Genomic DNA, 40,660 nt, shown 5'->3' with positions numbered 1-40,660 from the left:
GGCGGTGGCGGGCCGGGATCGGGGGACGGCCCCGGCGGCAGCGCGAAGAAGAACGGTTTCGGGTTGAGCAGCAGTTCGGGCAGGCCCAAGCGGCCGAGCAGGCCCGGCGGGGGTTCCGGGGCGTCGGTGAGGTCCGGGCACGGATTGGTACACGGATCCGGCGGCAACTCCACCGGGGTGCGGACCGGCGGACCGGCGGGCGGCTCGCCCGGGTCGGCCGTGACCACCGGGTACGGGACCGGCACCTCGAGCGTCTTCGGCACCAGCGATTCGTGCTTGGGCACCGGATCGGTCGCGCACGGGCCGACTCCGGGAATCGGTGCGGCGGAATCGGATTCGGCACCGGGCGCCGCGACGGCCGCCGGGTGCTGCGTACCCACCAGCATCCCGGCGCCCACGACGAACGCCCCAACGGCAGCCACCAGCCGCACGGCCATGGTCCAACCCCTCGAAACCGTGTAATTGCGCGTATTGGTCCGCCGCGTCATGGTGCTCCGTGACGACGCGGCGGTCTCACCCGCGCCAGACACTACCGGGATGAACCGGGCAATTCGCGACATTCGATCGCGATGTGTCCCCTGCGATCACTCCGTTCTCGCGCGGGCACGGGAAATGGTGTGGGTGACTCTCCGAGAACGCGCTTACAGTGGGTTTCAGTCGGCCGCCGAGTGTCCACCCCGACCTGGAGGACCGGCGAGCCCTGCGCGACGTGACGGATGCGTTCGCCGATACCGAAGTGGATTGTCGCCGTGAAGAAGACATTCGCCCGACGCGTGCTCCCGGTGGTTGCCGCGGCGGGCCTGCTCACCCTCGCCGCACCGGCGGCCGTCGCCGCGCCCCGGGACGGCTCCGTGCCGCCGGGCTCCAGCGGTGCGGCCCCCAGCGCGGGCGGTTCGGGATGGTCGGACAGCCCGCACGAGACGGTGCTGCTGCCGCCCTCGGGCGACGAATCCGGCTACCCGTTCTACGCCACCTGCACCCAGGTCTGGGCCGAACACGGCGGGCCGCTGTACCCAGGCCAGCGCGGCTACCGCAGCCAGCTGGACACCGACGGCAACGGAGTAGCCTGCGACCTGCCGCAGTAGTGGTGGCGCACAACCGTTTCCGTGCCATGCCGTCCACCACCATCGTTCCCGGCATGCCGTCCACCACCATCGTTCCCGGCATGCCGTCCACCACCATCGTTCCCGGCATGCCGTCCACCACCATCGTTCCCGGCATGCCGTCCACCGTCGTCGTTCCCGGCATGCTTTTGGCCGGGATCCACACCTCGGACGCAGTGGATTCCGGCCAAAGCGTGCCGGAAATAAGGGCGAGCGCACCGGAGTAACGACGAGTGCGCCGGAGTAAGGGCGAGCGCGCCCGGATGCGTGCCGTCGGGTACTAGTCGTCGGCGGTGAATACGAGCATGGTGGCGCCGATGCGGACCACGTCGCCGTCGGTGAGCATGGCGCCGCTGTCGATCGCCTGCTCGTTGATGAAGATGCCGTTGGCCGAGTGCAGGTCCTTGATCAGCAGTCCGGCCCGGCTCGGCTGGATGTGGGCGTGGTAGCGACTCACCTTGGGGTCGTCGAGCACCAGGTCGTTGTCGGTCATCCGGCCGATCTTCAAGCCGCCCTTGGCGATCGGCACCACGCGGCCGTCCGGCAGCCGCAGCCGCCCGCCGCGCGCGCTGTGCGGCGCCTCGGTGACGGTTTCGGTCATCGCGGCGGCCATCCGCTCGGCCTGCGCGATCGCCAGGGTGTTCAGCGGCTCCTGCCGCAGCACCCGCTTCTCCAATTCGACCAGCGCCGGACCCGGATCGATACCCAGCTCGTCGGCGAGCACGGTGCGCACCCGGCGGCACGCGTCCAGCGCATCGGCCTGCCGCCCGGACAGGTAGAGCGCGGTGATCAACTGCGCCCACAGCGGCTCCCGCAGGGGCTGCTCGTTCGTCATCGACACCAGCTCGCCGACCACCGAAGAGGCACGCCCGCAGGCGATTTCGGCATCGATGCGCGCCGAGGCGACCAGCAGCCGCTCCTCGTCCATCGCGGTGGCGAAGCTGTCGGCGAACTGCAGCCCGGACAGATCGTCGAGCGCCTTGCCCGTCCATTCGGCCAGTGCCGCGGCGAATCGGCGGGCCGCGGCCTCGTGATTGCCCGCGTCGGCGGCCTCCGTGCCGGAGCGCCGGGCCAGCTCGAACCGGCCCAGATCGCAGCCGCTGTCGGACACCTCGAAGCGATAGCCCGAGGACTCGGTGCGCAGCACCGCCCCCGGGTCCACCCCCGAATTGCGCAGCGCCTTGCGGATATTGGACACGAAGACCTGCAGGCTGGCCTGGTAGGAGTCCGGCGGCTCCTCGTTCCACACCATGTCGGCCAGCGCCTGCGACGACACCGCGCGGCGGCGGTTCACGATCAGGGCGGCCAGCAGCGCACGCGGTTTCGGCCCGCCCACCGGCACGGGTACTCCGTCGACCAGCAATTGCACCGGTCCCAGGACCCGCACATCGAGACTCATGTCCGACTACCTAACACCAACATTGGCCATTGCACACCCGAGCTACCGGCGTCCCCGCATGGTGCGCCGCGGTCCCACGATACGTATACGCCCGAATAAAGGTGTCGCCACCGCCCGAATCGGGGCCTCCCACCATCCCGTTCAGGGCCTCCCACCATCCCGGCACGCCCCAGCCTCGACACGCTTTCGGCCGGGGTCACACGTCGAGGTGGATTCCGGGCCAAAAGCGTGCCGGAAATATGGAGCCACGTCGGAAGGAAGGCCGAGCTACCCCGGAAGGACAGGAGTAGCGGCCCACCTCGCGACGACGCCGGAAGGATGGGCCGTGCCCCGTCACCCGGCACGCGCCGGAGCATTCCCGCCATCCCGCACGCGGTCCCCTCCCATCCCAGGCAGGCCGTCTCCTCGCATCCCCGGCACGCGGTCTCCTCACATCCCGGCACGCCGCCACTTCACATCCACGGAAGGCGGCCTCTTCACATCCCGGCACGCCGCCACTTCACATCCCCGGCATGCTTTTGGCCGGGGCCTCCTACGCGGTGACGGACTTGCCCGCGGACTTCAGGTCGGTGCAGGCCTCGATCACGCGCTCGGCCATCGAGGTCTCGGCCTTCTTCAGGTAGCTGCGCGGGTCGTAGGTCTTCTTGTTGCCGACCTCACCGTCGATCTTCAGCACGCCGTCGTAGTTGGAGAACATGTGCGCGGCGATCGGGCGGGTGAACGCGTACTGGGTGTCGGTGTCGACGTTCATCTTCACCACGCCGAAGTTCAGCGAGTCCTCGATCTCGGACTTCAGCGAACCCGACCCGCCGTGGAAGACGAAGTCGAACGGCTTGGACCCCTCGGGCAGGCTCAGCTTGGCGGTCGCCACGCGCTGGCCCTCGGCCAGCACCTCGGGCTTGAGCACCACGTTGCCGGGCTTGTACACGCCGTGCACGTTGCCGAAGGTGGCGGCCAGCAGGTACTTGCCGTTCTCGCCCCCGCCCAGCGCGTCGATGGTCTTGGCGAAGTCCTCGGGCGAGGTGTAGAGCTTCTCGTTGATCTCGGCCTCGACGCCGTCCTCTTCACCGCCGACGACGCCGATCTCGACCTCGAGGATGATGTTCGCGGCGGCGGTCTGCTTCAGCAGTTCCTTCGCGATCTCGAGGTTCTCGTCGATCGGGATCGCCGAACCGTCCCACATGTGCGACTGGAACAGCGGGTTCTTCCCGGCCTTGACGCGCTCCTGGGAGATCGCGATCAGCGGCCGGACGAAGGTGTCCAGCTTGTCCTTGGGGCAGTGATCGGTGTGCAGCGCGATGGTGACGTCGTACTTCGCGGCGACGACGTGCGCGAATTCGGCCAGCGCGGTCGCGCCGACGACCATATCCTTCACACCCTGGCCGGAGCCGAATTCGGCACCGCCGGTGGAGAACTGGATGATGCCGTCACTGCCGGCCTCGGCGAAGCCGCGGATCGCCGCATTGATCGTCTCCGACGATGTGCAGTTGATCGCGGGGAAGGCGAAGGAGTTCTCTTTGGCCCGACCGAGCATCTCGGCGTAGACCTCCGGAGTCGCGATGGGCACTGCAAGACCTCCGTGTGTGTGCTGCGTACAACAATTCTTTAGGGAATACCCTAAGTTCCGCCGTCCCCGGGGCGGAAGGCGGGCTGTCAACGGCGATTGAGCCCGGTCGACAGTGCCCGACCAGCAACCTCCTGAGAGGTTGCCGTGAGGTTCGGTGCTATAGCGAGTGTGCCGGTACTGTGGGGGCCGTGACCTTGCTGGCCATATCCGACACCCTCGCGAGTAGCTCCGGAATCGGAGCGCTGCTCGACCCGATGCACCTGCTCACGGAGACGTGGCTGAAGAATGCGGTGCTACCGGCCATCCTGGTCATCGTCTTCATCGAAACCGGCCTGCTGTTCCCGATCCTGCCGGGCGACTCGCTGCTGTTCACCGGCGGTCTGCTGGCGGCGCAGCCGAATCCGCCGGTAGGGATCTGGGTCTTGGTGCCCGCCACCGCGCTCGTCGCCATCCTCGGTGACCAGAGCGGTTATTGGATCGGCCGTGCCATCGGCCCGGCGCTGTTCCACAAGGAGGACGGGCGCTTCTTCAAGCAGCGCTATGTCACCGAGACCCACGAGTTCTTCGAGAAGCACGGCCCGAAGACCATCATCCTGGGCCGGTTCGTGCCGATCGTGCGCACGTTCATGCCGGTGCTCGCGGGTGTGTCGAAGATGGACTACCGCAAGTTCCTGACCTTCGACATCATCGGCGGCATCCTGTGGGGCGGCGGCGTCACCGTGCTCGGCTACTTCCTGGGGAACGTCGCGTTCATCCGCGACCATGTCGAGGCGATCTTCCTCGTCATCGTGTTCCTCTCGATCCTGCCCGCGATCATCTCGGTCGGCCGGAAGCTGCTGAACCGGGAGCCCGTCATGGCCGACACCGCCGCCGAGTCCGACATCCCTGTACCGACGAACGAACCCACGCGCTGACCCTTGTCAACAATGCCGCTACCCCTCGCACTGGGCGGACTGGATCCGCTGCAGTCCGCCGGGCCGGCACTCGTCTGGACCGTCGTCATCGTCTTCGTGTTCCTCGAGTGCGCACTCATCATCGGCCTGTTCCTGCCCGGCGATTCCATGCTGCTGACGGCCGGAATCGTGCTGGCCTCCCACACCACCGGCCACGCCCAGGTGTGGGGGCTGGCCGTGGCCACGATGATCGCCGCGATAGCGGGCAATCAGGTCGGCTACGTGATCGGCAATCGCACCGGCCACCACCTGGTGGCGCGCAAGAACGGGCGCTATATCAACGCCCGAAATCTGGCCCGGGTGTCCGAACTGCTGCAGCGGCACGGCTTCGCGGCCGTGCTGGTGGCCCGGTGGATTCCGTGGGTGCGCACGCTGTGCCCGCTGGTCGCCGGCGCCGCCGGGATGGACCACCGCCGCTACACGATCGCCAGTTCGATCGGCGCGGTGATCTGGGCGCCGGTGCTGCTGCTGGTGGGCTACTACGCGGGCGGGTTCCTGGAGCAGGTGTCGTGGCTGATGCCGATGGTGATCGGCACGCTGGTCGTCACCCTGATCGTGGGCACGGGGCTGGGGATCCGGCAGTATCGGATCGAGATGGCGCGCCCCGCCGAGGACTTCGACCTCGACGTACCGCATCCCGAGGCCGACTGCGCCGTCTCCGCCGCGCGCGCCGCGAACGAGCGCGAATGATCAGAGTCCCGCGGCCGTCACCAGGTGCGCGGACTCCATCAGCAGCCAGCCCGACAGCTGCACCGACAGGTCGCGTTCGGGCGTCTTGGACGAGGTCACCGAGCCGCCCGAGGTGAAGTACGAGGCACCGGCCGTGCCGGTGGGCAGTTCCGCGGGCCGGCTCCAGTCGCTGCCGAACAGCGGGTCCCCCTCGACCTCCAGCCGATGGTCCCAGGCCGCGCGGGCCGACGCGGTGACGATCGCGGCCGCGGTGCGCCGCGCCGTCCGCTGCTCGGTGCCGTCCCCGGGCAGCATCAGCGCCACGTGCGCCAGATAGCGGATCAGGATCCCGTGGAACAGGCCGCCGTCGCCGCCGCCCCCGCCCGTGACGATGCCGCTGCTGGTGAGGTGCTCCTCGACGGCGTGCAGCAGCCGCTGCACCCGCTCGATATGCTCGAATTCGCCGGTGTGCACGGCCAATTCGGTCTCGAGACCCAGCACCACGCCCTGGCAGTAGCTGAACACCGGGCGCTCCAACTCCCCGGCCGGCAGGTGGATGCCGTCGAAGATCAAGCCGGTATCGGGGTCGCGCAGCGTCTTGTCCAGGAAGTCGGCGATCTCCGCCGCCCGCTCGTACTCGCCGAACCGGGCCAGGGCGATCGCGGCCGGGCCGTTGGCGGGGGCGTTGAAGAAGTCGGAGCCCTTGCGCCACGGCACGGCCCCGATCTGCGGATCGAACCCGGCCGACAGATCCTTCTGCAGGGCGATCAGCCCGCCGCGAACCTCGGTGATGCCCTGGATGCGCTCGGCGCGTTCCAAAGCGATTGCCAGCCAGGCCATATCGTCGTAGTAGTTGTTGGTCCAGCCGGTGATGTTGCGGATGCGGTGGCCGCGCGCGATGGCGGCGATTCGCTGCTTGCGGACCGGCGTCGGCTCCCGGTTGGCCGCATCGACCGCGACGTCGATCAGATGCGCCTGCCACCAGTAGTGCCAGGTGAAGAAGGCTCGCTCCGCGGCCGTCGCCGGCCAGCCCACGACCGCCAGCTCCGCCCCCGGGACGAGCCACAGCATGCGCAGATGCCGGGATACGATCGCGGATTCGGCCCGGTCGGCCCGCTCGGCCCACACCGCGGGACCCAGCTCGGCCGCGGGCTCGGTCCGGGGTGGGGTGCGCCGCTGGGACCGCGGCGCGGGCGCGTCGTCGCTCCGCGAAGTCATGGGTCAATGGTGCCAGCCCGGCACCGAATTTCGCGCCCGATTTGTTACGGAATCGACTCGTGGCCGCGATGTGCCTAGCCGTTGCTGTGGATCTGTCACAACGGCTGCTGCGCGAAAGCCGTGTGTGCGCTAGCGCGCGGCCTCTCCGAGGCGCGCGGCGAAGCCGTCCAGCAGGCATTCCAAGCCGTATTCGAAACTTCGGCCGGGTGCCTCGTTGTAGTCCGTGGGCTGATCGATGCGGGCGCGCACGTGCGGGAAGTCGGCGGCGATCTCGGCCGCGGCGGACATGGCGTCGGCCATTCGCCGCTCGGGATCGCCGCCGTCGCGGCCCAGCCGCCGCTTCAGCGAGACGGTGGCAGCCGCGCCGACCACATTGCCCAGCACATAGGTGAACACCGCGGCGAGCGCCCGATCCGCGGCGGCGGGGGAAAATCCGGCACGCTCGTACACGGCGAGGGAAAGGTCGTCGAAGCGGGACTTGCCGGGGCCGTACATGAGATAGCCCGCCATGGCCTGCACCATCCACGGATGCCGCTCCAGCACCGAGTGCATGCCGGTGGCCAGGGCCTCGGCGGCGGCACGCCAGCCGAGTTCGTCCAGATCGGGCAGCTCGATCTCGTGCCACACCTCGTCTCCGGCCAGCCGGACCAGGTTGTCCTTGTTCTTCACGTGCCAGTACATCGCGGTGGCGGCCGCATCGAGCCGCTTGCCGAGGCTGCGCATGTTCAGGCCGTCCAGCCCCTCGTCGTCGAGCAGTTCGATGGCGGTGCGGACGATCTGTTCCCGGGTCAGCGAGTCGCGAGGCATATCGCGAGAATAGTTGCACAAAGTTCAATCACGCCCCGGACATCCTCGAGGGCCTTGCTACCCAGGTCTTTCGTCTCCGGCACGATGCAGGCGGGCGGCCATCACCCGGGAGCGCTCCCGAAACTCCGCGGGCTCCTCGATGACGAAATCGGTGTCGAGGAAGGCGAGGTTGAGCACCAGCCATTCGAAGGAGTCGATCCAGGTGGTGACCCTGCACCGGTCGGCGGACACCGCCTCGATCGTGCAGTCCTGCCACTTCAGGCGGTCGGCGACGCGCTCGGCGGGGGCGTCGACGAGGACCACGGCGCGATACCGGCCCGCCGTCAGCGCCTCGCGCAGATATTCGGTTCCCGATTCGGCGGGCAGCGGGCGCGGAGTGAATCGCGTGGTGCCGACCTCGAGTTCGCCGATCCGGTCGACGCGGAAGGTGCGCCAGTCGCCGCGATCGAGATCCCAGGCCAGCAGGTACCAGCGCAGATGCATATGCACCTGCCGATACGGTTCGACCCGCCGTCGCGAGGTGGCCGCGGGCGAGGTGTAGGTGAACGCGACGTGTTCGTGCCGGACGGCCGCCGCGGCGAGGGCGGTCAGCACCTCGGCGTCGAGGGCGGGCGCGATCTGGGTCGCGGCCTCGACCGTGGAGCGCACGGCGACGGCCCGGGAGCGCAGCCGCTTGGGCAGGAACTGGTCGATCTTGCCGAAGGCCCGGTCGGCGGCCGAGCCGATGCCCCCGGCCTCCGGGCCGCCGGTGGTCGCGGCCAGCAGGCCCAGCCCCACGACGGTCGCCACGGCCTCGTCGTCGTCGAAGACCATGGGCGGCAAGGTCGTTCCCGCCGTCAGGCGGTAGAACCCGCCCGGGCCCGGCTGCGTCGTGACCGGGTAGCCGTAGTCGCGCAATCGCTCCACGTCGCGCCGCACCGTGCGGGCGCTGATGCCCAGGCGCCGCGCCAGTTCGGCGCCGCTGAAGCGACGACCCGTCTGGAGAAATGCCAGCAGTTCGAGCGCGCGGCGGGTGACGTCGGCTCGTTCCCCTTGGAGCCACGACCCCGCCGGATCGTTACCGCTGGACACCGCCACCAGCCGCCGTCCGGTCGGAGGTTGTCCACATATCTCCCATCATCCTCGAGATGTGGTCAGAATCTGTCCACATCTATCCCTAGCTTGGGGATATGGCTGATATTCGTATTCGCGCCGCGCGGACGAACAACCTGAAACACATCGACATCGATGTGCCGCGCGGGCAGCTCGTGGTGTTCGCGGGCGTCTCCGGCTCCGGCAAGTCGTCGCTGGTCTTCGACACCATCGCCGCGGAGGCCGGGTATCAGGTGAACGAGACCTATCCCCCGTTCGTGCGCAACCGGCTGCCGCGCTGGACCCGGCCGGACGTCGATCTGATCGAGGGAGTGTCGCCGGTGGTGGTGATCGACCAGAAGCGGCTGGGCGGCAATGCCCGGTCCACGGTCGGCACCATCACCGACGCGTACACGTATCTGCGCCTGCTGTTCTCGCGGGTGAGCGAGCCGTATGTCGGTGAGTCGAACTACTTCTCGTTCAACGACCCGGCCGGGATGTGCCCCACCTGCGCGGGCCTGGGCGAGACCGTCGCCACCGAGGTGGACCGGCTGCTCGACCTGGACAAGTCGCTGGAGGAGGGCGCGATCCTGCTCCCCGGCTTCGGCAACGGGCAGTACTGGTACCGGCAGTACGCCGATATCGGGTCGTTCGATCCGCGAACGCCGCTGCGGGACTGGTCGCCGCAGGAGCGGGAGGCGCTGCTGTACGGCGGCGACGCGGCGGCACGACTGGGCACCCGGCCGCCGCAGGACTACGAGGGCGTCGTCGAGCGATTCGAGCGGATCTACGTGCACACCTCCGACACCCCGTCGGACCACAAGCGCGCGGTCGTGGAGCGGTTCACCCACGCGGCGCCGTGCCCCGACTGCCACGGCGAACGCCTGAACGAGGCGGCGCGCACGGCCCGCGTGCTGGACCGCACCATCGTCGAGATGAGCTGCATGGAGATCGAGGATCTGGCCGGAATCGTCACCGGCGTGCGCGACCCGAATGTGGCGCCGGTGGTCGCGGCGCTGCACGAGAAGCTCGAGGCGCTCGATTCGATCGGCCTCGGCTACCTGTCGCTGGCCCGGCCCACCACGACGCTGTCCGGCGGCGAATCCCAGCGCATCAAGACGGTCCGGCATCTCGGCAGCAGCCTGATCGAAATGCTGTACGTGTTCGACGAGCCGACCGTCGGCCTGCACCCGCACGACGTGGCGCCCATGACCGGACTGCTGAAATCGTTGCGGGACAAGGGGAATTCGGTGCTGGTGGTCGAGCACGATCCGGATGTCATGCGGGCGGCCGACCACATCGTCGAGATCGGCCCCGCCGCGGGTGACGGCGGCGGACGGGTGGTGTTCGAGGGCGGATTCGACGCCCTGCTGTCGGCCGATACGCCGACCGGGCACGGGCTGCGGTCCCGGCGCACGGCGCGGACACCGCGGGTGCCCGCGGGCAAGCTGCGGATCGAGAACGCCACCCGCAACAACCTGCGCGACGTATCCGTCGACATCCCGACGGGCGTGCTGACCGCTCTCACCGGCGTCGCGGGTTCGGGGAAGTCGAGCCTGGTCGCCGAGCTGATCGAGCAGCATCCGGCCACCGTGGTCGACCAGCGGGCGGTGAGTATCAACCGGCGGTCGACCACGCTCACCTACACCGGCATCGCCCCGGCCATCCGCAAGCTGTTCGCGCAGCGCAACGGGGTGAGCGCGGGGCTGTTCAGCGCCAACTCGGCCGGGGCGTGCCCGGTCTGCAAGGGCGCGGGCGTGATCTACACCGACCTGGCGTTCATGGACGGGCAGGAGGTGGTGTGCGAGGCGTGCGGCGGGCGTCGGTTCACCGACGAGGTGCTCGGCTACACCGTCGACGGGCTCAGCATCGCCGATATCGACGACCTCACGATCGCCGAGGCGACCCGGCGGCTGCCCGTCCCGGCGATCGACCGCGCCCTGCGCCACCTGGACGAGGTGGGCCTGGGCTACCTGCGCCTCGGCCAGTCGCTGACCACCCTGTCCGGCGGCGAATGCCAGCGACTGAAGATCGCCAAGGAACTCGCCCGCCCCGACCAGCACACCCTGTACGTCCTCGACGAGCCCACCACCGGCCTGCACCTGTCCGATATCGCCACCCTGCTCGAGGTGCTGAATCGATTGGTGGACAAGGGAAATACCCTGGTCGTGATCGAGCACAACGTGGACGTCATCCGCGCCGCCGACTGGGTGATCGACCTCGGCCCGGGGCCGGGACGACACGGCGGTCGGGTGCTGTGCGAGGGCACGCCGGAGCAGCTTGCGAGGTGCGAGGAGTCCAAAACCGCTGCAGCACTACGGGTGTCACCGAACTAGCCGCACCACCGATATTTCCGGGGCATTCGCGCTGGCTGCGCCCCATCATTATTCCGGGCTGGCTGCGCCCACATCATTGCTTCCGGGCTGGCTGCGCCCACATCATTGCTTCCGGGCTGGCTGCGCCCACATCATTGTTTCCGGCGTGCTCTCGGCCGGAATCGTAGGCGTAGGCCGGTTGGCTTGAGGGTCAAGGTTTCTCGGACGTCGAGGCGGTAGTTCGGGTCCGGTTCCAGGTCGAATTGGTGGAGGATGGCGGCCAGGGTGACGGCTATTTCGTGGTGGGCGAATTGGCGGCCGATGCATGCGCGCGGGCCGGTGCCGAAGGGTTTGTACGTGCGCGGGGGCAGGGTGCGGAGGTTGTCGGGCAGGAAGCGATCGGGGTTGAACTCCTCGGCGTCGGGCCCCCAGGCCGGATCGCGATGGGCGGCCTGCAGGAGCACGAGGACCCAATCCTTCTGGCGGAATCGGTATCTGCCGTCGCACAGCGTGGTGTCCTGTTTCGCGCGCCGGAAGTAGCCGGGCGCGGTGGGCCACAGCCGCAGCGTCTCGTCCACGGCGCGGCGCAGGGAGCGCAGCTTGGGGACATCCTCGAAACCGATATCGGGGAATTCCGCTGCGGGCCAGCGCTGATCGAGTTCGGCGCGGATGTCGTCCGCGAAGCGCGGGTGGACCGCCAGGTAGTGCAGCGCGAAGGCGATGGTGTTGGCGGAGGTCTCGCTGCCCGCGATGAGGAAGGTCAGGATCTGATTGCGGATGTTGGTGGTGTCCAGACCCGTGCCGGTATCCGCATCCACACCGTCCAGCATGAGATCGAGAATGTCGCGGGTACCCCTGTGCGGCTGCGCTTGTCGCGCCTCGATGATGGCGTCGACGACCTCGTGCGCACGAGCGAGATCGTCCAGGTGCCGCCGATGGTCGGCCCGGCGGAAGATCCGCTCGAACCAGGGCAGCACATCGGTGCGGCGGTTGGCGTAGGTCAGCTCCCGAACCATGGCCGCCACGAACGGATTTCGCTGCGGATCGGCCATCGAGCCGAACGAATGGGAGAACCCCGCCCGCGACATGATCTCGAACGTCAGCGTATTCGCTCGATCCGGAATATCGATCCAGTCCGCGGCCCCGGCCCAGGTATCGGTCAGCTCCCGCACCGCGCCGACGATCGTGGCGTGGTAGTCGGCCATCGCGGACTTGGTGAACGCGGGAGCCAGGACGTGATGCGCCTTGGCCCAGTTCGGTTCTCGATTGAACGCCGTGAACAGCCCGTCGCCGGCGAGCGGCCGCAGCTTCACCAGCGAGTGGCCGATGTGCTTCTCCCACAGCTGCTCGTTGTTGACCTCCTCGATCGCCCCGGCGCCGGTGACGATGGTCGCGGGAAAGCCGAACAGCTTCTGCTGGAATACCGGCCCCAGCTCCCGCCCCTGCCGCGCCAGTCGCTGGCACGGCTTGGCGAAGTCCGTCGTCAGCACATCCCCCAGCAGCGGCAGGCGGTAGGGCGGGTGCGGCAGGGTCTGCGGCATTGCCGTCGAAAGCTCTGTCATATCGGTTCCCCTGTTCACCGGGCCGGTTCCGGCGTGGTGTCGATGGCGGTATCGGGCGGGTGGCTCGCGACGAACCGGCAGGCCGCGGGCCACCAGGCGGCGAGCCGGACCAGTTCGGCGACCTCCTCACCCAGCGTGGCAGGCGCCGACGAGAGCGGCATATCGGTGGCGTCGCCCGGCGACTCGGCCGGTGCGGCCCGCAGGTGGGCGGCGTAGGCGAGCCGCAGGGCATGGTTCGCGAAATCCGTCTCCGCTTGCGGAACACGTTCGGCGGCAATGAATCTCGCGAAATCGGAGGGATCGATCTCGCGGAAGTACGGCCGCAGCTCCAGCATGGCGTCACGGATCTCGACGGCGGTGCGGTGCAGCTGCAACACGGTGGCCCGGCGCGCCGGCGGATCGTCGTCCAGCGGGAGCCTGCTGTCGGGAAACAGGTCGACCAGCGACCGCCACAGGGGCTGCAGGCGACGCCGGCGGCGGCTCGTCGCGTCGATGCCGAGGAATTCGCCGAGCGATTTGACCAGCGGAGCGGCGGCGACGAGCGCGATGATGGTGGCGATCCAGAAGAAGTTCCGCGAGTTCGTCTGCAGCCGGTACTCGACGGAATCGACGACGTCGAACTCCTGCAGCACCGCGAGGACCAGCGCGACGGCGGTCGTCACGCCGATCGCCGCGCCCGCCGCCGCGATCCCCGTCAGCACCGCCTTCTCGCCCCCGGTGATGCCGGGCTGCCGGAATTCCGCCCGGCAGCGACGGATCATCTGGAAGGCGAGGTACAGCGGCAGCACCGCGAACGCCACCCAGACGAGCACCTCCGCCGTGCCGCCGGACACCTCGACCGGCCGCCCCTCCTGTCGCGCCCGCGACCCCGCCGCCAGCATCGCGATCGACAGCAGCACGGCGAGAGCGTAGTAGGCGAACTGCCGACGCCGGACGACGGCCGGTTCCTTCCCCGAGAGCAGATCGATGACGCACAGAAACGGCCCGATCGAGACGACGATGGTGCACAGCGACAACTGCTGCACGGCGGTCACCGTCACCGGAGACGCTGCGGCGACGGCCTTTTGGACCGCGTGCTCGCGTAGCAGCTGGGTGGCGGCGATGACCGTGAGCGTGGTGTTGAGGTACTGCTCGGCACCGCTGCCGTTGAACCAGCGCCACCGGACCGCCACCACGAACACCAGCAGACCGATGAGCGGCCACGCGATCGCGGCCGAGACCGACGATGTCACTGCTGCCTGAACAGGACGTTGCGGAGGTTCTGCCGCCGGGCGCCCGGAACCGAGGAGACCATGACCATGGTCGCGAACAGTTCCGCCTCGCGCTCCATCTCGTTGCCGTACCCCGACCGGCCGAGCACGGCCCGCACGGCGGACGGATCGATATCGGGCAGCAGGGTCCGCAACGTCGCATCGCCGGACGGACCGCCGTCGGCGGCCGGATAGGCGAGGTCGTGACCGAGCACCATATGCCCGACCTCGTGGCACACGATCTGGTCGATGTGATACTCCGAGGTCCCGCCCTCGTAGACGATCACGTCGTCGTGTTCGCGCATCAACCACAGGCCGCAGGGGCTCTCGACCACGCCGAGCACGCCGATCGGAACCAGGGTGATCGGACGCCCGCGCAGTTCGGCGACGGATTCGACGAACCGGTCACGGTCCCAGGGATCCGGGATCGGCAGCCGCTCGAGCGCCTTCCTGATTCGCCTGGCCGATGTTCCCATTACGGTCCGTTCCGCGCCTGTCCTTCGTCTGCCGGTCGGCGGCGGGTGCCCTGCGCGTCGACCGGGGGCAGATTCTCCAGCTCCCGGGCCCGGTCGACGATCGAGGCAATACTGGACAGCGTGCGCGGGGTCAGACCCGACGCGCGCAGGGCCAGATTCCGCACGCCCGCATCCTTCATAGCCTGAAGCAGGCTCAACTGCGAATCGAGCGCCTCGTCCGTGCCGGTGTCGAGCAGATAGGACGCGGGGACACCGAAGAACTGCGCGATCGCCCGCAGATGCGCGACGGTGGGGTTGGTCTTCAACCCCGAGCGCAACTGCCAGAGGTAGGCCGGACTGATCGACGTCCCGGTGGCGCTCGTGATCGCCTCGGCCGCAGCGGCATTCGACAACTGTGGCTCGGACGGCCGGTGCATCACCTCGAACAGCCGATTGATCTTGTCGGCCAGATCGGTCGACGCCCCCTCCGGACCGCCGGATGGTGTCTGCTCGTCCTCCACGGCCCCTCCGTCCCGAGTAGCGGCAGCTTTGACCACAGTACATCACACAGCCATTGACATATACCAACGTACATGGGACGGTCTGAGTCTACGTAAGTACACGTAGGCCTCGTCTGGTGTGCACTGGCGCGAAGGGGGAGTCAGTGCGCACCGGGCGTCCGGCGCCCGCGCTGCGGTCCCGCCGGATACGGCGCTCCGGTCGACGATGCCCGGAGCGTTTTGGCATTTCCGGCGAAATACGTTGTCGCGCAGCGGTTTCTGCTTCCGGTTGACGATACGCCGCTGAATTCCACCGGCGGACTCGAGTATTTCCACCGATCCGCACCACACTCCGCCGCGGGATGCTCGGCGCATGGGCTTACGGAATCGACATGGTGCACCGTCGAATCAGCGCTTGCCCGGAGCCGGTCGAGCCCGAGCGAAGACTACGGGCCGAGGCGCCGTAACAGCGTTGCGTGCCGGGGTCGCCGCTGCCCTAGCGGTAGCCGCCGCGGCGCTCAGCGCGTGCACAGGCGCGCCGGACCGGGAGCCCGAGGCGCGGGAGCTGACAGAGGCGGTACGGGCGATGCCCGGGGTCACCAGCGCCTCCGTGAACTACAGCAACGACATCACCCAGGGCGTCACCACATCGGTCTCGGTGGATATGCGCGACGCCACCATCGACCAGATCGAAACCGTCGCGGCCCGGGTCGAGGACAGCCACCGGCGGCACTTCGACGAGTACAAGCGGTCGGCGAGTTTCTACGTCGGGGGCGGCACGGTCGAGCACCGCACGGACAAGCCGGACCGCCACACCTTCGTATCCCCGGCGCTGGTCGCCGCCGACGCACGGGCAATCCGGCAGATCGGATCCGCCCTACCGGCCGCGGCCGAGAGCCGGATCGATTGGACCCGAACCGATCTCGGAGCCGAACTGACGCTGCGGGAGGCCGCCGACGATTCCGCGCTGGGTGCCGTCCGCTCTGTGCTCGGCGATCAGCGAGTGCCGGTGCGGGTCTTTCCCGCGGTGCGCACCGACATCGCCTGGAAGGTCGACTTCCCGTTCGCCGCCGACGACGAGGCCCGGGTGCGCGCGATCCTTTCCCGGTCGCCGCTGCCCGTCCGCAGCGTGGACGTCACGGCGGGCCGACTGGCGCGCATGAAGGTCGACACGCCCAATCCTGCCGACGCGCATGATCGACTGGTCTCGCTGATCGAACTCGCCGCACCGACTCCCGCGCACCCGATGCTGCTGGAATGGGTACAACCTCGCCCGTCGAACACCGGTGACGAGCTGGAGTTCAAGGGCAGCGTCCACGTCGGCGGCTGCTCCTACAGCACCAAGATGTCCGGGGAGCGCGATCCGGAAAAGTACTACACGGCTGAGGCCATCACGCTGCGGCAACAACTACGCGGCCGATACGACACGTGCCCGAGGTGAAGGAGCACGCCGCCGCCGCGGCCCGAGCGTTTTCGTCACGCCTGAACGAGTCCTGTTGCCGCACTTACGGGGCGAGGACTTGCACGGTTCGAGTGCTCACCAAGCCCGCGTGAGGTCCGCGTGCTGGCGGACCCAGGAATGCATGGCGATACCCGCCGCGACTCCCGCGTTGATGCTGCGGGTGGAGCCGAATTGGGCGATGGAGACTGTCATCACGGCGGACTGCTTGGCCCGATCGGTGACGCCCGGCCCCTCCTGGCCGAACAGCAGCAGGCAATTGCGGGGCAGCCGTGCGGTTTCCAGTGGAATCGAACCGGGGACGTTGTCCACGGCTACGACCGCCAATTCCTCGCGGTCGGCGAATTCCAGCAGGTCCGCGACGTCCGGATGGTGGACGATGTGCTGGTAGCGGTCGGTGACCATGGCGCCGCGACGATTCCAGCGGCGGCGGCCCACGATGTGCACCGCGGCGGCCGCGAAGGCATTGGCGGTGCGCACCACGGTGCCGATATTGGCGTCGTGCCCGAAGTTCTCGATCGCCACGTGGAAGGGGTGGCGGCGGCGGTCGATATCGGCGACGATCGCCTCCCGCGTCCAGTACCGGTAGGCGTCGACGACATTGCGCCGGTCACCGTGCGCGAGCAGTTCCGGATCCAGCCGCGGGTCGTCGGGCGGTGTGGTGCCGAACTCCTCGACCCACGGGCCCATCCCCTGTGGATGTTCGCCCCATTCGGTGGGGCCGACGGTGTGCGGGTCATCCGGGTGCGCCGCCCCGATCTGCCGTTGCGCCGCTGGGTCTTCGCGGCCTTCGCGCCCTGGGACATCGTCTTCGCGCCACTGCACACCGTCATCGTGCCGCACCGTCACCTCGTCACCGCGCACGGTCCGGTCGTGGCGTCACGCACGGCGTCGTCGGTCACCATGATTCCGTCATCGAGCCGAACCACCGCGCGCTGTGCCGGGCCGCCGCCGATCGCATCATCGCTCGCGCTCACGTAGTCGTCGTCGAGGTTCCGATGAGAACCGCGATGAGGACGAAGTAACCGACCAGCAGGAGCAGGCCGAGCAGGGTGAGCACCGTCGTCACGATGCCGAGTACGTATCCGACCTGCGCATTGGAGCGCCCGCCGTACATACCGCCGGAGTTGTCGATCTCGGTGAGCACCCGGCGCCCCATCACCCAGGCGAACGGCCCGACGAGACCACACAGCAGGCTGACGATTCCCAGGATGAGAATGGTCGTGGCCTGGGGGTGCTCCGGCGGCTGGTACTGCGGGTAGCCGTAGCCGTACTGCGGCGGCGGGTAATTCACCCGGGTCATCGTAACCGTGTGTCCCGGCCGACGGTCGCCATCGATGTTGCGGGCACGACCCCCGTGGCGTCCCGGTACCGCGCCGCGCGATGATCGATCCCGACAGCCCGGTGTAGCTGGCCACACCCCCGATTCGGTGGGTCACTCCCTCGAATCCGGCCGAGCCCGCGACCAGCATGGAGATATGACCGAGACCTTCGCCGAACCGACCCTCGTGCTCGAGCGCCCCGACCGGCCACCGCTGACCGCCGGCCGGGTGGCCCGCGCGATCCTGCGCGCGCCGATCGAGGCCCGGACCTGGAAGGAACTGGCCTACCTGATCGTGGCCTTCGTGCTCGGCGGCTTCGCGATCATGTACCTGTTCTTCGGCTACGGCGCCACCCTCTACATGTCCATCGCGCTGATCGGTATCCCGCTGTTGGCGCTGGTGCTGCTGGGCGGGCGGATCTGGGGCCGCGTCTACCGGCCCCTCGGCGTGGTACTCCTCGAGACGCCGATGCCCGCGCCGCCGGACTTCGCCCCGCGCCGCGGCTTCTTCGGCTGGCTGCGCAGCGCCTTCACCGACCGGACCGCATGGCGGGCGCTGGTGTTCCTGATCGCCGAGGTGGTGCTGGGCCTGTTCGCCGGGTACGTCGTGCTGATGTTCATCGCCATGACGGTGTTCACCGCGATCTCCCCCATCCCGTGGGCGATCTTCCACCCGATCAACGTCGACGACCAAGGGCGCGAACATCATTCGCTGTTCCAGTTCGGTGACTACTACGTCGACACCTGGCCGCGGGCGCTCGGCATGGCCGCGATCGGCATCATCCTCTGCTTCGCGCTGCCCTGGCTGGTGCGCGGCGTGGCCTGGCTGCACCGGCTGCTGTCGCTGGCCCTGCTGACGCCGACCGCGCGCGATCGCCGGATGGTGGAGCTGCAGGAGAGCCGCAAGGTCGCCGTGGAGGATTCGGCCGCCACGCTGCGCCGCATGGAACGGGACCTGCACGACGGCACCCAGGCCCGGCTGGTCACCATCGCCATGGCGCTCGGCCGCGCCGAGGAGCGCATCGCCGCCGGGGGCGACGCCACGGATCTGATCGCCGACGCCCATGCCAGCTCCAAGGAGGCCCTCGCCGAACTGCGGGAACTGGTGCGCGGCATCCATCCGCCCGCATTGGAACTGGGCCTGGAACCGGCGCTGGAGACGCTGGCCGCCCGCTGCGCCGTGCCGGTCGAACTGCGGGTGCTACTGCCGCAGCGGCCCAATCCGGCCATCGAGGCGATCGCCTATTTCTCGGTCGCCGAACTGCTCACCAATGTGGTGAAGCATTCCGGCGCCACCAGCGCGTGGGTGTCGGTGTTGCCGACGGGCGGGCACACCATCGCCGTCTCCGTGCGTGACAACGGGCACGGTGGTGTGCTGCAACCCGCCGTTCCCACGGGGGAAACCATGGTGAGCGGCGGATTGTCGGGGCTGGCCGCGCGAGCCCGGGCGGTCGACGGAGCGTTGACCGTGGACAGCCCGGCCGGTGGACCTACGGTCGTCACCGTGACCCTTCCGATCGAGGGACCGCAATGAGCCCGGCCGAAACCAGCAGCGGCACAGCCGATACCGGCACCGCACTGCGTGTCGTGATTGCCGAGGACAGTGCGATCCTGCGTAACGGCCTGGCCGGGCTGCTCGGCGATCGCGGCCATGAAGTCGTCGAAATGGTCGGTGACGCAACGCGCCTGAGCGAAGTGATCGCCGAGCACCGGCCCGATGTCGCGGTGGTGGATGTGCGGATGCCGCCGTCCTTCACCGACGAGGGCCTGCTGGCCGCGATCGAACTGCGCCGCAAGTTCCCGGATGTCGGCGTGCTGGTGTTCTCGCAGTGGGTCGAAACCCGGTATGCCACCGAACTTCTCGCGGGCGGCGCGAGCGGAGTCGGCTATCTGCTCAAGGATCGGGTGGCCGACGTGCGCGAGTTCGTCGACGCCCTGCAGCGGGTCGCCACCGGCGGCACCGCCCTCGACCCGGAGGTGGTGAGCCAGTTGATGGGCGCGGCACGCCAACAGGATTCGCTGGCCCGGCTGACCCCGCGCGAGCGCGAGGTGCTGGAGCTGATGGCCCAGGGCCTGACCAATGCCGCCATCGCGCAGTCGCTCACCGTCACCGAGCGCGCGGTGGAGAAGCACATCGGCAATATCTTCCTGAAGTTGGAGCTGCCCCCGTCCGACACCCACCACCGCCGGGTGCTGGCGGTGCTGCGGTTGCGAGGCTGAATATGTGACACACCCCACATGAACGGGTACTCCGGACCTATCCTGGAGGCCCGTAGGCGGTGGTGGAGGCAGTCATGAACCACGCACGCATTCTCCGCACCGTACTCGGCGTGACGGTCGGGTACATGATCGTTCTCGGGGTCTGGCTGGGCTGGATCGTCCACCACACTCCGCCGGGCACGGTGCCGTATCAGATCGTGGCGCTGGTCGGGATGTTCGGCTCGGGCATCGGCCTCGGCATGCTGTTCGCACAGCGCCCGCCCCGCTCCGACCGACAGCTGCTGCGGCACGGGCTGGAGGGCTGGGCGACCATCGAGGGCGTGCACCCCATCGAGCGCACCGACCATCACACCGAACTCACCGAACTGGACCTCGAACTCAACGTCCCCGGCTCCGAAACCTACCGCGGCACCATCGTTTTCGACGTGACGCCGATCGATCAGCCGAGAATCCATGTCGGCGAGACGATTTCGATCCGAGTGGATCCATCGGACCGGAACCGCATAATCCTCTGCCTGTGAGCCGCTTACCTCTTGTGGACTCGCGGATCGGTCAGAAGGTACTGCGCGGCGGCGTAAGTCGAGAGGATGATGCCCTCCGTGACCCGGCGCGATCGGTCGGTGCGGGCGAACAGGCGGCGCAGCACGATCAGGCCGTCGGAGGCGGTGAACAGTAGCGCACCGAGGCCGAGGCGACTGCGCGGATCGCGGTCCGGAAGGTTCATTCCCGCAACGTTTTTCGCGCCCGGGGACAGGCCGGGATCGGAGGCGAGGACCGCGGCGGCGCCCAGCGTGGCACCGTAGGACGACAGCGGCACAGCGAGATTCGGCGCCTTGGCCCGCAGCAGCGCCCCCGCGCCGAGCCACGCGGCCACCCGCGGCAGCGCGATCGCGGGGCGCGGCCGCGCGCCCCGGCGCCACCACAGCGCCGAGTAGCCGGACTGCATCACCGCGAAAGCCGAAGCGCCCGCGATCAATCGGCGATCATCGTCGGGATCGATCAGCAGCATGTCGCCGACCGTCGCGGCGCCGAGCGCGCCGAACAGCACCCGGCGCTCGGTCCGACCGAGCTCCGCACCGCTGTGCACCACGTCGGCGGCCAGCAGCGGCATGAGCAAAGGCTTTGTGGCCCACTGCCATCGGTCCCGCCCGGTCACCGCGGAGTAGACGGTTGCCGCGGCGGCCGCGACATAGGCCGCTCGGAATGGTCGCGCCATATCAGAAACTGGGTTCGATCGGCTGGGGCGGGAGGGTGACGACCTGGCCCGCGTAGCTGAGCCCCGCGCCGAAGCCGAGCACCAGGGCGAGCTGGCCGCCCTTCGCCTTGCCCGTCACCAGCATCTCCTCCATCGCCAGCGGGATGGAGGCGGCGGAGGTGTTCCCGGTGTTCTCGATATCCCCGGCCATCGGGATGTCCTCGGCCAGGCCCAGGTTCTTTTTCATCAGCTCGTTGATGCGGGCGTTGGCCTGGTGCGGGATGAACACCTCGATGTCCTCCTTGGCCACCCCGGACAGCTCGAGCGCGCTGGACAGCGCCCGCGGCAGCGTCACCGCCGCCCAGCGGAACACCCGCGGACCCTCCATCCGCAGCGACATCCGGCCCACCGGCTCCAGGGCCGGGTCGGTGCCCTGCATCGCCTGCGCCTTGTTCATGAACTCGAGGAAATCGACGTCCTGGGCGATCGCCCCGGCGTTCTCGCCGTCGCTGCCCCACACCGTCGGGGAGATGCCGTTCTCCTCGCTGGGCCCGACCACGACCGCGCCCGCGCCGTCACCGAAGATCATCGCCGTGCCGCGGTCGGTGGGGTCGAGTCCGACGGTCATCGTCTCCGCGCCGATCACCAGCACGTATTCGGCCGATCCGGCCCGGATCATGTCGACGGCCACGCTCAGGCCGTAGCCGAACCCACCGCAGCCGGAGGTCAGATCGAAGGCCGGAATGCCGTTCATCCCCAGGTCGTAGGCGACCGAGGGGGCGCCGTGCGGGGTCAGCTTCAGCCAGCTCGAGGTCGCCAGCACCAGTGTGCCGATCTTCGAGCGATCCACGCCGCTGTTGACGATCGCCCGCTCACCCGCGGCCACCGCCATCGTCTGCAGCGTCTCGTCGCCGCTGATCCAGCGCCGGTTGCGAATGCCGGTGCGCTCGAAGATCCACTCCGGAGTGGAGTCGAGCATCTCGCACACCTCGGCGTTGCTGACGATGCGCCGCGGCCGGTAGGCACCGATGCCGAGCATCGCGACGTTCTCACGACCCCTCTGGACTGCAATGGTCATCCGAGCGCCAGATCCTTCAGTCCGAGAATCGACCGGTACTCCAGGCCCTCCTCCGCAATCACCTTGTCCGCGCCGGTTTCCCGGTCGACGACGGTGGCCACCCCGACCACGGTCGCCCCGGCGTCGCGCAGCGCGCGCACCGCGGTGAGCGGCGAATTTCCCGTGGTGGTGGTGTCCTCCACCACCAGCACCCGCTTGCCCGCCACGTCCGGACCCTCGATCTGGCGCTGCATGCCGTGCGTCTTGGCGGCCTTGCGCACCACGAACGCGTCCAGCGGGCGGCCCGGCGCGTGCAGCATGGCCAGGGCGACCGGGTCGGCGCCCATGGTGAGCCCGCCGACGGCGTCGAACTCCCAGTCGGAGACCAGCTCGCGCAGCAGCGTGCCGATCAGCGGCCCGGCCTGATGCTGCAGGGTTGCCCGGCGCAGGTCGACGTAGTAGTCGGCTTCCTTGCCCGACGACAGGATGACCCTGCCGTGCACGACGGCGAGCTCGCGCACGAGCTCCGCCAATCTGTCTCGGTCCGTCGTGGACTCGATCATGTATTTATGTCCTTCCGCGTGCGTTGAACATGCCTCGGTTGAGGCGGACCTGCACGGACCTCGGGATCAGTCCGGCGACCGCCGTCAGCGCTTTGTACTGCACACCGGGCACGCTGATCACCCGGTCCTTCTCCAGGTCGTGCATCGAACCGGCCACGACCTGATCCACACTCAGCCACATCGGTTTCGGCAGCGAGGACATTTCGATTCCCGCTCGCCGATGGAATTCGGTGCGCACGAAGCCCGGGCACAGCGCCTGCACCCGGACCCCGGTGCCGGCGAGCCCGCCGGCCAGTCCTTCGGTAAAGGATATGACGTAGGCCTTCGAGGCCGAATAGGTCGAGCCGCGTCCGGGCACCAGGCCCGCGACGCTGGCCACATTCACGACCGAACCCTTGGCCGCGGCGATCATCGAGGGCAGCGCCGCCCTGGTCAGCTGCACCACGGCGGTGACGTTGACATCCAACTGCGCCTGCAGGCGCGCCGGGTCGACGGACCAGAATTCGCCGGACAGGCCGAAACCCGCATTGTTGACCAGGAATTCGACGCCCTTGTCGAGGCGGGCGGCGACTCGATCGCGGTCGGCGCAGTCGGCCAGATCGGCGCGCAGCACCTCGGACCGGGTGTCGAAGCGCCGGTGCAGATCCTCGGAGAGCGCGGTGAGTCGCTGCTCGTCGCGTGCCACCAGCACCAGGTCGTAGCCGAGCGAGGCCAGGCGCTCGGCATAGCCCTGTCCGATTCCGGAGGTGGGGCCGGTGATCACGGCGACGGGACGGGTGGCGCCCGGCAGGCGCGCGGCAGCAGAGGTATCGCTCATGCTGCAATCATCCCGCACCCGTCATCGGGGTGCGGGGCCCTGATACGGGCGGAACCCGGGGTGAAACGGACCACCCGGCTGATCGGGAAGTTCGTCGCGGGTGCGTCCCTCGCGCCAATCGTCCTCGACGAAATCGTCGTCGAAATCGGCTGCGGGGGAATCGGTCTCGTCGTCCTCCGGTAGCTCCTCGGCGGGCGGCCAGTCGCGCCGGATGCGCTGGCGCGGATCGGGCACGACGGCCAGCTGCGGGCGGCGCGGCGGTTCCGGATCGGTCTCGCCCGCGATGTCCTTGACCAGCGGGGCGAAATCGGCGTCCTCGTCCTCGTACTCGTAGCGGCGGTCGTCGCGCACGCCGCGGTCCCGGTCCGCCTCGTAGGAGCGGTCCTCGCGGTAGGCGCGGTCACCGTACGGAGCGCCTTCGTCGTCGGAGCTGTTCTTGGCGTAGGCCCGATCGCCGCCGTACGGACCACCCTCGTCGTAGCCGCCGTCCTTGCCGTAGGCCCGGTCACCGCCGTACGGACCACCCTCGTCGTACGCATCGGGACGGTCCTCGTCGTAGGACCTGCCCTCGTCATACGGGCGATCGTCGTCGTAGGCGCGGTCGTACTCCGCGTCGTCGTCGAAACGCGAAGTCGCGTAGCGCGAATCCTGCTCCTGGTAGTCGTCCTCGTCCGGCTCGGCGCCCCGAGGCCGCGGGCGGGGACGGCCCGGATCGTGCATATCGCCGTCGCGGCGGCCCGAGTCGGAACCACCGGCCACGGGGGGCAGCACGTGCAGCAGGCCGGACAGCCGCAGAACCGCGTCGATGGCGCCCTCCCAGTCCCGCGACGTGGTGCCGACCGGCAGCATGCCCAGGGTCCAGTTGCCCTCGCTCCACAGCTGCTGCACCGAATCCGGCAGCGACTCGATGAAGGCGACCATGCGCTGGTCGACGGCGTGGCGGGCGATATCCGGATTGGTCGCGAACACCACGCGGTCACCGATAGCGCCGAGCAGCTCCAGATCGGCGTCCTTCGGCGGCGCGGCCGTTTTCAGCCGCAGGTCGATATCGATGTCGGAGCCGATCTGGCGGCGCACCGCGACGAGCGTCGCCGCGTCCTCCAGATCGAACAGCACGAACTTCTCGCCCTTGCGGTTGCCCGAGACCACGTCCACGGCGGAGAGGTAGCCGAGTTTGGCCATGGCCCCGCGGCGCCAGTTGGACGCCAGCGACGGTTCGACGGATACGTAGGTGTAGCCCTGCGACTTTGCCCAGACCTGCCGCACATGACCGGTCCGCTGCCGCTGGAGCCGATCGAAATACAACAGCACGATCGCACCCACCAGTGCGATCGCGGCAAGCCCGAACCAGATTGCTGCGGTCATCGCAGTCGAGTCTAGTTGGCGCGTGCGCGCCACGGTGGGTGCACGCCGGTGCGTGGCGGGTTGACGCGTCCCACGACGGCGCGGGGCGCGGTCGCACCGGCGGCGCGGGAGCGGCTATCTCGGCGGCGTGACCGAGGTGCTGATGATGATTTTGGCCAGGATGGAGCCGTCCGGAGCCTTGTCGCCCTGCACCACCACCATGTCGCCGGGGTGCAGATCGGTGACCGCGCTCGATCCCGACGCGATGACCTGGGTCTGCGCGTCGGTGTGCACGATGACCGTCGTACTCAGCAGCGACTCGATGGTCAAGGTGGAGCCGTCGTTGGTGCTGATCGTGCCCATGGTGGCGCCGATGTCGTCGATATCGCCGAGGCCCGGCAGCGGCGGCAGCCCCGGCTGCTGGCTGCCGGAGGGGTTCGGCGGGACGACCGGGATACGCGAGGCCGTCGATCGGGTGCCGCTGCCACCGGCCGTCGTGGAGGACGAGGAATCGTCCCCGGCAAGGAACAGCCCCGCGGCGATTCCGCCCAGCACCACCAGCACGAAGATGGCCGCGGTGAGGGCTATCCACAGACCCGTGCGGCTGCGGCGCGGCGGTTCTCCGGGTGGTCCGGGCGGCACACCGCCGGGCGGCACACCGCCGGGGCCGACGCCCTGCTGGGCGTACCCCGGCGCCGGGTGGGCGCCGTAGGGATCCTCGTATCCGCCCCAGGCACTGTCGTACGGCGGCAGCTCCCGGGTGGCATTGGGCCCGGGCGGCTGGTCGAAATACGGATAGGCCTGCGTGGGCTGATGCGGCTGCGGATACTGGTACGCCACAGTCGGATCGGCCCCTTGGCCGTACGCCTCCGAGTACTCCGATGTGTGCAGCTCCGGCTCGCCCGGCCGCTCCGACGGGCCGACCCGTTCGGTCGGCGCGTCGGGCGAATCCGGCCGCTGCGCCCACGGGTCACTCGGATTCGTCATGCAGTCCAGCGTAGGTGCAGATCCGGAATACAGCAGGTAAGTGCCCCGCGCTGCGGCGTTCGCCTCTCCCTCTTATCGCCCGACGATCAACCCGTCGCCGTCCGGGGAGACGGAGACCTTCACCAGATCGCCGTCGGCGACCTCGCCGGCCAGCAGTTCCTTGGCGAGCGAGTCGCCGATGGCCTGCTGGATCAGCCGACGCAGCGGGCGGGCGCCGTAGGCCGGGTCGTAGCCGCGCACGGCGAGCCAGAACCGGGCCGAATCGCTGACGTCCAGTTTCAGCCGCCGCTGCGCCAGGCGCTTCTGCAGCTGGGCCAGCTGGATGTCGACGATGTCCTCCAGCTCCTCCTCGTTGAGCGCGTGGAACATCACCACGTCGTCGAGGCGGTTGAGGAACTCCGGCTTGAACGCCGAGCGCACGGCATTCATCACGAAGTCCTGGTCGCCGCCCGCCCCCAGGTTGGAGGTGAGGATGAGGATGGTGTTGCGGAAGTCGACCGTGCGGCCCTGGCCGTCGGTCAACCGGCCCTCGTCGAGCACCTGCAGCAGGATGTCGAACACGTCCGGGTGGGCCTTCTCGATCTCGTCGAACAGGACCACCGTGTACGGCCGCCGCCGCACCGCCTCGGTCAGCTGGCCGCCCTGGTCGTATCCGACGTAGCCGGGCGGGGCGCCGACCAGGCGAGCCACCGAATGCTTCTCGGAGTACTCGCTCATATCGATGCGGATCATGGCGCGCTCGTCGTCGAACAGGAAGTCCGCCAGCGCCTTTGCCAGCTCCGTCTTACCGACGCCGGTCGGGCCGACGAACATGAACGACCCGGTCGGCCGGTTCGGGTCGGCCACCCCGGCGCGCGCCCGGCGCACCGCATCGGACACGGCCTGCACAGGCTCCCGCTGCCCGACCACGCGCTTGCCGAGTTCCTCCTCCATGCGCAGCAGCTTCTGGGTCTCGCCCTCGAGCATGCGACCCACCGGGATACCGGTCCACGACGACACCACCTCGGCGATGTCGTTGGGCCCCACCTCTTCCTGGAGCATGACCTCGCCGTCCGCGGCGGTGCCCGCCTTCTTCTCGGCCTCGGCCAGCTGCTTCTCCAGCTGCGGGATGCGGCCGTAGCGCAGCTCGGCGGCCTTGCCGAGATCGCCGTCGCGTTCGGCGCGCTCGGATTCGCCCTTGAGCGTCTCGAGCTCCTCCTTGACGACGCGCACCGAATCGATGGCCTGCTTCTCGTTCTGCCAGCGCGCCATCAGCTGGCTGAGCTTCTCGCGGTCGTCGGCGAGTTCCTGGCGCAGCTTCTCCAGCCGCTGCTTGGAGGCCTCGTCGGTCTCCTTGGCGAGCGCCATCTCCTCGATCTCGAGGCGGCGTACCGCGCGCTCGACCTCATCGATTTCCACTGGGCGCGAGTCGATTTCCATGCGCAGTCGCGAGGCCGACTCGTCGACCAGGTCGATCGCCTTGTCCGGCAGGAACCGGGAGGTGATGTAGCGGTCCGACAGCGTGGCCGCGGCGACCAGCGCGGAGTCGGTGATCCGCACGCCGTGGTGCACCTCGTAGCGCTCCTTGAGACCGCGCAGGATGCCGATGGTGTCTTCGGCCGACGGCTCGCCGACCAGCACCTGCTGGAAGCGGCGCTCCAGGGCGGCGTCCTTCTCGATGTGCTGGCGGTACTCGTCGAGCGTGGTGGCGCCGACCAGCCGCAGTTCGCCGCGGGCGAGCATCGGCTTGATCATGTTGCCGGCGTCCATGGCCGATTCGCCGGTGGCACCGGCGCCGACGATGGTGTGCAGCTCATCGATGAAGGTGATGACCTGCCCGGCACTCTGCTTGATCTCCTCGAGCACGGCCTTGAGCCGCTCCTCGAATTCGCCGCGGTACTTCGCCCCGGCCACCATCGCGCCCAGGTCGAGCGCGACCAGTCGCTTACCGCGCAGCGATTCCGGCACGTCACCGGCGATAATGCGCTGGGCCAGGCCCTCCACGATCGCGGTCTTGCCGACGCCGGGCTCGCCGATCAGCACCGGGTTGTTCTTGGTGCGGCGGCTCAGCACCTGCACGACGCGGCGGATCTCGGTGTCGCGGCCGATGACCGGGTCGAGCTTGCCCTCGCGGGCCGCGGCGGTCAGATCGGTGGAGTACTTCTCCAGCGCCTGATAGCTGCCCTCGGGATCGGGCGAGGTCACACGGGTATTGCCGCGCACGGCGGTGAACGCCTCGCGCAGCGCGTCGGCGGTGGCGCCGTATTTCAGCAGCAGTTGCGAGACGTCGGAGTCGCCCTCGGCCAGGCCGACCATCAGATGCTCGGTGGAGACGTACTCGTCGCCGAGTTCGGTGGCCAGCTTCTGCGCGGCGGTGACCGCGGCCAGCGACTCTCGTCCCAGCTGCGGCGACGTGGTGGCGCCGGTCGCGCGGGGGAGCCGGTCGACGATGTCCTGAGCCTCGCGCCGGACCGTTGCCGGGTCGACAGCGACGGCCTTCAGCAAGGGGGCGGCGATGCCGTCGGTCTGATCCAGCAACGCCACCAACAAGTGCGCCGGACGGATCTCCGGATTGCCCGCGGCGGAGGCCGCCTGCAGGGCGGCGGTCAGCGCCGCCTGGGTCTTGGTGGTGGGATTGAACGAGTCCACGTGCACCTTCCTACTTGTCGATCGAGCAGCCCGGTGTGCCGCTCCGATCAGTTCAACGCCGTAGAAGTTGAGTGTGTTCCGCTCAAGTCTATCCCGGCCGAAAAACGCGCCGGGAGCAAAGGGAGCATGGTTGAGATCATCCCAGCACCCGCGCGCATCCCTTGGGGGCATACCTCTCATTCCCGGCACGCTTTTGGCCGGGATGCATAACTATTCGGTGCACTCTGCCTACGATGGCCGTGCTCGACGCATCACCCAGCTGACCGAACACCCGTTCCGGACGAATGGAGCAGCGATGCGCGCGATGGTGGTACACGAGTTCGGCGGCCGGCTCGTGCCGGCCGATATGCCGACGCCGGAGCCGGGCCCCGGCAGCATCCAGATCCGGATCGAGGCGGCCGGCGTCAATCCCTACGACCGCAAGCTCATCGACGGCATCCTGGACGGCAAGCTCCCCTACGACTTTCCGATGATCCCGGGCGTCGACGGCGCCGGGACGGTCTCGGCCGTGGGCGCCGACGTCAGCGCCTTCGGGATCGGCGACCGGGTGGCGGGAAAGTTCCTGGTCCCGCCGATCGGGCACGGCACCTTCGCCGAATTCACCACCGCGCCCGAGGACCGGGCCACCCTGATCCCAGACGAGGTCACCGCCCTGCAGGCCGCCGCGCTGCCGACGGCCGGGCTCACCGCCCAGGACCTGGCCGACGCGACCGGCATCGACTCCGGGCAACTGGTGCTGATCAACGGCGCGGCGGGCGGCGTCGGGTCGTTCCTGGTGCAGCTGGCCGCCACGGCCGGGGCACAGGTGATCGCCACGGCCCGGCCCGACGACAGCGACCGGATGATCCGGCTGGGCGCGACCGAGGTGGTTGACTACACCCGGGCCCCGGTCGGCGACTCGGTGCACTTCGCCCATCCGGACGGCATCGACGTGCTGTTCGACCTGGTCTCCCCCGCACCGCAACTGGCGGACCTCACCCAGGTCGTGCGGCCGGGCGGCCTGGTCTACAGCACGATCTTCGCCGCCGACGAGGCCGACCTGCGCGCCCGCGGCCTGAAGGGCGGCAACTTCGAATCCACCGGCGGGTCCCGGGAACTGCGCCGCCTGCTGCAGCGCGTGGCCGACGGCGATGTGGTGGTCCCGATCGATGCGGTCCGCCCGCTCACCGACGCTCCCGGCGTGCTGGGCGCGAGCGGCGCCCGCGGCAAGACCGTGCTCGTCGTCTGAGGATTCCCAGCCCCGGGACGCCCCGCATTCGTCGGTCACGATCTGAGGGGCGTCACGACCTGCGACAGAGGGAGTCCCTCATGACGACAGCGGCACACCTCCCCGGTCGTGCGGTCGCCGCGGTCCGCAACCGGATCGACCGCGGCCCCAGCGGCGGTAGCGACAACTCGGCCCTGGTGATCGCGCCGGGCAACTGGTCGGCCAGCGACCCGTTCCTGCAGTTGTCCGAGAACTGGTTCAGCGCAACGGGATTCGACTGGCTCCCGATGCGCGGCTTCGAAACCCTCACCTACGTCGTCGACGGCGAACTCGAACGCCGCGACAACCGCGGCGGCCGCTGCGTACTGGAACCCGGTGACGCGCACTGGCTGACGGCCGGGCGCGGCATCCTGCGCGCGGAGGCCGCCCATCGCGGGCGCCCGGTGCACACCCTGCAGCTGTGGCTGAACCTGCCCGCCGCCGACAAGTTCGCCGAACCGTCGGCCCGGGACCTGCGCGGCGCGGAGATGCCGGTGCGGACCGAGGACGGGGCGCTCGTGCGGGTCTTCGCCGGGCGATCCGGCGATATCGCCGGGCCCGCGTCCGGCCACGTGCCGGTCACCCTGGTCGATGCCCGCGTCGAGCCGGGGCACACCCTGAGCCAGGAGATCCCGGCGGGACAGCGCGGCTTCGCATATCTGCTCGACGGCAGCGGACGCTTCGGCACCGACGGCACCACCGCCCGTGCGGGTCAGGTGGTGCATCTCGAGGTCGCCGACACCGACACCTCCCTGTCGATCACCGCGGATACCGGGCTGCGCGTGCTGCTGTGCACCGGGCGCCCGGTCACCGAGCCGGTGGTCGCCTACGGCCCGTTCGTGATGAACACCGACGATCAGATCCGGCAAACCCTGATCGACTACAAACGCGGCGCCTTCGGACCGTTCCCGCCCGACTGAGCGTCCTGCCTCGTCGAACGTCGTTCGCGCCGTCCGTTTTCCGCGCTGACCACCGCCCGAAATCATGATCGTTCCGGGTTTCGCCACCCGGCCTTGTGGGTAATGCAATCCGCCCATAACCGTGCGACCACGGTTTTTTGATGGATACTGGACCGCGAGGGCCGCCGGTGAGCCGGTGGATAGTTCTATGTAGAAAGGAAGCGCGACGTCGTGGATGCGCGTACGGCTGCGCTGGTCCGCGCCAACTTCCGGTCCGTGATCGAGGCGCCGAACGGCCCCGAACGGTTGATCAACGCGTTCTACGGACACCTGTTCGCGGAGAACCCGCAGTTGCGCGAGCTGTTCCCACCGGCGATGGATATGCAGGCCAAGCGGCTGATGACCGCCATAGGCTTCGTCCTCGACCATCTCGAGGACTGGGATCGTGCCCAGCGCTTCCTCGAGCAACTCGCGCGCGACCATCGCAAGTTCGGTGTTCAGCCGGGCCACTACGACCTGGCCGGGCGCGCGCTGGTCGCCGGGTTCCGGACCTACAACGGCCCGAACTGGACCCGGCCGCTGGAGGAGGGCTGGCGCGATATCAGCATTCTGATCTCGGCCTCGATGGCGATCGGCGCCAACTCCGACACCTCGCAGCCGTACTGGGAGGCGACGGTGGTCGGCCACCGCCGGGTGCTCGACGACCTGGCCATCGTGCGGCTGCAGTCGGAGTCGCCGATCCCGTACCAGGCCGGGCAGTACGTGCCGGTGTCGATTCCGCAGCGGCCGAAGATGTGGCGCTACCTGTCCCCGGCCATCCCGACGAACCCGTACGGGGAGATCGAATTCCATGTGCGCAAGGTCCGCACGGGCTGGGTGAGTCCCGCGATCGTCAACGAGACCCGGGTCGGGGATCCCTGGCTGATCGCCGGGCCGCTGGGCGGGCTGCACGTGGAGCGCGACACCGGCCGCGACGTGCTGCTGATCGGCTCCGGCACCGGGGTCGCGCCGCTGCGCGCCCAGCTGATCGAGATGGGCAGGCGCGGCATGAATCCGCGGGTGCACTTCTTCATCGGCGGCCGCTACCCCTGCGACCTGTACGACGTCGAGAACATGTGGCAGCTGTCGCTGAGCAATCCGTGGCTGACCGTGATTCCGGTGTGCGAGAACGAGTCCAACCCGTGGTGGCATCCGTATCCGCCGGTCGATCCGCCGTTCGGCATGCACCGGCGGCTGATCGGTAATCTGGGCGCGGTGGTCGCCAGCTTCGGCGCGTGGGCGGACCGGCAGATCCAGATCGCCGGGTCGGCACGGATGATCGCCGACACCAAGCGCGCACTGATGGCGGTCGGCACACCGGAGTGGACGATCATGTCGGATCCGGTGTGAGAAGTTCCGGCCAAGAGCGCGCCGGAAATGACAAGCTGCGCGGGCACGCCGGAAATGACAAGCAGCGCAGGGAACGAGCAAAAGGGGTAGCCCAGTGACGATCGGGCCCGAAGACACCGGCGAGATCTACCTCGACGCACCGACGGAGTGGACCACGACGGTGGTCGGCCATCACCGGTTGCGCCACGACATCGCGGTGATCCGCCTGATCGGTGAGTACGTGCCGTTCCTGGCCGGGCAATCGGTGGAGGTCCAACTGCCGCAGCATCCCGGGCTGCGGCGGCGGCTGTCCCCCGCCCTGCCGCCGTCGCTGGACGGCAAGCTGGAGTTCCACGTGCGGACGGTGCCCGGCGGGTGGTGCAGCGGTTCGATCGTCGCCGATACCCGTCCCGGCGATCAGTGGCGGATCGGCGCACCGGCCGGCTGGCTCAGCGTCGACGACTGGGCCACCGATGTCGTGATGATCGCCGGCGGAACGGGTTTGGCTCCGCTGCGCTCGCTGCTGCTGGATCTGGCCCGCCGCCCCGAACCGCCGCGCACCCATCTGTTCATCGGTGGCCGCTCCCCCCGCGACCTGTACGCCTCGGACATGCTGTTCCTGCTGGCGGGCGAATTGCCCTGGCTCACCGTCGTTCCCGTGGTCGAGAGCGCCTACGACCCGGAGTGGCGGGACGACTGGTACGAAAGCTGCCGCGTGGACGTCGGTTTCGACGTGGACGAGATGCTGGAGGGCACGCTCGCCGAGGTGGTCGGCGATATGGGCCCGCTGCTCAACCACCAGGTGCTGGTGTGCGGGTCACCGGGCATGGTCCGGTCTACGATGGATCGGTTGATCCAAACCGGAACGCCCGTGGAAGCCATTCGCTACGAAGGGATTTAGGCCCGGTTCCCGTCACCGCGCCGCTAGAACAGGGGGTCGTGCCGGATGTTCTTGGTGGGCGTTCCCGCGGCCATGAGGCGGAACTTGGTGGTTTGCACCATGCTCGGGGAACCGACGATCTGGACGTCGCGGTCGTCCCAGGGGCCTTCCGCGGCGACCACCTTGCCGATCTGGCCGACGCGGCGGGGCTCGAGACCCGGCAACTCCCGCGGGCGGTCATCGGAATCGTAGAACCACCACGGGTTCTCACTGCTCTCGACGACCGGGGTGACGGTGAGCCACCTGTTGGCGACGGCGAGCTCGCTCAAGGTCTGCAGATCGTAGAGATCGCACGGGTGGTGGCCGCCCACATACAGCTGCACCCTGGGGTTGGACCGCCGCTTGGTCATCGCCATGAGCTGTGCGCGCAGCGGGGCGATGCCGGTGCCGCAGCCGACCATCAGCATCTTGCGCCGCGTATTGCGGAGCACGCCGAGCCCGCCGAGCGGCGACCCCAGCAGCCACTGGTCCCCGACCACCGTATGGCCGACCATCGAGGGACTGACCCAGCCGCCCGTCACGGCACGGACGTGAAATTCGATCTCCCCCTGGTCGTTCGCGGGCACGGCCGGTGACATGTACCGCCACATCCTCGGCCGGGACGGAATCTGCACGCTCAGATACTGACCGGCCGCGTACTGCATCGGCTGATCCAGCCGCAGCCGCACGATCGCCAGATTCTGCAGCACCTCGCGGTGCTCGATCACGGTTCCGGTCCAGTACGGCGGTGTGTCCTCCCGTTCGGCGGCGCCGATCATGGTGTCGGCGATGACGCCGATGCCCTCGTTCCACGCCCGTTCCACCTCGTCGGTCCACAGCTCCGTCCCGGCGTAGGCGCACAGCGCGGTCTGCAGCGATTTCCCCACGGCGGCATAGTGTTCGGCGGTCACGCCGTACTTGCGGTGATCGCGCCCGAGCTGCGCCAGGAAGGGCAGCAGCCGGTCCGGCTCCTCCAGCCTGTCCACCGTGTAGGCGATGGCCCGCACCAGCCTGTCGCGCTGGGCGTCGAGGGCGGCGGGGAAGAAATCGCGAACCTGCGGATGCTCGGTGAACAAGATGGCATAGAACGATCGGGCCAGCTTCTCCGGTCCCCCCTCCTCCGCAGCAACCGCCTTGAACGTCGTTCTAATCAATGCGACGGTCCGCGAATCCATGTGTCTCACAACCCCATTTCGCATTCGAGCACAGGCCGCGAGAACGAGTGAGGTGCTGCGGACACTCGACAGCAGCCGATGTGAATCGAGTGTAGGTGAGGTTTGCCAGGGACGGAATGGTCCGTTTAAACAACGCGCATGTAATTCCGCTTAAACCAGGATGGTGAGCGTAAACCCCTATGGAAACAGACCGTTTGACTAGGACACGCCGTTTGAATAAGCCCTGAAATCACGAGATTTGCGGGATTCGTCTCGCGAATCTCAGATTTGCAGCGACATTGCCGCAAACGGTCAGCCAGGCCGCACCCACCACAGAACCTCGCGAATCCGACACTCCGGCAACGACACCGCGACTCGCGACCAATTCCGGTACGAACGTCCCACCCGCCCAGCGTGTTCCATGCATCTGCAAGCACAGCACATACCTCGCAACAAAACGCAACCCTGCAAAGCCATGCTTCCCAACGCAATTAGAGACTGGGCGGTACGGGACTTCTCCGTCATTCCGGCGTGCTTTCGGCCGGAACCCACAGCGACCCCGGCCAAAAGCGCGCCGGGGATGAGATAGGCCGCGCCGGGCAAGCCAGGGCGGGATGATCAGGGGCGCGCCGGGGCAAGCCAGGGCGGGATGACCAGGGGCGCGCCGGGGCAAGCCAGGGCGGGATGACCAGGGGCGCGTCGACGCAAGCCACGGTGGGAAGACCAAGGGCGGATCGACACTCGGGGAACGAACAGCGCCCCCGGTTTCCCGGGGGCGCTGTCATAGAGTTGTTTTCGCGGCACCTACCGCCGTTTGTTGCGCGGCTGCCACACCACCAGCGCCGTGCTGCGCTGGGGCGGGGTCAGCTCCGGGCGGTAGCCGACGCGCAGCCGCTCGACCTCGGCCGCCAGGCCCCGGACCTGCTCCTGCAGTTCCTCGACCTGGTTGGTGAGTTCGATGATCCGCTTGATGCCGGCCAGGTTGACGCCCTCGTCCTGGGACAGCCGCTGCACCTCGCGCAGCAGCTCCACATCCCGGGCCGAGTAGCGGCGGCCGCCACCCGAAGTACGTTGCGGTGTCACCAGTCCCAGCCGGTCGTACGTGCGCAGAGTCTGCGCGTGCATACCGGCCAACTGGGCCGCCACGGAAATCATGAAGAACTCCGTGGCGCTGTGTGCCTTCTTCGGATCGCCGTTCATCACGCACCTGCCCATCCAGCACGCGGGTCGAACCCGCCGGCCTTCTCTGCCTCCGCATAGCGCCGCAGCGCCTCGGAGGCATTGTCGTCCAGCTTCTGCGGCACCGCGACCTTCACCGTGACGAGCAGGTCGCCCGCGCCGCCGCCCCGCTTGGGCACACCGCGTCCACGCACCCGCAGGGTACGCCCGTCGGCGGTGCCCGGAGGCACCTTCACGCCGACTCGCCCGTCCAGAGTCGGCACCGAAACCGTTGTGCCCAGCACCAGTTCGCCGTAGCTGACCGGCAGCACCAGGGTCAGATCGTCGCCGTTGCGGCCGAAGACCTTGTCCTGGCTGACGTGCACGGTGACGAACAGATCGCCCGCCGGGGCGCCCCGCAGACCCGCCTCGCCCTGACCGGCCAGGCGAATGCGCTGACCGTCCCGGACGCCGGGCGGGATGCGCACGGTGATGGTGCGGGTCCGGTTCTGGATGCCGGAGCCGTGGCAGTCCGAGCACGGGTCGTCGATGATCGACCCGGTCCCGCGGCAGTCGTCGCACGGCTCGCTGAATCCGAACGCACCCTGGTTGCGGCTGATCACGCCGGTTCCGTTGCAGTGCGGGCAGACTCGCGGGCTGGTGCCCGGCTTGGCGCCGCTGCCGTGACAGGTGGTGCACGGCGACGGACTGGTCATCCGCAGCGGCACCGTGACACCCTGCGCGGCCTCGCGGAACCCGAGGGTCGTCTCGGTCTCCACATCGCTGCCGCGCCGCGGCCGCGTCGAGGTGCGCGTGGCGCCACCGCGATTGAACAGACCGCCCAGCAGGTCACCCAGGCCACCGTCGCCGCCGGCCGCCTGCGCGCCGCCGAAGATGTCACCCAGGTTGAACTCGCTGAAGCCGCCCTGCCCGTAACCGCCGCCGCCGGGCGAGAACCCGCCGCGGCCGAAACCGCCGCTGGCGAACAGCCTTCGGGCCTCGTCGTACTCCTTGCGCTTCTCCGGATCCGACAGCACGGCATGCGCCTCGCTGACGGCCTTGAACCGCTCCTCGGCCTTGGCGTCCCCCGGATTCTTGTCCGGGTGCAGGTCGCGGGCCAGCTTGCGGTAGGCCTTCTTGACGTCGTCCGCGGTGGCGCTGGAGGAAATACCCAGCTCTTTGTAGAAGTCCTTCTCCAGCCACTCCCGATTCACCGGGCATCTCCTCCTTTCCTGTTGTCGTCCGGCCTGGGATCACCCAGTGCCGGTAGGCATGTCTTACGCGATGCCGTCGGCATCGTCGCCAGCGTTCGCCCCGTCCGGTGTCTCCACCAGATCCGTCACCCCGTCGGTGACTCCCACGAGCGCATGCCGCAGGACTCGATCACCGAAGCGGTAACCCTTGCGCATCACCACGCCGATCACCGGATCGTGGCCCTCGCCCTCGTGCTGCACGGCCTCGTGCAGGGTCGGGTCGAAGGGCTCGCCCTCGGTGCCGAATTCCTCGAGGCCCTGCTTGGTCAGCGCGTCGACCAGCTTGTCCGCCACCGACTTCAGCGGTCCGGACTCCAGGTCGCCGTGTGCCTTGGCGCGGTCGAGGTCGTCGAGCACGCCGAGCAGTTCGGTGACCACCGACGCCTTGGCCGTGTCGATCGCGGCCTTGCGGTCGCGCTCCACCCGGCGCCGGTAGTTGGCGTATTCGGCGGTCAGCCGCTGCAGATCCGCGGTGCGCTCGGCCAATTCGGTGCTGATCGCGTCGGCGAGGGCCGAGCCGTTGCCGGACTCGGCTCCCCCGGCCTCCGCGGCGGAGGTCGCGGCGCCGTCGGCGCCGGCCTCCGCCTCGCCCTGCGCGGCAGGGCTTTCGGAGTAACCCTCGAACTCCGGAGCGGAGCCCGCGGTGCGACCCTCGAACTCTCCAGCGGTGCGACCCTCGAATTCCGACGGATTCACCTTCCGCTTGTCCACGATGGTGATCGGCTCCTGTTCGGGGTTGCGTTCGGTCACTTCTTCTCCGGCTCTTCCACGACCTCGGCGTCCACGACGGTGTCGTCGGTGGTGGATCCGGCGGGGCCGTCACCATTGCCCGACGCGGCCGACTCTGCCGCCGACGCCTCGTAGATCGCCTGGCCCAGGGCCTGCGACTCGGTGGCCAGCTTCTCCACCGCCGCCTTCACGGCCGCGGTGTCGGTGCCCTTCAGCGCCTCCTTGGCCTCGCCGATGGCCGCCTCGACCTTCTCCTTCACGTCGGCCGGGACCTTGTCCTGGTTGTCGGCGATGAACTTCTCGGTCTGGTGTACCAGCGACTCGGCCTGGTTGCGGGTCTCCGCCTCCTCGCGACGCGCCTTGTCCTCCGACGCGTGCGCCTCGGCGTCCTTCACCATCCGGTCGATCTCCTCCTTGGACAGGCCGGAGCCGTCCTGGATCTTGATCGTGTTCTCTTTACCCGTGCCCTTATCCTTCGCGGTGACGTGCACGATGCCGTTGGCGTCGATGTCGAAGGTGACCTCGATCTGCGGCACGCCGCGCGGGGCCGGCGGGATGCCGGTCAGCTCGAAGGAGCCGAGCAGCTTGTTGTGCGAGGCGATCTCGCGCTCGCCCTGGAACACCTGGATCTGCACCGACGGCTGGTTGTCGTCGGCCGTGGTGAAGGTCTCCGAGCGCTTGGTCGGGATGGTGGTGTTGCGCTCGATGAGCTTGGTCATCACGCCGCCCTTGGTCTCGATGCCCAGCGACAACGGGGTCACATCGAGCAGCAGGACGTCCTTGACCTCGCCCTTGAGCACACCGGCCTGCAGCACGGCGCCGATGGCGACGACCTCGTCCGGGTTCACGCCCTTGTTGGGCTCCTTGCCGCCGGTCAGCTCGCGCACCAGGTCGGTGACGGCGGGCATGCGGGTCGAACCACCCACGAGCACAACGTGATCGATGTCCTTGACCGAGATGCCCGCGTCCTTGATGACCGACTGGAACGGCTGCCGGGTGCGGTCGAGCAGATCGGAGGTGATCTTCTGGAACTCGGACCGGGTCAGCTGCTCGTCGAGGAACAGCGGGTTCTTCTCCGAGTCGACGGTGATGTAGGGCAGGTTGATCGAGGTGCTCTGCGAGGAGCTCAGTTCGATCTTGGCCTTCTCCGCGGCCTCACGCAGCCGCTGCAGGGCCATCTTGTCCTTGGTCAGGTCGATGCCCGAGCTGGCCTTGAACTTGTCGACCAGCCACTTCACGACGCGCTCGTCCCAGTCGTCGCCACCGAGGTGGTTGTCACCGGAGGTGGCGCGGACCTCGACGACGCCCTCGCCGATCTCCAGCAGCGAGACGTCGAAGGTGCCGCCACCGAGGTCGAAGACCAGGATGGTCTGTTCCTTCTCGCCCTTGTCCAGGCCGTACGCCAGCGCGGCGGCGGTGGGCTCGTTGACGATGCGGAGCACGTTCAGGCCCGCGATCTGGCCGGCCTCCTTGGTGGCCTGGCGCTGCGCGTCCTCGAAGTATGCGGGGACGGTGATGACCGCGTCGGTGATCTCCTCACCGAGGTAGGACTCGGCGTCGCGCTTCAGCTTCATCAGCGTGCGTGCGGAGATCTCCTGCGCCGTGTACTTCTTGTCGTCGATCTCCACGTTCCAGTCCTCGCCCATGTGGCGCTTGACGGACCGGATGGTGCGGTCGACGTTGGTGACGGCCTGGTTCTTCGCCGGCTGGCCGACCAGCACCTCGCCGTTCTTGGCGAAGGCGACGATCGACGGGGTGGTGCGCGAGCCCTCCGAGTTGGCGACGACTACCGGCTCACCGCCTTCGAGCACGGCGATGACCGAGTTGGTGGTCCCGAGGTCGATACCGACCGCACGAGCCATGGTTGTTCCTCCTAGTTGACGTACGTGTGTGGGTGCAGGGGCGAACCTCCTGCGGCGGACCTCGCCCCGAACACCTCACGGAGCACGGTCCCAGCAACGCTGAGCGTGGTCGACTCAATCCTGCCTGCACTCCGAATCGGAGTCAAACGAAGACTTGAGCCTTCCTCGCTCAACTTAGCCTCGATCAGCTCAACGACCGGCTCGCGCCGGGAATTCCCGGACGGCGAAGATTTCTCCGACGCTCCCGCGCCCTCGGCGACGGGCCGCGGCTAACGGCTCACGGGGACGACGCGCACCGGTTCCCCGGCGGGGGTGAGCACCAGATATCCGCCCCCGGCGCCGCCCTTGACATAGATGGTGACCACCGGGTCGTCGTCGAGCATGTCCGTCGAGCGCTCGATCATGATGTGGGTGACGGCGCCGTCCGGAGCACCCACGGTCTGCGTCGCGCCCGCGAGGTAGCGCGCCAGCAGGGGAAGGTCGATCGCGCCGAGATCGAACGGCCGCGCCTCGCGATCGCGGTCCGATGACGAGGAATCATCGAATTCGCCTCGGTAGGTGAAGTTCAGAGTCCGGGACACGGCCGCGCGTTCGAACGAGGCGTGCTCCGGATGCAGTGTCAGTTCGTCCACCAGCAGGTCACCGAAGTGGGTGCGGTAGTCGGCGAGGAACGTCTCGATCCCCCGGGCGGTCGTGAGATCGGGCAGGTCGGGATCGCCGGGCCGCGGGTGGTCGGTGGCAGCCACTCCCACCAGCGCGCCGATGGATGCCGCCAGGGCCACGGCCACGACGGCCGGGATCCACCGCCGCGGACCGCGCCGCCGACTCGGATTCACCACCGCGCTCCGGACGAGGCCACCGGGGATCTGGAGGTCACCGATCAGCGCGTCGAGATCGCCGAAGGTCTTCGCGCGCAACGCCGCCGCGGTGCGTTCGCCGTGTTCGCCCGCGGTGATCTGGCCGTCGTCGCGGGCCGTGTCCAGCAGCGCGCAGGCGTCGACGCGGTCCGCGTCACGCACCCGCAGGCCACGGTGGCGCGCGGGATTCACCGCGTCACCGCGATCACCGACGGCTGCCGTCCCGACGACTCGTTCGCGCGCACTGCCTTCACCTATCTGTCGAACGGGGAGACCCGCGTCTTGTCGCCGGAGGGGGTGGCTTCCAGATATCCGCTCTCGTTGAAGTCGTTGCCGACATAGACGGAGATCCGCGGCCCGCGCGAGATGGTGTCGTTTTCGAAGCGGACGTGCGTCACCGCACCGCCGTCGACACGGAGCAGCCCGGGCGCCTCGGCCAGCAACCCGCCGAGAACGGCCGGATCGACCGTGGCCAGGTCGAAGGTGGGGGTGTCGACCCGGCGGGTGGTCGGGTCGCCGGACGGCGTGAAGCCACCCTGATACGACCAGCGGACCACTCGATTCGGCTGTCCCGTCGGCGCGGCCTCGAGAGAGGCGTAGCCGGGGAACAGGGTCAACTCGTCGACGACGGTTCCGCCGAACTTCGCCCGGAACTGCTCCCGGAGCAGCGCGAATCCCTCGGCCGTGGTGAGCCGCGGCATCGGCACCACCAGGGGCTGAGCCATCGCGGGCGCGGCGGGCGGCGGGGCCGGGGC

Annotated in this window: 37 protein-coding genes and 3 pseudogenes; 14 read left to right on the top strand and 26 right to left on the bottom strand. The window is 68.8% G+C overall.

What is annotated here, in order from left to right:
- Positions 1 to 488 (bottom strand): annotated as a pseudogene (locus tag NM1_RS37060) (DUF4185 domain-containing protein); the annotation flags it as partial.
- Positions 489 to 749: 261 nt separating this feature from the next.
- Here NM1_RS37060 and NM1_RS37055 point away from each other — a divergent pair.
- Both NM1_RS37055 and NM1_RS37050 read left to right on the top strand, forming a co-directional pair.
- Positions 750 to 1,085 carry an excalibur calcium-binding domain-containing protein gene (locus NM1_RS37055; RefSeq protein ID WP_169814390.1) on the top strand — a complete coding sequence of 112 codons (336 nt, stop codon included), beginning with the start codon at positions 750 to 752 and terminating at the stop codon, positions 1,083 to 1,085.
- A 26-nt stretch (positions 1,086 to 1,111) separates the two neighbouring features.
- Positions 1,112 to 1,330 carry a hypothetical protein gene (locus NM1_RS37050; protein WP_147289059.1) on the top strand — a complete coding sequence of 73 codons (219 nt, stop codon included), beginning with the start codon at positions 1,112 to 1,114 and terminating at the stop codon, positions 1,328 to 1,330.
- A gap of 53 nt (positions 1,331 to 1,383) precedes the next feature.
- Here NM1_RS37050 and NM1_RS37045 read toward each other — a convergent pair whose 3' ends face one another.
- Both NM1_RS37045 and fbaA read right to left on the bottom strand, forming a co-directional pair.
- On the bottom strand, positions 1,384 to 2,502 hold the full coding sequence (locus tag NM1_RS37045; protein WP_068031435.1) for a BTAD domain-containing putative transcriptional regulator: 1,119 nt from the start codon (positions 2,500 to 2,502) through the stop codon (positions 1,384 to 1,386).
- A 532-nt stretch (positions 2,503 to 3,034) separates the two neighbouring features.
- The gene (fbaA, locus tag NM1_RS37040) at positions 3,035 to 4,069 is read right to left on the bottom strand and encodes a class II fructose-bisphosphate aldolase (protein ID WP_068031432.1); all 1,035 of its coding nucleotides are present in this window, start codon (positions 4,067 to 4,069) and stop codon (positions 3,035 to 3,037) included.
- Between the two features lie 254 nt (positions 4,070 to 4,323).
- Here fbaA and NM1_RS37035 point away from each other — a divergent pair, with 254 nt between their 5' ends.
- Together NM1_RS37035 and NM1_RS37030 are read left to right on the top strand one after the other, a co-directional pair.
- A complete protein-coding gene (locus tag NM1_RS37035) occupies positions 4,324 to 4,983 on the top strand; it encodes a DedA family protein (protein ID WP_084520404.1) in 660 nt (219 codons plus the stop codon).
- A gap of 12 nt (positions 4,984 to 4,995) precedes the next feature.
- Positions 4,996 to 5,664 (top strand): annotated as a pseudogene (locus tag NM1_RS37030) (DedA family protein); the annotation flags it as partial.
- Positions 5,665 to 5,712: 48 nt separating this feature from the next.
- Here NM1_RS37030 and NM1_RS37025 read toward each other — a convergent pair.
- The 3 genes from NM1_RS37025 to NM1_RS37015 all read right to left on the bottom strand — a co-directional run bounded on the left by NM1_RS37025 (position 5,713) and on the right by NM1_RS37015 (position 8,793).
- The gene (locus NM1_RS37025) at positions 5,713 to 6,762 is read right to left on the bottom strand and encodes a glycoside hydrolase family 76 protein (protein ID WP_246011537.1); all 1,050 of its coding nucleotides are present in this window, start codon (positions 6,760 to 6,762) and stop codon (positions 5,713 to 5,715) included.
- Between the two features lie 276 nt (positions 6,763 to 7,038).
- On the bottom strand, positions 7,039 to 7,716 hold the full coding sequence (locus NM1_RS37020; protein WP_068031422.1) for a TetR/AcrR family transcriptional regulator: 678 nt from the start codon (positions 7,714 to 7,716) through the stop codon (positions 7,039 to 7,041).
- Positions 7,717 to 7,773: 57 nt separating this feature from the next.
- Positions 7,774 to 8,793, bottom strand: a complete 1,020-nt coding sequence (locus NM1_RS37015; protein WP_246011521.1) for a helix-turn-helix transcriptional regulator — start codon at positions 8,791 to 8,793, stop codon at positions 7,774 to 7,776.
- Between the two features lie 92 nt (positions 8,794 to 8,885).
- On the opposite strand from NM1_RS37015, the gene NM1_RS37010 reads away from it, so the two are divergent.
- Positions 8,886 to 11,123, top strand: coding sequence for an ATP-binding cassette domain-containing protein (locus tag NM1_RS37010; protein WP_068031419.1), 2,238 nt, complete (start codon positions 8,886 to 8,888; stop codon positions 11,121 to 11,123).
- A gap of 131 nt (positions 11,124 to 11,254) precedes the next feature.
- Here the strand turns inward: NM1_RS37010 and NM1_RS37005 are convergent, their stop codons facing one another.
- The 4 genes from NM1_RS37005 to NM1_RS36990 are packed head-to-tail and all read right to left on the bottom strand — an operon-like array spanning position 11,255 to position 14,806.
- Positions 11,255 to 12,664 carry a cytochrome P450 gene (locus tag NM1_RS37005; RefSeq protein WP_084520401.1) on the bottom strand — a complete coding sequence of 470 codons (1,410 nt, stop codon included), beginning with the start codon at positions 12,662 to 12,664 and terminating at the stop codon, positions 11,255 to 11,257.
- Between the two features lie 14 nt (positions 12,665 to 12,678).
- A complete protein-coding gene (locus tag NM1_RS37000) occupies positions 12,679 to 13,896 on the bottom strand; it encodes an MAB_1171c family putative transporter (RefSeq protein ID WP_068031414.1) in 1,218 nt (405 codons plus the stop codon).
- Complete coding sequence (locus NM1_RS36995) at positions 13,893 to 14,390, bottom strand: hypothetical protein (protein ID WP_084520400.1); 498 nt, start codon at positions 14,388 to 14,390, stop codon at positions 13,893 to 13,895. The genes NM1_RS37000 and NM1_RS36995 overlap by 4 nt, the downstream gene beginning before the upstream one ends.
- Complete coding sequence (locus NM1_RS36990; protein ID WP_246011538.1) at positions 14,390 to 14,806, bottom strand: helix-turn-helix domain-containing protein; 417 nt, start codon at positions 14,804 to 14,806, stop codon at positions 14,390 to 14,392. Before NM1_RS36990 ends, NM1_RS36995 begins: the two co-directional genes overlap by 1 nt.
- A 535-nt stretch (positions 14,807 to 15,341) precedes the next feature.
- Between NM1_RS36990 and NM1_RS36985 the strand changes: the two genes are divergently transcribed.
- The gene (locus tag NM1_RS36985; protein WP_147289060.1) at positions 15,342 to 16,310 is read left to right on the top strand and encodes a hypothetical protein; all 969 of its coding nucleotides are present in this window, start codon (positions 15,342 to 15,344) and stop codon (positions 16,308 to 16,310) included.
- 96 nt (positions 16,311 to 16,406) lie between these two features.
- On the opposite strand, the gene NM1_RS36980 is transcribed toward NM1_RS36985, so the two are convergent.
- Entirely contained in the window at positions 16,407 to 17,018 is a 612-nt protein-coding gene (locus tag NM1_RS36980) for a TrmH family RNA methyltransferase (protein WP_084520399.1), read from the bottom strand.
- A gap of 9 nt (positions 17,019 to 17,027) precedes the next feature.
- Between NM1_RS36980 and NM1_RS41700 the strand changes: the two genes are divergently transcribed.
- Positions 17,028 to 17,309: a hypothetical protein gene (locus NM1_RS41700; RefSeq protein ID WP_084520398.1), complete on the top strand. Its 282-nt coding sequence runs from the start codon at positions 17,028 to 17,030 to the stop codon at positions 17,307 to 17,309.
- Here NM1_RS41700 and NM1_RS36975 read toward each other — a convergent pair.
- Positions 17,302 to 17,622: a DUF4190 domain-containing protein gene (locus NM1_RS36975; protein WP_373864094.1), complete on the bottom strand. Its 321-nt coding sequence runs from the start codon at positions 17,620 to 17,622 to the stop codon at positions 17,302 to 17,304. The genes NM1_RS41700 and NM1_RS36975 overlap by 8 nt on opposite strands.
- A 184-nt stretch (positions 17,623 to 17,806) precedes the next feature.
- Here NM1_RS36975 and NM1_RS36970 point away from each other — a divergent pair, with 184 nt between their 5' ends.
- From NM1_RS36970 to NM1_RS36960, 3 genes are all read left to right on the top strand, one after another.
- On the top strand, positions 17,807 to 19,183 hold the full coding sequence (locus tag NM1_RS36970; RefSeq protein ID WP_068031403.1) for a sensor histidine kinase: 1,377 nt from the start codon (positions 17,807 to 17,809) through the stop codon (positions 19,181 to 19,183).
- The gene (locus tag NM1_RS36965; RefSeq protein WP_084520397.1) at positions 19,180 to 19,869 is read left to right on the top strand and encodes a LuxR C-terminal-related transcriptional regulator; all 690 of its coding nucleotides are present in this window, start codon (positions 19,180 to 19,182) and stop codon (positions 19,867 to 19,869) included. The genes NM1_RS36970 and NM1_RS36965 overlap by 4 nt, the downstream gene beginning before the upstream one ends.
- 74 nt (positions 19,870 to 19,943) lie before the next feature.
- A complete protein-coding gene (locus NM1_RS36960) occupies positions 19,944 to 20,390 on the top strand; it encodes a hypothetical protein (RefSeq protein WP_068031446.1) in 447 nt (148 codons plus the stop codon).
- A gap of 5 nt (positions 20,391 to 20,395) precedes the next feature.
- Here the strand turns inward: NM1_RS36960 and NM1_RS36955 are convergent, their stop codons facing one another.
- The 7 genes from NM1_RS36955 to clpB form a co-directional block, all read right to left on the bottom strand.
- Complete coding sequence (locus NM1_RS36955) at positions 20,396 to 21,085, bottom strand: lysoplasmalogenase (RefSeq protein WP_068031399.1); 690 nt, start codon at positions 21,083 to 21,085, stop codon at positions 20,396 to 20,398.
- Position 21,086: 1 nt separating this feature from the next.
- Entirely contained in the window at positions 21,087 to 22,142 is a 1,056-nt protein-coding gene (locus NM1_RS36950) for a beta-ketoacyl-ACP synthase III (RefSeq protein ID WP_068031396.1), read from the bottom strand.
- Positions 22,139 to 22,684 (bottom strand): orotate phosphoribosyltransferase, encoded by a 546-nt coding sequence (pyrE, locus tag NM1_RS36945; RefSeq protein ID WP_068031393.1) that lies wholly within the window; start codon positions 22,682 to 22,684, stop codon positions 22,139 to 22,141. The genes NM1_RS36950 and pyrE overlap by 4 nt, the downstream gene beginning before the upstream one ends.
- A gap of 4 nt (positions 22,685 to 22,688) precedes the next feature.
- Positions 22,689 to 23,501: an SDR family NAD(P)-dependent oxidoreductase gene (locus tag NM1_RS36940; RefSeq protein WP_068031390.1), complete on the bottom strand. Its 813-nt coding sequence runs from the start codon at positions 23,499 to 23,501 to the stop codon at positions 22,689 to 22,691.
- A 21-nt stretch (positions 23,502 to 23,522) separates the two neighbouring features.
- Positions 23,523 to 24,866 (bottom strand): TtfA family protein, encoded by a 1,344-nt coding sequence (locus NM1_RS44355; protein ID WP_246011522.1) that lies wholly within the window; start codon positions 24,864 to 24,866, stop codon positions 23,523 to 23,525.
- A 114-nt stretch (positions 24,867 to 24,980) separates the two neighbouring features.
- Complete coding sequence (locus tag NM1_RS36930) at positions 24,981 to 25,832, bottom strand: DUF5666 domain-containing protein (RefSeq protein WP_068031387.1); 852 nt, start codon at positions 25,830 to 25,832, stop codon at positions 24,981 to 24,983.
- A 72-nt stretch (positions 25,833 to 25,904) separates the two neighbouring features.
- Positions 25,905 to 28,460 carry an ATP-dependent chaperone ClpB gene (clpB, locus tag NM1_RS36925; RefSeq protein WP_068031385.1) on the bottom strand — a complete coding sequence of 852 codons (2,556 nt, stop codon included), beginning with the start codon at positions 28,458 to 28,460 and terminating at the stop codon, positions 25,905 to 25,907.
- Positions 28,461 to 28,755: 295 nt separating this feature from the next.
- Here clpB and NM1_RS36920 point away from each other — a divergent pair, with 295 nt between their 5' ends.
- The 4 genes from NM1_RS36920 (at position 28,756) to NM1_RS36905 (ending at position 32,874) form a co-directional block, all read left to right on the top strand.
- A complete protein-coding gene (locus tag NM1_RS36920) occupies positions 28,756 to 29,688 on the top strand; it encodes an NADP-dependent oxidoreductase (RefSeq protein WP_068031382.1) in 933 nt (310 codons plus the stop codon).
- An 80-nt stretch (positions 29,689 to 29,768) separates the two neighbouring features.
- On the top strand, positions 29,769 to 30,626 hold the full coding sequence (locus tag NM1_RS36915; RefSeq protein WP_068031379.1) for a pirin family protein: 858 nt from the start codon (positions 29,769 to 29,771) through the stop codon (positions 30,624 to 30,626).
- Between the two features lie 210 nt (positions 30,627 to 30,836).
- Entirely contained in the window at positions 30,837 to 31,994 is a 1,158-nt protein-coding gene (locus tag NM1_RS36910; protein WP_068031375.1) for a globin domain-containing protein, read from the top strand.
- 94 nt (positions 31,995 to 32,088) lie between these two features.
- Positions 32,089 to 32,874, top strand: coding sequence for an FAD-binding oxidoreductase (locus NM1_RS36905; RefSeq protein WP_084520396.1), 786 nt, complete (start codon positions 32,089 to 32,091; stop codon positions 32,872 to 32,874).
- Positions 32,875 to 32,897: 23 nt separating this feature from the next.
- On the opposite strand, the gene NM1_RS36900 is transcribed toward NM1_RS36905, so the two are convergent.
- The 7 genes and pseudogenes from NM1_RS36900 to NM1_RS43210 all read right to left on the bottom strand — a co-directional run.
- A complete protein-coding gene (locus NM1_RS36900; protein ID WP_068031372.1) occupies positions 32,898 to 34,067 on the bottom strand; it encodes a globin domain-containing protein in 1,170 nt (389 codons plus the stop codon).
- Positions 34,068 to 34,850: 783 nt separating this feature from the next.
- The gene (locus NM1_RS36895) at positions 34,851 to 35,246 is read right to left on the bottom strand and encodes a heat shock protein transcriptional repressor HspR (RefSeq protein WP_068031369.1); all 396 of its coding nucleotides are present in this window, start codon (positions 35,244 to 35,246) and stop codon (positions 34,851 to 34,853) included.
- Positions 35,246 to 36,418 (bottom strand): molecular chaperone DnaJ, encoded by a 1,173-nt coding sequence (gene dnaJ, locus NM1_RS36890; RefSeq protein WP_068031366.1) that lies wholly within the window; start codon positions 36,416 to 36,418, stop codon positions 35,246 to 35,248. Before dnaJ ends, NM1_RS36895 begins: the two co-directional genes overlap by 1 nt.
- Positions 36,419 to 36,481: 63 nt before the next feature.
- Positions 36,482 to 37,207, bottom strand: coding sequence for a nucleotide exchange factor GrpE (grpE, locus tag NM1_RS36885; RefSeq protein WP_068031364.1), 726 nt, complete (start codon positions 37,205 to 37,207; stop codon positions 36,482 to 36,484).
- Entirely contained in the window at positions 37,204 to 39,048 is a 1,845-nt protein-coding gene (gene dnaK / locus NM1_RS36880; RefSeq protein ID WP_068031360.1) for a molecular chaperone DnaK, read from the bottom strand. The genes grpE and dnaK overlap by 4 nt, the downstream gene beginning before the upstream one ends.
- Before the next feature lie 269 nt (positions 39,049 to 39,317).
- Entirely contained in the window at positions 39,318 to 40,097 is a 780-nt protein-coding gene (locus NM1_RS43215; protein ID WP_068031357.1) for a DUF1707 SHOCT-like domain-containing protein, read from the bottom strand.
- A gap of 62 nt (positions 40,098 to 40,159) precedes the next feature.
- Positions 40,160 to 40,660 (bottom strand): annotated as a pseudogene (locus NM1_RS43210) (DUF1707 SHOCT-like domain-containing protein); the annotation flags it as partial.

It is taken from the genome of Nocardia mexicana NBRC 108244 (assembly GCF_001613165.1).
Taxonomy (GTDB): Bacteria; Actinomycetota; Actinomycetes; order Mycobacteriales; family Mycobacteriaceae; genus Nocardia; species Nocardia mexicana.
The sequence above is the reverse complement of the archived record's forward strand: the minus strand, read 5'-3'. Positions and strand labels throughout refer to the sequence as shown.

What these genes read in the sequence shown, in the direction of transcription:
- NM1_RS37050 (WP_147289059.1), top strand. Translation starts at nt 1,112, where the DNA reads ATGCCGTCCACCACCATCGTTCCCGGCATGCCGTCCACCACCATCGTT.
- NM1_RS37045 (WP_068031435.1), bottom strand. Translation starts at nt 2,502, where the DNA reads ATGAGTCTCGATGTGCGGGTCCTGGGACCGGTGCAATTGCTGGTCGAC.
- NM1_RS37035 (WP_084520404.1), top strand. Translation starts at nt 4,324, where the DNA reads ATGCACCTGCTCACGGAGACGTGGCTGAAGAATGCGGTGCTACCGGCC.
- NM1_RS37025 (WP_246011537.1), bottom strand. Translation starts at nt 6,762, where the DNA reads ATGCTGTGGCTCGTCCCGGGGGCGGAGCTGGCGGTCGTGGGCTGGCCG.
- NM1_RS37020 (WP_068031422.1), bottom strand. Translation starts at nt 7,716, where the DNA reads ATGCCTCGCGACTCGCTGACCCGGGAACAGATCGTCCGCACCGCCATC.
- NM1_RS37010 (WP_068031419.1), top strand. Translation starts at nt 8,886, where the DNA reads ATGGCTGATATTCGTATTCGCGCCGCGCGGACGAACAACCTGAAACAC.
- NM1_RS37005 (WP_084520401.1), bottom strand. Translation starts at nt 12,664, where the DNA reads ATGACAGAGCTTTCGACGGCAATGCCGCAGACCCTGCCGCACCCGCCC.
- NM1_RS36995 (WP_084520400.1), bottom strand. Translation starts at nt 14,390, where the DNA reads ATGGGAACATCGGCCAGGCGAATCAGGAAGGCGCTCGAGCGGCTGCCG.
- NM1_RS36990 (WP_246011538.1), bottom strand. Translation starts at nt 14,806, where the DNA reads ATGCACCGGCCGTCCGAGCCACAGTTGTCGAATGCCGCTGCGGCCGAG.
- NM1_RS36980 (WP_084520399.1), bottom strand. Translation starts at nt 17,018, where the DNA reads ATGGGCCCGTGGGTCGAGGAGTTCGGCACCACACCGCCCGACGACCCG.
- NM1_RS41700 (WP_084520398.1), top strand. Translation starts at nt 17,028, where the DNA reads ATGTTCGCCCCATTCGGTGGGGCCGACGGTGTGCGGGTCATCCGGGTG.
- NM1_RS36970 (WP_068031403.1), top strand. Translation starts at nt 17,807, where the DNA reads ATGACCGAGACCTTCGCCGAACCGACCCTCGTGCTCGAGCGCCCCGAC.
- NM1_RS36965 (WP_084520397.1), top strand. Translation starts at nt 19,180, where the DNA reads ATGAGCCCGGCCGAAACCAGCAGCGGCACAGCCGATACCGGCACCGCA.
- NM1_RS36960 (WP_068031446.1), top strand. Translation starts at nt 19,944, where the DNA reads ATGAACCACGCACGCATTCTCCGCACCGTACTCGGCGTGACGGTCGGG.
- NM1_RS36955 (WP_068031399.1), bottom strand. Translation starts at nt 21,085, where the DNA reads ATGGCGCGACCATTCCGAGCGGCCTATGTCGCGGCCGCCGCGGCAACC.
- NM1_RS36950 (WP_068031396.1), bottom strand. Translation starts at nt 22,142, where the DNA reads ATGACCATTGCAGTCCAGAGGGGTCGTGAGAACGTCGCGATGCTCGGC.
- pyrE (WP_068031393.1), bottom strand. Translation starts at nt 22,684, where the DNA reads ATGATCGAGTCCACGACGGACCGAGACAGATTGGCGGAGCTCGTGCGC.
- NM1_RS36940 (WP_068031390.1), bottom strand. Translation starts at nt 23,501, where the DNA reads ATGAGCGATACCTCTGCTGCCGCGCGCCTGCCGGGCGCCACCCGTCCC.
- NM1_RS44355 (WP_246011522.1), bottom strand. Translation starts at nt 24,866, where the DNA reads ATGACCGCAGCAATCTGGTTCGGGCTTGCCGCGATCGCACTGGTGGGT.
- NM1_RS36930 (WP_068031387.1), bottom strand. Translation starts at nt 25,832, where the DNA reads ATGACGAATCCGAGTGACCCGTGGGCGCAGCGGCCGGATTCGCCCGAC.
- NM1_RS36920 (WP_068031382.1), top strand. Translation starts at nt 28,756, where the DNA reads ATGCGCGCGATGGTGGTACACGAGTTCGGCGGCCGGCTCGTGCCGGCC.
- NM1_RS36915 (WP_068031379.1), top strand. Translation starts at nt 29,769, where the DNA reads ATGACGACAGCGGCACACCTCCCCGGTCGTGCGGTCGCCGCGGTCCGC.
- NM1_RS36900 (WP_068031372.1), bottom strand. Translation starts at nt 34,067, where the DNA reads ATGGATTCGCGGACCGTCGCATTGATTAGAACGACGTTCAAGGCGGTT.
- NM1_RS36895 (WP_068031369.1), bottom strand. Translation starts at nt 35,246, where the DNA reads ATGAACGGCGATCCGAAGAAGGCACACAGCGCCACGGAGTTCTTCATG.
- dnaK (WP_068031360.1), bottom strand. Translation starts at nt 39,048, where the DNA reads ATGGCTCGTGCGGTCGGTATCGACCTCGGGACCACCAACTCGGTCATC.